The following is a 48,881-nucleotide window of genomic DNA, read 5'->3' on the forward strand; positions in this document are numbered from 1 at the left end:
TGCGAGGAGTCGTGGAGGACCTCCTCCATCGTGATGATGAGCTTCTCGCCCGCCTTGTTGATGACGGTCCAGACGCCCTCCTCGTCACCGGAGCCCTCCTTCAGGGTGCAGGGCGGCGACATCCAGTTGAGGGGCTTGTAGGCCCGGTCGTCCGCGTGGATGGAGACGCTGCCGTCCGCCTTCACCAGGATCAGACGGGAGGCCGAGGGGAGGTGGGCGGTGAGCCGGCCCGCGTAGTCCACGGAGCAGCGGGCAATGACGAGACGCATGGTCGGCAACGCTACTCGACGGCGACGGGTCCGCGCGATTCGGCTGCCGGAACATCCGGCCGCAGACGGTTCGACTGTCCCGGCGGCCCCGGCCGGTGACTGTCGCCCTCCGTCACCCTCTTTCGCCCCGTACGTGGGCCTCAGCCGTCCCCCGGCATGTGCCGCTGTCAACTCCTGTTCGGCATTGGCTGATTGTGTGCGTCCCGCGCCCTGTCGGTGCGCGCAATCTCCTGGTGCGGTCACGTTCGGTTGCTTACCGTAGAAACGTGAGGTCGCGAACCGTGCACTCTGCGTGTTCGGCGATGCGAGCTCCGACCTTGTCCGTCAACCCCCGTTGTTGTGGGGGTGCGAGAGGAGAACCCATGTCGCTCGACGTCTCACCGGCCCTACTCGAACAGGCCGAGCGAGGCGAGGTCGACGAAGCCGCCTTCGTCGACTGCGTCCGGACCTCCCTGCCCTACGCGTGGGAGATGATCAGCTCCCTGGTGGCCCAGCTGAAGGTCGACGGCGGAGAGTTCGCCGACAACCAGACGCCCCCGCCGGACGAGCAGGCGCGCGGACAACTGCTGCGCGCGCTCGCCAGCGACGCGATTCGCGGCGCGCTGCAGCGGCACTTCGGTGTCCGGCTGGCCTTCCAGAACTGCCACCGGGTGGCGGTGTTCCCGCTGGATCCGTCCGTGGACGACAGGCTGGCCCGCTTCACCTCGATCCGCGGCCAGCTCCTCAACCAGTCCCCGGAACTCCGGGACTGCTGAGGCCATGACGCGGTACGGCTTGCCGCTCCAACCGCGGGAGGTGCATCAGTAACCGGGGCGGCAAGCTCCCCGCCGGGTACGGCCGTCGGACCGGCCCCGGCACAGCAAGGCCGGTCAGTCCGGGCAAGGTTCAAAGTCCGGGCAGGACCGGCAGGACGTGGCGTGGCTCAGCCGAGGTGGGGGAGCACCTCGGCACCGAGTCGCCGTACGTTCTCCTCCGTCGCCGCCAGGTCTCCGGAGCCCTCCACGAGCAGCGCGAAGCGGGAGATGCCGGTCCGTTCGCCGGTCGCCGCGAGCCGGTCGGCGCACAGCCGCGGGGTCCCCACGGGGTGCAGCCCGCAGAGCAGTTCGGTGTAGGCCAGCGGGTCCCGCATGGGCCGGGTGCGGCCGTCGACGGTCACATGGGCGTCGAGGCCCTGCTTCAGCCAGCCCGGCATCGCCTTGGTGAGCGCCTCCACGGCGTCGGTGCGCCGGTCCGCGATCTGGCAGACACCGGCCGAGACATGGGCCGCGCCGGCGATCTCCTTCGACGAACGGCCCGCCGCCCGGGCGCACTTGCGCCACATCGCGACCATCTCGGCCTTCTCCTCGTCCCCGATGTGCATGCCGAGGAGCATCGACAGCCCGCGCTCGGCGGCCAGCCGGACGCTCGACGGCGAGGTGCAGGCGACGACGATCTCGGGCCCGGGTGTCTCGTCCAGATCCTCCGAGGGCCGCGGTACGACGGAGACCTCACGAAAGCTGAATCGTTCCCCCGAAGCCGACACCGAGGGCTCGCGCAGCCACCGCACCAGCAGATCGAGTGATTCCGGGAACCCCTCCTCGTACGCCTGAAGTCCGGCGCCGAACACCTCCAGGTCCACCCAGGGGCCGCCGCGTCCGACGCCGAGCGAGAAGCGTCCGCCGGAGGTGACGTGCAGCAGGGCGGCCTGCTCGCCCAGGGCCACGGGATGGACGGTGGGCAGCACGCTGACCGCCGTGCCCACGCGGATCCGCCGGGTGCGCCCCAGCAGTAACGCGGCGAGGGTGATCGCCGACGGGCAGGTGCCGTACGGCACGAAATGGTGCTCGGCCAGCCAGACCGCGTCCAGCCCGGCCTCCTCGGCCACTTCCGCCGTCCGGACCGCCCGGTGGAGCGCCTCCCCCTGGCCCTGGCCGGGGAACTGGGCTCCCAGTACAAATGTTCCTACGCGCATCGCTCTTCCTGCTTCCTCGGCTCCGGCTCGGGAGCTCCCCCACCCGGCATAACCGGGTGACACGTGCCGAAGACACGGCCTGGCAGCGAGATTTGCGGATTGTCTGCAGAATGCGCGGACAGGGGGGCGATCTGCGGGGTTTGGTGACGTACGCATACCCCCACCGGGCCCGCGTAGGCTGGACTCCACCCTTGCCCCGTCCAGTCCCGTGAGGTGTCCCGTGTCCCCGCGTCGCAACCGCCCCAAGGGCGATGGTCCGTCGGGTTCGTCAGGCCGCAGCGCCGACGAGGACCGCTCGGGCCGTTACGGCGGCTGGCAGTCCAGCGAGCCCTGGCAGGGCGAGGAGTGGAGCGTGCGCCATGTGGCGGGCGCGAGCGCGGTGGGCAAGACCTACCGCTGCCCCGGCTGCGATCAGATGATCCCCTCGGGCGTGCCGCACGTCGTCGCCTGGCCCGAGCACTCGGGCGTCGACGAACGCCGCCACTGGCACAAGGCGTGCTGGAACGCGAAGGACCGCCGCACCACGCGGGTGCAACGGTCCCGTAACGCGCCGAAGTTCTGACCATCCGGACTCCGGTTTCCGGACCCCGGACCCGGACCCCGGACTCCAGGTCCGGGGTTCGGTCGCACGTCGTCCTACACGTCCCGCTGCTCCAGCAGGGCGTACGCGCCGACGAATGCGGCCCCCGTCAGCGCCAGCATGATCCACAGCGGGTCCCAGCCGGACGGGCCGGAGGAACCGAGTTCCGCGTTGTAGAAGACGCCGAGCTGGCTCGGGATCGAGTAATTGAGCAGGAACTCCTGCACGTTCCGCAGCGACTCCGAGAACATGAAGATCGCGATGACCAGCGGTGCGAGGAACACCCCGAGCATGATGGTGATCGCGCCCGCGGAGTGCCGGATCAGCGAGCCCATGAGCAGCGACAGCAGCCCGAACAGCGAGAGGAAGAGGCTCACGCCGACCGTGGCCTTGAACCACTCCTCACCGGTGGGATTCGCGGCCCCGTTGCCCTCCAGGATCGCCACCTGGGCGAAGCCGACGAACGCCGTGGTCACCAGGGTGACTGTGAACGCGAGGCCGAAGTACACGATCGACTTCGCCGCGAGTACCCGGCCGCGGCTCGGGCACGCGGTCATCGTGGTCCGGATCATGCCGGTGCCGTACTCGGACGCGGTGCTCAGCACGCCGAGCGTGATGAGGCAGACGCTGCCGAGCATCAGTCCGAACAGACCGAGACTCAGCGGGGATTCGCCCTCCAGGCTCATGTCCGTGGAGGCGGCGATGAGGGCGAAGAGCAGGCCGAGGCCGATCAGCAGGACGATGTAGACGCCCAGCGTCCAGATCGTCGAGCGGACCGACTTGATCTTCGTCCACTCGGAGCTGATCGCGTGCCCGAGGTGCGTGCGCACCACCGGGATCGGCGAGGTGTACGAAGTGCCCGGCGCGCCCTGCCAGTTGGGGGCGGGCGGCTGTTGGGTGAGGGGCGGCTGGGGCGTGCTCATCGGGCGTCCTCGGACTTCTTGGTCAGGTCGGCGGCGGGCGCGGCGGACGGCTGCGCGGGGGCCTGGGGCGCGGCCTGGGCGTACGGGTTCGGCTGCGGCTGACCGGGCGCCGGGGCGCCGGGCGCCGGAGCCCCGTACGGGCCGGCGGGCGGCTGGCCCTGCGGCATCGGCTGACCCTGCGGGGGCGCGTACGGCGGGCCGCCGTGCTGCGGCGCGGGCGGGGCGTACCAGCCCGCCTGGCCCTGTCCCGGCACCGGCATCGGCGGCTGCGCGCCGGGCGGCAGGGGCTGCTGGAGACCGGCCTTCGGGTCGATCGTCGAGCGGTAGTCGACGGCACCCTGCGTCATCCGCATGTACGCCTCCTCCAGCGAGGCCTGGTGCGGCGACAGCTCCCACAGCCGTACGTCGGAGTCGTGCGCGAGGTCGCTGATGCGGGGGAGCGGCAGACCGGTGACGCGCAGCGCGCCGTCCTGCTCGGGCAGCACCTGGCCGCCCGCCTCGGTCAGCGAGGCCGTCAGCTTCTCGCGCTGCTGAGGCTCGGTGTCCGGCGTCCGCACCCGCGCGAAGTCCGCGGAGTTCGCCGAGATGAAGTCCTTCACGCTCATGTCGGAGAGCAGCTGTCCGCGCCCGATCACGATCAGGTGGTCGGCGGTCAGCGCCATCTCGCTCATCAGGTGCGAGGAGACGAAGACCGTGCGGCCCTCGGCGGCGAGCGCCTTCATCAGGTTGCGGACCCAGAGGATGCCCTCGGGGTCGAGGCCGTTGACCGGCTCGTCGAAGAGCAGCACCTGCGGGTCGCCGAGCAGGGCGGCGGCGATACCGAGCCGCTGGCCCATGCCGAGCGAGAAGCCCTTGGAGCGCTTCTTCGCCACGTCCTGGAGGCCCACCACGCCCAGCACCTCGTCGACCCGGCGGGCCGGGATGCCGGAGAGCTGCGCCAGGGACAGCAGGTGGCTGCGGGCGTGCCGGCCGCCGTGCACCGCCTTGGCGTCGAGGAGGGCACCGACCTGCCGGGCCGCGTTCGGCAGTTTCCGGTACGGGTAGCCGCCGATCGTCACCTGCCCGGAGCTGGGATTGTCCAGGCCGAGGATCATGCGCATCGTCGTCGACTTGCCCGAGCCGTTGGGCCCGAGGAAGCCGGTGACGGCCCCCGGCCGCACCTGGAAGGAAAGGTTGTATACGGCCGTCTTGGCGCCATAGCGCTTCGTCAGGCCGACTGCCTCGATCATGCTCCGCACCCATCGAACGGTTCAGGACGTCTCAGGACGTCGGGGCACCCGCCCCCGTTAAGGATTAGGAGCTTATCCGGGCATTGACGGTTCCGGCCAAGGAGAAGTAAAACCACGCAGGTCACAGGAGAGTCGCTTGGCATGTACGTATCGCCTGGTCAGTCCCCTGATCACGCGTCACGTTTTTTCAGCAGCAGATAGCCGCCGGCCAGCGCCGCGACCGTCCACAGTGCCATGATCCCGAGGCCGCCCCACGGCCCGTACGGCGTGTCGTCGTCGACCGGGGTGACCACCTGCATGATCTTGCTGCCGGCCTGGTCGGGCAGATACCGGCCGATCTTCTCGGTGGCGCCGACGTTGCCCAGGATGTTGGAGATCAGGAAGAAGAACGGCATCAGGATGCCGAGCGACAGCATCGGACTGCGCAGCATCGCCGCGACGCCCATCGAGAACACGGCGATGAGGGTCATGTAGAGCCCGCCGCCGAAGACCGCGCGCAGGACGCCCGGATCGCCGAGCTCGGCCCGGTGCTCGCCGAGCATCGCCTGTCCCAGGAAGAACGTCACGAAGCTCGTCGCGAGCCCCACCACGAAGGCGAGCCCGGTGGCCACCGCGATCTTGCTGAAGAGGAAGGTGCCCCGCTGCGGCACGGCGGCCAGCGAGGTGCGGATCATGCCGGTGCTGTACTCGTTCGACACCACCAGCACGCCGAACACGATCATCGCCAGCTGCCCGAGGGTCATTCCCGCGAAGCTGATGAAGGTCGGGTCGAAGGACAGCTTGTCCTCGGCGCCGAGGTTGTCGAACTCGTGCTTCGACAACAGCGAGATCAGCACGCCGAGGGCGATCGTGACGACCACGGCCAGCGACAGCGTCCACACCGTGGACGCCACCGACCGGATCTTGGTCCACTCCGACCGGACGACCTGGGTGGCGGCCATGCTCAGCCCTCCCGCTTCCAGTCGCCGCCCCAGTCCTGTACGGGGGCGCCCGGCGGGGCGGTGTCGTGCGCGTGGTACTCCACCGACTCGGCTGTCAGCCGCATGAACGCCTCCTCCAGCGAGGCCTGCTGGGGGCTCAGCTCGTGCAGCACGATCTGATGCCGCGCCGCCAGCTCCCCGATGTGCTCCGGCTTGCCCCCGTCCACCTCCAGCGTCCCGCCGCCCGTCTCCACGGCCACCACCCCGGCCCCGCGCAGCACATCGAGCAGCCGCTCCCGCTGCGGCGTACGGATCCGTACGTACGACCGCGAGTTCTGCTGGATGAAGTCCGCCATCGAGGTGTCGGCGAGCAGCCGCCCCTGTCCGATCACGACCAGGTGGTCGGCGGTCAGCGCCATCTCGCTCATCAGGTGCGACGACACGAACACGGTCCGCCCCTGGGCCGCGAGGGACTTCATCAGGTTGCGGATCCAGTGGATGCCCTCGGGGTCGAGGCCGTTGACCGGCTCGTCGAACATCAGGATGCGCGGATCGCCGAGCAGCGCCCCCGCGATCCCCAGCCGCTGCCCCATCCCCAGCGAGAACCCCTTCGCCTTCTTCCGCGCCACCGACGTCAGCCCGACCGTGTCCAGCACCTCGTCGACCCGGGCCCGCGGGATCCCGTTGCTCTGCGCGAGACAGAGCAGATGATTGAACGCGTTCCGGCCACCGTGGACGGCCTTGGCGTCGAGCAGCGCGCCGATGTACGTGAGCGGGTCCCTGAGGCCGTCGTAGTGCGTCCCGTCGATCCGCACGTCCCCGGCCGTCGGCCGGTCGAGCCCGAGAATCATCCGCATCGTCGTCGACTTCCCGGCCCCGTTCGGCCCGAGGAACCCCGTGACGATGCCGGGCCGCACAGCGAACGTCAGATTATTGACCGCGACTTTCTCCCCGTACCGTTTGGTCAGCCCATCGAGCTCGATCATGCGGCCACGCTAAAACGCCCCCTGGACGCCTGCCACCGGAGTACCGCCCAACCCCCGCCCCGCAAGAGGCCCGCGGAACTGAGCGACCAGCCCCGTACGGCCGGCAGCCGCGACACGAGGCACAACCCCGCGCTACTGGGCGGCCCGGCGCCGACGCCGGGCCTGGGCGACCGGGGACGAGGGGCCGCCCCCGTTCAGGGGCGCGGGGAACTGCGCGTCCAGCCAAGTACGGCCGGGCAGCCGCGATACAAGGCGCGCCCCCAGCCGCTTGGGCGCCGCACGGACACCGAAGGCCCGCACCCCCGAGGGGATGCGGGCCCAGGTGCCTCTTCCGGCTGCTGCCGTCAGGCGATCGTGTTACCGGGACTGCTGCGCCGGCACCCCGCGCGAGATCGGCTCGTCGTCCGCCACCGGCGTCCCCGCGGCGGCCACAGCCGCACCGGTGAGCGTCGCCAGCATCTCGCGCACGTTCGTGAGCTGCGCGTTGATCGAGTCGCGGCGGTTGGTGAGGGCCGCGAGCTCCCGCTCGGATTCCGAACGGATCCGGTCCGCCTTGGCGTTCGCGTCCGCGACGATGTCCTCGGCCTGACGCTGTGCGGTCTCCACCGTCTGGCGGGCGCGGCGCTCGGCGTCGGTGCGCAGCTTCTCGGCCTCCAGGCGGAGCTGCTCCGCGCGGTGCTCGATCTCCGCGAGACGCTTCTCTGCCTTCTGCTGACGCGACGCCAGGTCGCGCTCGGACTGCTCGCGGCGCTTGGCGAGGTTCGTCTCGAAGTCGGCGGCGGCCTGCGCGGCCTTGGCGCGGGTCTCCTCGAAGAGGGCGTCCGCCTCCTCGCGCTTGGACTGCGCGTCCTTCTGCGCCTCGGCACGCAGCTGCGAAGCGTCGCTCTTGGCCTTCTCGACGATCCGGACGCCCTCGTCCTCGGCCTTGGCCTTGCGCTCCGCCGAGAAGGACTCGGCGTCGTTGCGCACCTGCTGGGCCGCCGACTCGGCGAGCTCGCGGTGCTGCTCGGCGGCGCGGCGGGCCTCCTCGCGCAGATCCTTCGCCTCCTCCTCGGCGAGGCGGAGGATCTTCTCGACGCGCGCGCCGAGACCGGCGTAGGACGGCTCCGCGTCGGTGACCGCGGCCTGGGCGTTCTGCGTTTCGAGGTGGAGCTCCTCGATGCGCTTCTCCAGGGCGGTGATGCGAGCGAGAGCGGAGTCACGGTCGGAGACGAGCTTGGAGATACGTTCGTCCACCTGAGCGCGGTCGTATCCACGCCGCACAAGCTCGAAGCCGTAGGGGGAAGTGTCGCTCATGGGGTTCCTGTCGAATGAGACCGGTGAGGTGATAGGTGGAATCCTAGGGGGCGAAGCGGCGTGTCATCGAGCAGATGCACGTTTGATCTGGAGAATGACACCCCTTTTGGGTGGCCGACCATCGGAATACTTGCCGGAAACTTTGCATAAAGGCCCTGGCAAGCACAGAACGAGCACAAATTGGTGTCTGTAGCGCTAAGGGCGGCGCGGGAAGATACCCGCAACGCCCCGGAACCGCTAGCCGTCTGACGACTTGCCACCCGATCGAGTCGCACCGGCTGCGGCGCCCGTCTTGACTCCACCGTCCTTGCCGCTCGACGGGGCCTCAAAAGACTCCAACGCCACCAGGACGTCCTGGACACGGGAAATCTCCGCATTGATGTCCTCGCGGCGGCGGACCAGCACCTCCAGCTCGCGCTTGCCCTCCTCGACCGTGCGGCGGGCCTCCCGGATCGCCTCGGCCTTCAGTTCCTCGGCCTCGCGGATGAGCGTGGACTTCTTCTGCTCGGCCTCCTTCAGGAGACCCTCGGCCTTCTTCACGGCGGCGATACGGACCTTGCCGGCCTCGGAGTTGGCCTCGGAAACGAGCTCCTTGGCCTTCGCCGTCGCCTTCTCCAGCTGCTCCTCGGACGCCTTGATGAGCGCGTCGCAGCGGTCGCCGGTCGTCCGCATCGTCTCGGACGCCTCACGCCGGGCCCGCTCGTGCAGCGCCTCGATCTCGGACGTGATGCGGTCGCGCAGCTCCTCGGCCCGCTCCCTTATGGCGGTCGCGTCCCGGCGCGCGCCGACCAGCAGCTCGTCGGCGTCCGTACGGGCCTTCTCCACCGTGGAATTGCCCTCGACGGTCGCCGTGGAGACCAGCCGGTCGGCCTCCTTGCGGGCCGCGCCGACCATGGAGTCGGCCTGCCCCTCGGCGTCCGCGGTGGTCTTCAGGGCCTGCGACTGCGCCTCGGCGAGCAGCTTGTCGGCCTCGGCCGCCGTCTCCGTGATGAGCTTGTCGACCTGCTCGGCGGCCTCGGAACGCCGCTTGTTGGCGGCCGTACGGGCCTCGTCGAGGGTGCGGTCGGCCTCCTCGCGCGCATGCGACATCAGCCGGTCGGCCTCCACCTCCGCCTCGGCGCGCGCCCGCTCGGCGTCGGCCCGGACCCGCTCGGCGTGCTGCCGCGCGGAGCCCACCGTCTCGGCGGCCTCGGCCCGCAGCCGCTCGGCCTCGTCGGTGGCCTCGCCGACCAGCCGGTCGGCCTTGCCGACGGACTCGGCCCGTACGCGCTCGGCCTCCTCGTTGGTCTCCCGGGTCAGCCGCTCGGCCTCGGCGGTCACCTCGGCGATGAGGGTGTCGGCCTGGGTGGCCGCGTCCGAGCGGATGCGGTTGGCGTCGTCGCGGGCGTCCGCCCGGGTGCGCGAGGCGTCCTGGTCGGCCCGCGCGGCGGTGTCCGAGGCCTCGGTGCGCACCCGCTGGGCGTGCTCGGCGGAGTCGACGCGGATCCGCTCCGCCTCCGCGATGGCCTCCCCGACCGTGCGCTCGGCGAGCGCCTTCGCGGCGTCCGTCTCGTCCCGCGCCTCCCGGCGGACCCGGTTGGCGTCCTCGGTGGCCCGCTCCCGCTCCGCGTAGGCGTCGGCGCGGACCCGGTCCGCCTCCTCCTCGGCCTCCCGGCGCATACGGTCCGCCACATGCTCGGCGGTGTTGCGCAGCCCGGCGATCTCGTCCTGCGCCTGCTCGTGCAGCCCGGCGACGGAGTCCCGGACCTGCTGAGCGTGCTGCTCGGCGGCCGACACCATCTCGTTGGCGCGCCGCTCGGACTCCTCGACCAGCCGTACGGCCTCGGTCTGGGCCTCCTCCACGCGTTTGCGCGCCGAGGCCAGCAGCTCCTCGCTCTGCTCCCGGGCCCGCTCGCGCTCCTGGTCGGCCTCCTGCCGCGCCGAACCGAGCAGCTCCTCGGCCTCGCGGCGCCGACGGGCGGCCTCCTCCTGCGCGGCGGCCAGCGTCTCCGAGGCCTCCGCGCCGAGCCGCTCGGCCGCGGCCTGCGCCTCGGCCCGCACCCGGTCGGCGGTGTCCTGCGCCTCGGACTTCAGCCGCTCAGCCTCGGCCGCGGCCTCCGACCGCAGCCGTACGGCGATGGCCTCGCCCTCGGCGCGGGACGCCGACGCGTCGGCCGCGGCGGAGTCACGCAGGCGTTCGGCCTCGGCCTCGGCCTGCGCCTGGAGCGTACGGATGCGCTCGGCGGCCTCGCCGCGCAGCCGGTCGGTCTCCTCGGCGGCCTCGCGGCGGATCCGCTCGGCCTGCGCGCGGGCGTCGGTGAGCGCCTCCTCGGCGGAGGCGAGCCGCGCCTCGGCCTCGGTGTGCAGCCGGGTCAGCTCCTCGGCGGCCTCGCCCTTGCGGGCCTCGATGCCGCGCTCGGTCTCCTCGCGCAGCTCGCGGACAGCGCGCTCGGCGTCGGCCTTCAGCTCCTCGGTCTGCTCGGCGGCCTCCGCGCGGTACCGCTCGGCCTCCTTGCGGGTGCGCTCCAGGGTCTCCTCGGCCTGACGGCGCAGCGTCGAAGCGCGTTCGATGGCCTCGGTGCGGACCTTCTCGCTGTCCGCGGTGGCCGTCTGGCGCATCTCGTCGGCGTCCGTGCGGGCCTTGGCGAGCAGCTCCTCGGCGGTCTTGGCCGCCTCCTCGATCTGCTGCACGGCCTCGCGCCGGGCCTCGGACCGGATCCGCTCGCCCTCGGCGACCGCGTCGGAGCGCAGCTGCTCGGCCTCGCCGCGCAGCCGGCGCGCCTCCTCCTGCAGCTCGACCGTCTTGGCGCGGTACTCCTCGGTGTCGTCCTTCGCCGTGCCCTTGAGCTGCTCGGCGAGGTCGTGCGCCTCGGCGCGCAGCCGGTCCGCCTCGGCCTCGGCCTCCGCGCGGATGCGCTCGGCCTCCTCGGTGGCGGCCTTGGTGGTGTTCTTGGCCTCCTCGGACGCCTTGTTCAGTACGTCCTCGGCGGTCTTGGCCGTCTTGGCGAGCTGGGAGGCGGACTCCTCCGCGGTGATCGAGCGGGCCTTCTCGGAGGCCTCGGCGACGATCTTCTCGGCCTCGGCCTTGGCGTCCGCGACGACTTCCTCGGCGGACGCCTTGGTGGCCTCGGCCTCCTTCGTGGCCTCCTTGACCAGCCGGGCGACCTGCTCCTTGGCCGTACGCGTGCGCTGCTCGTTGGTCGACTCGGCGGTGGAGAGGGACTTGGCCGCGTTCTCCTTCGCCTCGGTGACCACCTTCTCGGCCTCGGCGCGCGCCTCGCGCAGGGCCGCCTCGGCCTCCGCCGCGCGCTGCTCGGCGGCCCGGCTCAGCTCGGTGGCCTGTCGGCGGGCGGAGTCCGACTCGGTGGCGGTGGAGGAGCGCAGCTGCTCGGCGTGCTCGGTGGCCTCCTGGGCCTGGCTGGACGCCGCGTTCAACAGCCGCTCGGCCTCGGCGCGGGCCCGGCGCAGGATCTGGTCGGCCTCGCCGCGGGCCGCCTCCGAGTCGCTCTGGAGCCGCTGGCGGGCCTCCGTGGTGAGCCGCTCGGCCTCGGCGCGGGCGGCGGCCAGCGCCTGCTCGGCCTCGGCCCGCGACTCGTCGACGAGCCGGCGGGCCTGGGACTCGCTCCGGGCGCGGAGCTGCTCGGCCCACGCCACGTTCTCGTTGACGTGCGACTCGACGGTCTGGCGGCGCTCGGACAGCTCCTGGTCGAGCTGCTGGCGGCGGGTGACCGCCTCCTGGTGCAGCTCCGCCTGGAGGCGCGCGGCCTGCTCGGCGTGCTCCTGGAGGATCCGCTGTGTCTGCGCCCGGGCCTGGCTCAGCTCCCGCTCGGCGTCCGTGCGCAGCTGGTCGGCCTGCATCTGGGCCTGGCGGAGCATCTGCTCGGCCTGGTACCCGAGGTCGCCGCCCCCGGTGTCGTAGGCGGGCCGGGACATGAGGGTGCGGCGCGCCTCGTGCAGCTTGGCGCGCAGCACCTCGACCTGGTAGCCGAGGTCCTCGGCGTGCTGGATCGCCTTTTCCCGCTCGGTCTTCAGCCGCTCCATCTCGGCCTCGAACCGAGAGAGGTGGTCGACGTCAGCCGCCGGCTCTCGCTCCTGGCGTTCGTAGCCCCGCACTGCGCGGTCCCATCCGTCCCCTGGTCGCAACCTCTGGCAAATGAGCTCCGTCCAACCGCCGAACGGGGCTCCCGGGGAATGGTGTCAGATCAACGGCGGAGCACGGGCTGCCGCCCTAACCCTCGTCCCCCGAAACCTGGACCCCGGCCCTTGGATCCCGCTCGACGAAAGTCGGCAGGACCCGGGCCGTCCCCCTCGAAGGCGACGGCCGACCCCAACCCTACCGGCCCATATGTACGGGGGTCAGTGCTCAGGTGACTCAACTGGCGCCGAAGTGACCAGTTCTGTCAGTACGCCATGGCAATCCTTGGGGTGCAGAAAGGTGATCCGTGACCCCATGGAACCGCGTCGCGGCTCCTCGTACAGGACGCGTACGCCCTTGTCCTTGATCGCGGCGGCCTCGCCGTCCACGTCCGCCGTGCCGAAAGCGATGTGGTGGACCCCCTCACCGTTCTTGGCCAGCCACTTCGCGACGGTGGAGTCCTCGCGGGTCGGCTCCAGGAGCTGGAGGTAGGAGGCGCCGCCGTCGTCCGTGCTGTTGATCTTGAGCATGGCCTCGCGCACGCCCTGCTCCTCGTTGACCTCGGAGTGGAAAACCTCGAAGCCGTACGTGGCCCGGTAGAACTCGACGGTGGCGTCGAGGTCGAAACAGGCGATCCCGATGTGGTCGATTCGCGTCAGCATGGTGTTAGTGCAGCGCCCCGGAGGTGGTTACGCAACGTGCCAGCGATCACACCGACAGCTGGGTGACGGCACGGAGTGCCACTCAGTACATTCGAAGTAAACCCTCGTTCACTCCTCAGCTGTGCAAGCTGGAAGGGGATCGCACCTCATGACTGGAACGAACGGCAGGACCTCGGTGATCGTCGCGGGCGCCCGTACGCCCATGGGACGGTTGCTCGGTTCGCTGAAGTCCTTCTCCGGAGCCGACCTCGGTGGCTTCGCGATCAAGGCCGCCCTGGACCGTGCGGGGATCGGTGGCGACCAGGTGCAGTACGTGATCATGGGCCAGGTGCTCCAGGCCGGGGCAGGGCAGATCCCGGCACGCCAGGCCGCCGTCAAGGCGGGCATCCCGATGAAAGTGCCCGCGCTCACCATCAACAAGGTCTGTCTCTCGGGCCTGGACGCCATCGCGCTCGCCGACCAGCTGATCCGCGCCGGCGAGTTCGACGTGATCGTGGCCGGCGGCCAGGAATCCATGACGAACGCCCCCCACCTGCTCCCGAAGTCCCGTGAGGGCTACAAGTACGGGGCCATCCAGATGCTCGACGCGATGGCCCACGACGGGCTCACCGACGCCTTCGAGAACATCGCCATGGGCGAGTCCACCGAGAAGCACAACACGCGTCTCGGCATCCTCCGCCCGGAGCAGGACGAGATCGCCGCCCAGTCCCACCAGCGGGCCGCCGCGGCCCAGAAGAACGGCCTCTTCGACGCCGAGATCACGCCGGTGGAGATCCCGCAGCGCAAGGGTGAGCCGGTCGTTTTCAGCCAGGACGAAGGCATCCGCGGCGAGACGACCGCCGAGTCGCTGGGCAAGCTGCGGCCGGCCTTCGCCAAGGACGGCACGATCACGGCCGGGTCCGCCTCGCAGATCTCCGACGGCGCCGCCGCCGTGGTCGTCATGAGCAAGGCCAAGGCGGAGGAGCTGGGCCTTGAGTGGCTCGCCGAGATCGGCGCCCACGGGAACGTGGCGGGTCCGGACAACTCTTTGCAGTCGCAGCCGTCGAACGCCATCCAGCACGCCCTGCGGAAGGACGGCCTGGCGGTCGCCGATCTCGACCTGATCGAGATCAACGAGGCCTTCGCCGCGGTCGCCGTGCAGTCAATGAAGGACCTCGGCGTGTCCCCGGAAAAGGTGAACGTCAACGGTGGTGCGATCGCCCTGGGCCACCCCATCGGCATGTCGGGCGCGCGTCTCGTGCTCCACCTCGCGCTGGAGCTGCGTCGGCGCGGCGGCGGTGTCGGCGCGGCCGCGTTGTGCGGTGGCGGCGGGCAGGGTGACGCGCTGATCGTGCGGGTACCCACGGCCTGAGGCCGTACTTCGCAGGTGTACGTGGCTACTCGGAACGGAGCTGTGATGCAGGACGTCCCCACGCTGGTGGCACAGGCCAGGGAAGGGCGGCCCCGGGCCGTCGCCCGGCTGATCTCCCTGGTGGAGGGGGCGTCCCCGCAGCTCCGCGAAGTCATGGCGGCGCTGGCCCCGCTCACGGGCGGGGCGTACGTCGTCGGCCTCACCGGCTCGCCGGGTGTCGGCAAGTCCACGTCCACGTCCGCCCTGGTGACCGCGTACCGGCGGGCCGGCAAGCGGGTCGGCGTGCTCGCCGTCGACCCGTCGTCCCCCTTCTCGGGCGGCGCCCTCCTCGGCGACCGCGTCCGGATGTCCGACCATGCCTCCGATCCCGGCGTGTACATCCGTTCGATGGCGACGCGTGGGCACCTGGGTGGCCTTGCGTGGGCCGCCCCGCAGGCGATCCGGGTACTGGACGCCGCCGGCTGCGACGTCGTCCTGGTCGAGACGGTGGGTGTCGGCCAGTCCGAGGTCGAGATCGCGTCCCAGGCGGACACGTCCGTGGTGCTGCTGGCGCCTGGCATGGGCGACGGCATCCAGGCGGCCAAGGCCGGGATCCTGGAGATCGGTGACGTCTACGTCGTCAACAAGGCGGACCGGGACGGTGCGGACGCGACCGCGCGCGAGCTGAACCACATGCTGGGCCTCGGTGAGTCCCGGGGGGCCGGGGACTGGCGGCCGCCGATCGTCAAGACGGTGGCCGCGCGGGGGGAGGGGATCGAGGAGATGGTCGAGGCGCTGGAGAAGCACCGGGCGTGGATGGAGGAGCGGGGGGTGCTGGTGGAACGCCGTCGGGCTCGGGCCGCGCATGAGGTCGAGACGATCGCGGTCACGGCTCTGCGGGAGCGGATCGGTGACCTTCATGGCGACCGTCGGCTCAGCGCGCTTGCCGAGCGGATCGTGGCGGGGGAGCTGGACCCCTATCGGGCGGCGGACGAGCTGGTCGCCGGGCTGACGCGGGGCTGAGCCGAGGAGTTCTTCTCGCCCCGCGGAAATCCAGCCCCTCCGGCGTTCGAGGAGCGGGGTCCGGGGCGGAGCCCCGGGGTGGGACGGGTAGGGGCGGCGGGGGCGAAAGAGCTTTGGGCGCTGTTAAGTTGGGCCGCATGTTCCATCACCTTGCGTAAGGGCGGCCGGTCTCCGGCGTCCCCCTTTCGACCTCCAGGTGAGGAACCTTCCGCATGCCCTCGTACGCCGCGGTCCTCCGCATCCCCCATGCCCGCCGCACCTTCACCACCGCCCTCGTCGGCCGGCTCTCCTACGGCACACTCCCGCTCGCCCTCCTGCTCACCGTGACCCGCACGACGGGCTCGTACGCCGTCGCCGGCACGGTCATGGCCCTGTTCGGCGCCACCAGCGTCTTCCTGTCGCCGGCGAGGGCCGCGCTCGTCGACCGGTACGGCCCACGCCGCGCGCTGCTGCCGATGGCCTCCCTCTACGCCGTACTGCTGGGCACACTCGCCGCAGCCGCCTGGCGGCCGGGAGCGTCGGGTGCGCTGCTGGGTGCGATCGCGGTGGCGGCGGGCGCCTGTACGCCTCCGCTGGGACCGACGATGCGTACGGTGTGGATCGAACTCGCCCTGGACCGGGCCCTGTTGCGGCGCGCGTACAGCCTCGACGGGGTCGCCGAGGAACTGTTGTTCGTGTCGGGGCCGTTGGTGGTGGGCGGGGTGGTGCGGTTCGCCGCTCCGGCCGCCGCGCTGGCGATGGGCGCCGTACTGGTGGCGGCGGGGACGGTGGGGTTCGTGACCTCCCCGGCCGTGGCACGGATGACGGGCGGCGGACCGGCGCCGAAGGAGCGCGGGGGGCCGCGTGTCGTGGCGGGGATCGTGCCGCCCGTCGTCGCGGCCGCCGGCGTAGGGCTGTCGCTCGGCGCGCTCGACCTGCTGGTGCTGGCCTTCGCCGAACAGCGCGGCCACGGCGACTCCACGGTGGCCTGGATCTTCGCCGCGCTGTCGGCCGGCAGTGCGGTGGGCGGCCTGCTGTACGGGGCGGTCGAGTGGCGCTCCGGCGCCCGGGTGCGGCTGGCGCTGCTGACGGCGGGCCTCGGGCTCACCCTCGTCGCCGCCGGGCTCGCCTCTGGTCTCGCCACCCTCACCGGCGCCGTGGTCTGCGCCGGTCTCTTCGTCGCCCCGGCCCTGACCACCGCGTACCTGGTCGCCGACGACACCGCCCCGCCGGGCGCCCGTACCCAGGCCGGTGCCTGGGTCAACACCGCTGTGAACGCCGGCTCTTCGGCGGGCGCCGCCACTGCGGGCCTCCTGGTGGCCCACGTCTCGCCGGGCCTCGGCTTCGCCTGCGCGGGCGGCACGGCGCTGCTCGCGGGGGCCGCCGTGAGCGTGGGGCGGCGGCGGGCCCCTGCGGTGGCACCGGCGGAGGGCGTGGTGGAAGGCGTACGGAGCGACCCCCGGTGACGGCGGCAGGGGCACCCGGTGACGGGTGCCCCTGCCGGGGTGGGGGGAGGTGTCAGTCGTTCGAGCGGTCGGCCGTGACCTTGGCCGAGTCGAGGTTCACGCGCCAGTCGCTGCCGGTGCCGTCGGCGGCGGTGGTGTCGGCCTCCCAGGCCTGGTCCCTGCTGTCCTCGTCGAGGTCGACGGAGGTCACCGTGCCCTTGGCGGCGGCGGCCTCGGCGGCCTCGGCGGCGGTCACGGAGCTGCCGTTCAGCGCGGCTCGGATCTGCTTCGTCTCGGCGGCGTCGTCACCGTCGTCGTCCGTCTCGGTGTGAGAGCCGAGCACCTTGCCGGTGGCCGGGTCGATCTGGATGCTGTGCCAGGCACCGCCGTCGGTGAGTACGTCGACCTCCCACACGTGGGCGTTGCCCTCGTCGTCCAGGTCGGCCGAGACCGCCGTACCCTTCGTGTCCTTCAGCGCCGCCTTGATCGCGTCGGCGGCCGTGATCTGTCCGGCCTTCGCGTCGGCGGCGTTCTCGGCCTTGTCCTCGGCGTCCTCGTCCGTGTCGCGGGCGGCCTTGTCCTCGGCGCTGTCCCGCGTCGTGTCGACGGTGTCGTCCGTGTCGTCGACGTCGTCGCGGTTGTCGTCGTTCGACACCGTCACGGACTTGTCGGCCGGCGCCTCGTCGTCACCCGAGACCGCGATGGCGGTCGCGGTGCCGCCGCCGATCAGGGCCGCGGCCGCGATGGTGGCGATGACGATGTTGCGCTTCATGGGATTCCTCCAGGATGCGACTGGCTGCGACCAGTGACGGATGGTTTCGCCGGTTGCAGTCGGCTTGTGTGCCTCGTCTGCTTTCGACGAGGACCAATCTGGCCGAGCGACGCTGAAGCGGACCTGAAGCCCCCTGAAGGCCGCTTCAGGTTCGGTTTGCCAAGCTGAACGCATGCGCCTGTTGATCGTGGAAGATGAGAAGCGGCTCGCGGTGTCCTTGGCCAAGGGGCTGACGGCCGAGGGGTACGCGGTGGACGTCGTCCACGACGGCACCGACGGTCTGCACCGGGCGAGCGAGGGGTCGTACGACCTCGTGATCCTCGACATCATGCTGCCCGGCATGAACGGCTACCGCGTGTGCGGGGCCCTGCGCGCCGCCGGCCATGACGTGCCGATCCTGATGCTCACCGCCAAGGACGGCGAGTACGACGAGGCCGAGGGGCTCGACACGGGCGCCGACGACTATCTGACCAAGCCGTTCTCGTACGTCGTCCTCGTCGCCCGGGTGAAGGCGCTGCTGCGGCGGCGCGGCCCGGCGGGCGGGGCCTCGCCCGTGCACGAGGTCGGCGATCTGCGGGTCGACACCGCCGCCCGGCGGGTGTTTCTCGCGGAGGACGAGATCACCCTGACGGCCAAGGAGTTCGCCGTCCTCGAACAGCTCGTGATGAGAGCCGGTGAGGTCGTGTCGAAGTCCGAGATCCTGGAGCACGTCTGGGACTTCGCCTACGACGGCGACCCGAACATCGTCGAGGTCTACATCAGCACCCTGCGCCGCAAGCTCGGCCCCGCGCTCATCAAGACCGTACGCGGGGCCGGATACAGACTGCAGGCCCGCTCGTGAAGCGCCGACTGGGTTCGGTGCGGGCCCGCGCCTCCCTCGCCGCGACCGTCGTCGTGGCTGTCGCCCTGGTCGCCGCGGGCGCCGCCGTACTGCTCTCGCTGCGGTTCAGCCTCATCGACCAGGCGGACGCCGAGGCCGACTCCGTGGCCCGCAACGCGGCCTCGGCGCTGTCGAACGGGTTCGCCTACGACCGGCTGAACCTGCCGGACGGCGACGAGAACCCCGTCGAGGTCCTGGACCGCAGGAACAAGCCCGTCGCGGTCGGGGAGGACGTCGAGGGCATGAGCGTGAGCGGCGCCGCCTCGGACCGGCTGAACTCCATCACCAACGACGACGCCGACGACAGGGACGAGGGCGAGAAGGAGACGGACGACGAGGACACTCTCGCCGCCGGCCGGATCGGCGACGAGACCTGGTACGGCGAGGGCACCGCCACCGTCGAGGGGGACACGGCGGAGTACCGGTTCGCCGCGGTCGACGTGGTCACGCCCGGCGGCGCCCCGCTCACCGTCTACGCGGGCGCCCCGCTCTCCACCGCACAGGACGCCGTCAGTACCGCGTTGACGACGATGCTCATCGGGCTGCCGCTGCTGCTGCTGACGATCGGCGCGGTGACGTACGCCGTCACCAGGCGGGCCCTGCGCCCCGTCGAGGGCATCCGCTCCGAGATGGCGGCGATCACCGCCTCCGAGGACCTCTCGCGACGCGTTCCCGAACCGGACACGCACGACGAGATCGCCCGCCTGGCCCGTACGACGAACGAGACGCTGGCCGCGCTCGAGTCCTCGGTGCAGCGGCAGCGCGCGTTCGTCGCCGACGCCTCGCACGAACTACGCAGCCCGATCGCCTCCCTGCGCACCCAGCTCGAAGTGGGCGCCGCCCACCCCGCGCTGCTGGACCTGGACGGGGCGGTCGCGGACACCGTACGGCTGCAGAGCCTCGCCGCCGACCTGCTGCTGCTCGCCCGCCTCGACGCGGGGGAGCGCCCGCCGCCGGACGCCCGCTTCGACCTGGCGAAGGTCGTACGGCAGGAGGTGGCCGCCCGTGCCGGAGTGACCCTGGACGGTGTCGACTCCCTGGAGCTGCGAGGCTCCCGCAACCAGATCTGCCGCGTCCTCGGCAACCTCCTGGACAACGCCGAGCGCCATGCCGGGGACCGGGTCGCCGTCACCCTGCGCACCGCGCCCGGCTGGGCGATCCTCCAGGTTACCGACGACGGCTCCGGCGTACCCGAAGCCGACCGCGACCGCATCTTCGAACGCTTCGTCCGTCTGGACGAGTCCCGCGCGAGGGACGACGGCGGCGCCGGCCTGGGCCTGGCGATCGCCAAAGACATCGCCGTACGCCACGGAGGCACCCTGACGGCCGGCGAGGCCCCCGGCGGAGGAGCCCTGTTCGAACTCCGGCTACCCCGGGAGACCTAGGGCGCGGGGAACCGCGCGACCGGCCACGACGGTCCCGCGGCCGAACGACGTCCCGCAGTACCCCGGCGCTCATACGGCGGACCCAGCGGAGCGCTACGGTTTGCCGCGGTGGCTGCGCAGATGCTCAGCGATGGGTCCCAGCGACTTGTGCAGCTCCTCCAGCGCCTCCTCCGGCAGCAGGTCGATGAAGTGCCGCCGGACGGACGCGACATGATGCGGCGCGACCTTCTGCATGGTCTCCATGCCGTGCTCCGTCAGCACGGCGAACAGCCCGCGCCGGTCGGACTCGCAGTTCTCGCGGCGCACCAGATTCCCGTTCTCCATACGGGTGATCTGGTGCGAGAGGCGGCTCTTGGACTGGAGGGTGGCGGCGGCGAGATCGCTCATGCGCATCCGCCTGCCCTCCGACTCGGAGAGGTTCACCAGGATCTCGTAGTCGTTCATTGTCAGGCCGAACGGCTGCAGATCCCTTTCGAGCTGGTGCGTCAACAGTCTGTTGACGTCCAGGTGGGTGCGCCAGGCGCACTGCTCCGCATCGGTCAGCCAGCGCGTGGCCGTCTCGGTCTCCATGAATGAAGTCTACCTAAAAGGTTGAAAGGCGAACTAGTGAGGGTATTTCTGTGGTGCGGCTCTGGAGCGTGACAACGACAACGCGCACACGTTCGATGTCACACTCCGCAGACTACCGCTCACAGCCCGAAGCGACGCTGGAGGTCCCCCAGCTGTCCGGGAAGGCGCGGTGCGCCGGCCGGCTGTCCGTGATGACCGGATACCCCGCCGCCGCCGGGTACGCCCGGCTCGTGCGGGACCATGCCCGTGGCCTGCTCGGCCATGAGGGTCTCGGAGGACTGGAGCAGGACCGTGCCCGCCCCGACGAACTCGAACTGGTGCTCCTCGCCGGAGGCCCCGCCGAGCCCCGTCATCGCACGTAGGCCACCCATCACCCCTGTCATGTACCCATGGTCGTAGTGGTGGCACGGGGAGGGGCAGTCGGCCCATCCGACCAGGGCCTGCGGATCGACCCGGATGGGCGGTTCCATGAAGACCACCGGCCCGTTGGAGGCGGCCACGAACTTCCCCGTACCGATCAGGGTCAGGAAGCCCGGAACGATCGACTGCTTCAGCGCGAGAGTTGGCTGAAAAGCGAGGAGATTGCCCGAGCGAATGGTCAGGTTGCCGTTCTCCAGGTCATACGAATTGACGTCGAAGGCCCGGTCGGCGAGGAGCATCTTGCCGGAGCCCTCCGCCACCACCCAGTCGCTCGCGTGCAGAGGCGAATGGAACGACGTACGGACAAGACGGTCGAGACGGCCGTGCCCGATGCCGTTGAACTCCATCTGGCCGTAGTAGGCGATCATCTTCCCCTTCTGCAGGAACCACTGGCTCCCCTTGAGCTCCACGCAGAAGGTGTAGTTGTTGACGTTGTCGTCGGACGGCAGCGTCATCGGGTCGTGGACGGTCGGGCCGGCGCCCGGAGCCCCGTACATGCTCACAGCTTCTCCTCCGAGGCCTGGACGTACACCGCACCACTGCCGCTCAGCTCCAGCTGGAACGCCTCGCCGGAGCCCCGGCCCACCATGTCGCGCCAGCCGAGCGCGGTGGAGAGCTTGTTGCGTACGTCGCCGTGGTGCGCCACGTATGCCTGCGGGTCGACATGGACCGGGCGCTGGGGGGTGATCGGGACCTCGATCACGCCGCCGTGCGCCATCACGGCGACGGCGCCGTGGCCCTTGAGGGTGGTGGTGAACAGGCCCTGGCCCGTCACCTGGCCGCGCACCATGCCCATGACGCCGCCCTGCGAGCCCATGAACATCGTGCCCTGCTGGAGGGTGCCGTCGAAGGCGAGCAGACGGTCGGCCTCGACATAGAGGGTCTCGCCGGTCAGGTTGATCACCTGGATGTGGTGACCGCCGTGCCCGAACAGGACCGTGCCGCTGCCCTCGACGGTCATCAGCGGGGTCACCTCGCCGGCCACCCGGCGGCCGATCATCGAGGCGATGCCGCCCTGGCCGCCCTGTGTGTTGGGGGTGAAGGACACCTCGCCCTTGTAGGCGAGCATCGCGCCGCGCTGGCTGAACAGCCGCTGACCGGGCGCCACGGTCACCTCGATCATCTTCGAGTTGATCTCACGGAAGGCCATGTCACACGTCTCCCGCCACCGTGTTGCGCTCGCTGGGCTGGACATAGACGAGTCCGTCGCCCTCGAAGCGGATCTGGAAGGCCTCGCCGCCGCCCTCGCCGAGGATCGTGCGGAACGTCACACCGGACTGGAAGGACTGCTGGAGGTCGCCCTGGTGCGCGATGTACGCGCCCGGGTCCACCGTCAGCGGGTACTGGCGGGTCACCCGCAGCACCACCGCCGGGCCGTCGGACATGATCGCCGCCTGGCCGTGGCCCTCGATGGTCGTGGTGAACAGGCCGTTGCCCTGCGAGGCGCCGCGCAGCCCCGTGAAGCTCGTGCCCGTACGCAGCCCGGAGTCCGTCGCGAGCAGATTGCTCGACTCCACGTACAGCTTGTCCCCCTGAAGATTCACGAGGTTGATCTCGGAGGCCCGGTCCGCGAACCAGCACGTCCCCTGCCCCGTCACCTCCATCAACGTCATCTGTTCGCCGGTGAGGCGCCGCGTGACCATGCCGCGCAGACCCTCACCCCCGCCGCTCAGCTTCTTGAACGACATCTGACCGTCGTACGCGACCATCGAGCCGTTCTTCGCCTTCACGGCGTCCCCGGTCATGTCGACGGCGAGCACTTTGCTGCCTTGAAGTCGGAACATTGCCACGGGGTGACCGTAACCGTCCGAAGGGTGGACAGGACAGGGCCCAGAGGTGGATCTCGACCCTGAAGGGGCCCCTACGGCCATCGGGAGGTTGACGGATGCCAGAATGACGGGAGCTTGTGCTTCCGTTCACAAAGACCGGCAAGCGCTGCGCCGACTCGCCCCGCCGACCTCACCGAAGGTGACCCGTGGACATAAAGACCGCTTCCGCCCTCCGCCGCCTGCGCCTCGTCTCCGCCCCCGAGGCCGTCTCCTTCCTGCTGCTGCTCACCTGCTCGGTGCTGAAGCGCACCACGGAGTTCAACGCGGTGCCCGTGATGGGCTGGGTCCACGCCATCCTCTTCATCCTGTACGTCGTCTTCTGGGCCGACGCCTGGAACCGCGCCAAGTGGGACCTCAAGACCGCCGCGCTCTACTTCGTCCTCTCCGTCCTGCCCGCCGGCGGCTTCTTCGCCGACCGCAGGCTCCGCCGCGAGGCCGAGACCGCGGCCAAGGCGGCGGTCGCGTCCCGCGCACCCAAGGAAGGGGCCGTGGGCGCGTGATCGTCGCCTTCTCCGTGACACCGCTGGGCGTCGGCGAGGACGTGGGGGAGTACGTCGCCGACGCCGTGCGGGTCGTCCGTGAATCGGGTCTGCCCAACCGGACCGACGCCATGTTCACCTCCCTCGAAGGCGAGTGGGACGAGGTCATGGACGTCGTACGCCGGGCCGTCGCCGCCGTCGAGGCGCGCGCGCCCCGGGTGTCTCTGGTCCTCAAGGCGGACATCCGGCCCGGCGTCATGGACGGCCTCACCTCGAAGGTCGAGACGGTGGAGCGACACCTGTCCGAGTGAGACCGCGGATGGTCCATGGTCGCCCGCGCGGCCCCCCGCGCCCCTTGAGGCGACCCTCCGTTCGGACCCTCTCCGCTCGACACGCCCTCAGAACAGCCCTTTTGTATAGGTATCGGCTAGTTCGATCACTGGAGGGCGCTGTGCGGCCGGAGGGCTACGACTACGACACCCACAGCAGACTTGCCGGGCCGCTCACGGAGCCGTCCGGATCGGCGTACCGGGTGCAGTACACCAAGCTTCTCTCGAAAGAGCCGCACCGAATACGGGCCGTTCTGCTGATGACGCTGGCACCCCTGCTGACCGGCGCGCTGCTCGTCTACCTGGTCTGGCCCACCCACTGGGTGGAGCGCGAGGGCGCGGACACATGGCTCGTGGGGCTCGACATCACGATGCTGATAGCCATCGGGCTGATCGAGCTCTTCATGGTCGTCAACGTCGTGTCGGTCGCCCACGCGACGATGGTCGCCCGCGACCCCGTCCCGGTCGTCGCCGAACCGGGCACCCGCGTCGCCTTCCTCACCACGTACGTGCCGGGCAAGGAACCCCTCTCCATGGTCCGGGCCACCCTGGAGGGCGCCACACGGCTCCGGCACACCGGCCGCCTCGACATCTGGCTCCTCGACGAGGGCGACGACGACCAGGCCAAGGCCCTCTGCGCGGAACTCGACGTACGCCACTTCACCCGCGCCGGCGTCCCCGAGTGGAACCGGCCCAAGGGCGTCCACAAGGCCCGTACCAAGCACGGGAACTACAACGCCTGGATCGCCAAGCACGGCGGGGAGTACGAGTTCCTCGCCTCGGTCGACACCGACCACGTACCGCTGCCGAACTTCCTCGAACGGATGCTGGGGTACTTCCGCGACCCGGACATCGCCTTCGTCGTCGGACCGCAGGTGTACGGCAACTACACGGCCCCCGTCACCAAGGCCGCGGAATCCCAGCAGTTCCTCTTCCACGCCCTCATCCAGCGCGCCGGCAACCGCTACCGCGCCCCCATGTTCGTCGGCACCAACAACGTCGTACGCATCGCCGCCGTGAAGCAGATCGGCGGGCTGCACGACTCGATCACCGAGGACATGGCCACCGGCTTCGAGCTGCACCGGCACCGCAACCCGAGGACCCGCGCGCACTGGCGGTCCGTCTACACGCCCGACGTACTGGCGGTCGGCGAGGGCCCCGCCTCCTGGACGGACTTCTTCACCCAGCAGATGCGCTGGTCGCGCGGCACCTACGAGACGCTCTTCAAGCAGTACTGGAAGGCACCCTTCACGATGCCCTGGGGCCGCCTCTTCTCGTACACGCTGATGCTCGTCTACTACCCGATGACGGCCGTCAACTGGCTGCTGGGCATCGTCAGTTGTGTGCTGTTCCTGTGGTTCGGGGCGTCCGGGACGGAGGTCACCGCCTCGGTCTGGCTGATGCTCTACAGCGACGCGGCCGCGCTACAGGTCGGGCTGTACCTGTGGAACCGCAGGCACAACGTCTCGCCGCACGAACCGGAGGGCTCGGGCGGGCTCGCCGGGATGGCGATGTCGGCGCTCTCCGCGCCCATCTACCTGAAGTCCCTCGGCGCCGCCCTGCTCCGGCTGCCCTGCCGCTTCGTCGTCACCCCGAAGGGCGGTGACGCCAGCCCCGACCGGCTGCTGACCTTCCGGATCCATCTGTCCTGGACGGTGGTGCTCGCCTCGTCGCTGATCGCGTCGTTCGTGCTCGGCCACAGCCATGTGGCCATGCGCACCTGGACGGTCCTCGCCATGGCGATCTCGCTCGCGCCCGTCGGGGTGTGGGCCTTCACCCGGTACCGGGAACGCCGGGCGAGCGCCGCCGCCTACCGCCTGGGACGGCAGGCCGCCGCGGCCGCCGCGGCCCGGCTCACCGACAGCAAGGAACCCGCCCTCGGCCCCCAGCCCACCCCCGCACCCTCGGTCTCCGGCACCACGACAGGAGGCAACTAGGCCATGGCCTACCAGCTCTCGCAGAAGACGAAGAAGACCGTGCTCGGTATCAGCGGCGTCGCGCTGCTCGCCGGCCTCAACGCCCCCGCCGCCGTCGGGTTCGCGCAGGAGCGGTACTACGAGTGGAAGATCGCCCAGCCCGGCTACAAGGCCCAATACGGGTCCTGGACCAACGTCGACATCCCGGAGCGGTTCCGCACCAACGCCATCCACGCGGCCCTGCTGCACACCGGCAAGGTGCTGATCGTCGCCGGGTCGGGCAACGAGCAGAAGAAGTTCGACAAGGGGTCCTTCGACACCGTCCTGTGGGACCCGGTGAAGAACACCTACAAGAAGATCCCCACCCCCGTGGACTTCTTCTGCGCCGGACACGCCCAACTCCCCGACGGCCGCCTCCTGGTGGCCGGCGGCACCGCCCGCTACGAGCTGCTGGACGGCGAGGTCGACCGGGCCGGCGGCGGCATGCGGGTCAAGAACGAGAACCCCGACAAGGCGATGGTCCTGAAGAAGGGCACCCGCTTCCGCTCACCCGCCGGCGTCGAGTACGTCAGCCGCTTCGACGTCACCGTGCCCAAGGCCAAGCGCACCTTCGGTATCGCCTACAACGCGGCCGGTGTCATGCAGCCCTGGAAGACCAAGGTCACCGCGAGCGAGGCCCGGGTCTTCGTCGAGGCCGCGAAGAAGGGCAAGAAGTCCGTCATGCCCCGGCAGGCCCAGTACGAGATCCTCGGGCTCAAGGGCAAGGACGCCGTCAACACGTACGGCCTCTCCGAGAAGATCACCATGGACAAGCAGGACTTCCAGGGGCTCAAGGCCGCCTACGAGTTCGACCCGAAGGCCGAGAGGTACGTGCCCGTCGCCCCGATGAAGAAGGCCCGCTGGTACCCGACGCTCGTCGGCCTGGCGGACGGGCGGGTGCTCGCCGTGTCCGGACTGGACGACGTGGGGGTCGTCGACCCCGGTGACAACGAGATCTACGACCCGAGGACGAGGAAGTGGAAGCCGGGCCCGAAGCGGTACTTCCCCACCTACCCCGCCCTCTTCCTCACCAAGGGCGGCAAGCTCTTCTACCCGGCCTCGAACGCCGGCTACGGGCCCGCCGACCTAGGCCGGGAACCGGGTATCTGGGACCTAGGGACGAACAAGTTCGAGAAGGTGCCGGGGCTCACCGACCTCGACCAGACGGAGACCTCGGCGTCCGTACTGCTGCCGCCCGCCCAGGACCAGAAGGTGATGATCCTCGGCGGCGGAGGCGTCGGCGAGTCCAAGAAGGCGACCTCGCGCACCGCGGTCATCGACCTGAAGAAGGACGACCCGGCCTTCGAGGACGGCCCCGACCTCCCTCAGGGCACCCGCTACCTGAACAGCGTGCTCATGCCCGACGACACCGTCTTCACCTCCAACGGCTCCAGCGACTACCGCGGCCGCAGCGCCAGCAACATCCACAAGGCGCAGTTCTACGACCCGAGGACCAACTCCTTCCGCGGCGCCGCCGCCCCCCGGGTCGGCCGCAACTACCACTCCGAGGCGCTGCTCCTGCCCGACGGCCGCATCGCCACCTTCGGCTCCGACCCGCTCTTCGACGACCAGCAGAACACCAAGCTGGGCCACTTCGAACAGCGCATGGAGATCTTCACGCCGCCGCTGATCCACAAGTACGGCAAGAACCGCCCCGTCCTCGGCGACGGCCCCCAGGAGGTCGACGCCAAGGGCCGCGCCACCTTCGCCACCGCCCACCCCGAACGCGTCGCCAAGGCCCGGCTGATGCGCCCCAGCGCCGTCACCCACAGCACGGACGTCGAACAGCGGTCCATCGCCCTGGAGGTGACGAGGACACGCGACTCGGTCACCGTCGACGTACCGGCGGACCGGACCCTCGTACCGCCCGGCTGGTACATGCTGTTCGTGTCGGACGCGCACGGGACGCCGTCGCGGGCGAAGTGGATCCAGGTCAGGTGACGGTTCAGGCCCCGCTGTTGCGGGCCAGCCCCAGGGCGTAGTCCGGCCACCACCGTCCCGCCGCCGGTCCGCCCCGGCACTCCCCGTCCGACTCCCCGGGCCGCTTGATCCACAGATAGGCGTCCAGGGCCGGCTCACCGGTGTCGGTGGTCGGCGGGGTGCCGAGGGCGCGGCCGGGCGGATTGCACCAGGCCGTGCCCCGGTCGCCGTTCAGCGGGCCGTTGCCGTTGCGGCTGGTGTCGACGACGAAGTGCTTGCCGCCGAGCGCGTCGGACAGCCGCAGACCGTACGACTTCGTCGTGGCGTCGGTCTGGAAGTTGGAGACGTTGAGGGAGAAGCCGTCGGCGCGGGCGACCCCGGCGCGGCGCAGCGGCTCGACAAGCTTGCCCGGGTCGTCGATCCAGGCCGGGTTCCCGGCGTCGAGGTACACCTTGGTGTTCGGCTGCCGCTTGAGCCGGTCGATGGCCTCGCCCAGCAGCCGCTCGCGTTCGGCGTGGTACTCGCCGGGGGTGCAGCCGTCCACGACGTGCGCGACCGCGTCGGGTTCCAGGACGACCACGGCGTCGCTGTCGCCGACCGCGCGGGCGAAGGCGTCGACCCAGTCCAGATAGGCGGCCGAGTCCTGGGCGCCGCCGGCCGAGTGCTGGCCGCAGTCGCGGTGCGGGATGTTGTACGCGACGAAGACCGCCGTACGGTCCTGGCGCCCCGCCGCCTTCGTGGCCTTCTCGATGGTCGGTACGGGGTCGTCGCCGGCGGGCCAGAGCGCGACCGGGCGGTCCGCGATCCGCCGCAGCAGCTCGGCGTCCCCGCCGCGGCCCTCGCGCTCCCACGCGTTGATCTGCCGGGCGGCGGGGCTCGCAGGGTCGACCCAGAACGGGGACCCGGAGGCGGGCCGCACCGCCTCACCGGCCGCCTTCTCGGTGGCGTCGCCGATGTCGGAGGCCTCGCCGGCCCCGGACGGGGCCCCGGACGAGCAGCCCCCGGTGAGCCCGAGCGCCGCGAGGGCCGAGAGCGCGGCGAGAGTACGGATCGCCGTACGAAGCGGTGTACGGGTCGGCGTACGGGTCGGCGTACGGATCAGCCGGGGCATGCTGCTCCCTCTGCTCCCTGGGACGGTGGCGTTTGGTGATGATTTGTCACCAATCGTTCCACAGGGTGAGAGGGGGGCTCGGCTGCGACACCGGCGGGAAGGCGTGGCCGGGGCTCGGCGGACGACCGAAAAGCGAGACGGTGCTGACCAGAATATGACCGGCCGGTAGGGTCATTGCCGTGCCGAAGCCGCTCAGCCTCTCCTTCGATCCCATCTCGCGCGCCGACGAGCACTGGAAGCAGCGCTGGGGAAGCGTGCCGTCCATGGCCGCGATCACCTCGATCATGCGGGCCCAGCAGATCCTGCTGGCCGAGGTCGACGCCGTGGTCAAGCCGTACGGGCTCACCTTCGCGCGCTACGAGGCGCTGGTGCTGCTCACCTTCTCGCAGAAGGGTGAGCTGCCGATGTCCAAGATCGGCGAACGGCTCATGGTCCACCCCACGTCGGTGACGAACACCGTCGACCGCCTGGTGAGATCCGGTCTCGTCGACAAACGCCCCAACCCCAACGACGGCCGCGGCACCCTCGCCTCCATCACCGACAAGGGCCGCGAGGTCTGCGACGCGGCCACCCGCGACCTCATGGCCATGGACTTCGGCCTCGGCGCCTACGACGCCGAGGAGTGCGCCGAGATCTTCGCGATGCTCCGCCCGCTGCGGGTGGCGGCGGGGGATTTCGACGAGGGGTGACTCAGACCGTCGCGGGGCTGGGCGTCGCTTCCTTGAGGATGAGCGGCTCGACCTCGCGGGTGACGCGGCGTTCGACGAAGAACGCGGCGGTCGGGACGGTGCCCGCGAGGAGTACCCACAGCAGGCGGGCCACCGGCATCTTCGCCTTGGTGCCGAGGTCGAAGGCGAAGATGAGGTACAGCAGGTACAGCCATCCGTGGGCGATGCCCACCACCGTGGTGAAGGTGTCGAAGCCGTCCAGGTCCAGCAGGCGCTTCCCGATCACGCCCACCGTCAGCAGGATCAGCAGCACGGCGGTGACGTAGGCCATCACCCGGTAGCGGGTCAAGACGCTCTTCTTCATGGCGTCGAGCGTAACGGGTGCCTTTCGGGTGTCTGCGGGCGCGTCCTGACCTGCGTCGCTATCATTTAGTAGGACGTCCTAGTAAATTGGCTTCCATGGACGCTGACGCCATCGAAGAGGGACGCCGACGCTGGCAGGCCCGGTACGACGCCGCCCGGAAGCGGGAGGCCGACTTCACGACGCTTTCCGGGGACGCGGTCGAGCCCGTGTACGGGCCCCGGCCGGGGGACGAGTACGAGGGGTTCGAACGGATCGGGTGGCCGGGGGAGTACCCGTTCACGCGCGGGCTGTATCCGACCGGGTACCGGGGGCGGACGTGGACGATCCGGCAGTTCGCCGGGTTCGGGAACGCCGAGCAGACCAACGAGCGGTACAAGATGATCCTCGCCAACGGGGGCGGGGGGCTGTCCGTCGCCTTCGACATGCCGACGCTGATGGGGCGGGACTCCGACGACCCCCGGGCGCTCGGCGAGGTCGGGCACTGCGGGGTCGCCATCGACTCGGCCGCCGACATGGAGGTGCTGTTCCAGGGCATTCCGCTGGGGGACGTCACGACGTCCATGACGATCAGCGGTCCGGCCGTTCCGGTGTTCTGCATGTACCTGGTCGCCGCCGAGCGGCAGGGCGTCGATCCGGCTGTGCTCAACGGCACGCTGCAGACCGACATCTTCAAGGAGTACATCGCGCAGAAGGAGTGGCTCTTCCAGCCGGAGCCGCATCTGCGGCTCATCGGGGATCTGATGGAGCACTGCGCGGCCGAGATCCCCGCCTACAAGCCGCTGTCCGTCTCCGGCTACCACATCCGTGAGGCCGGGGCCACGGCCGCGCAGGAGCTGGCGTACACGTTGGCGGACGGGTTCGGGTACGTCGAGCTGGGGCTCAGCCGCGGGCTGGACGTCGACGTGTTCGCGCCGGGGCTGTCTTTCTTCTTCGACGCGCACCTCGACTTCTTCGAGGAGATCGCCAAGTTCCGCGCGGCGCGCCGGATCTGGGCGCGGTGGATGCGGGACGTGTACGGGGCGCGGACGGACAAGGCGCAGTGGCTGCGGTTCCACACCCAGACCGCCGGTGTCTCGCTGACGGCCCAGCAGCCGTACAACAACGTGGTGCGTACGGCGGTGGAGGCGTTGTCCGCGGTGCTCGGCGGGACCAACTCCCTGCACACCAACGCGCTGGACGAGACGCTGGCGCTGCCCTCCGCGCAGGCCGCCGAGATCGCGTTGCGCACGCAGCAGGTGCTCATGGAGGAGACCGGGGTCGCCAACGTGGCCGATCCGCTGGGGGGTTCCTGGTACGTCGAGCAGCTGACCGACCGGATCGAGGCGGACGCGGAGAAGATCTTCGACCGGATCAAGGAGCGGGGGCTCAGGGCGCATCCGGACGGGCGGCACCCCATCGGGCCCGTCACGTCCGGGATTCTGCGGGGGATCGAGGACGGGTGGTTCACCGGGGAGATCGCGGAGTCGGCGTTCCGGTATCAGCAGGCCCTGGAGAAGGGGGAGAAGAGGGTGGTGGGCGTCAATGTCCACCATGGGTCCGTGACCGGGGATCTGGAGATTCTGCGGGTCAGCCATGAGGTGGAGCGGGAGCAGGTGCGGGGGCTTGCCGGGCGGAAGGCCGCGCGTGATGACGGGGTCGTGCGGGACGCTCTCGGGGCGATGGTCGCCGCCGCCCGGGACGGGGGCAACATGATCCGGCCCATGCTTGACGCGGTGCGCGCCGAGGCCACGTTGGGGGAGATCTGCGGGGTGTTGCGGGACGAGTGGGGGGTTTATACGGAGCCGCCGGGGTTCTAGGTGTCGTTGCCCCCGGGGGCGGTGTGGGATTTCGCCCCCGCCGCCCCTGCCCGTCCCATCCTCCAGGGGCTGTGCCCCTTCGACCCCCGGTTTCGGCTGCGGGTTCGGTGGGGGCTTGCCGCGCAGTTCCCCGCGCCCCTTAGGGGGCGGCGCTTCCTCTCAAGCCCAGTAGCAGGAGGCTGGTGAAGGCCCGGGCCCATTCCTCGTCCGTCGGTTCGGCGCTCACCAGGGTTCGGTGGACCACCGTGCCGGCGACGATGTCGAAGATGAGGTCGGCGGTGCGGGAGGTGGGGTCGGGGTCGGCGGGGAGTTCGCCGCGTTGCTGGGCTCGGGTGCGGCCCTGGTGGACGAGGCGTTTCTGGCGGTCGACGATGGACTCGCGGATGCGTTCGCGCAGGGCGTCGTCGCGGGTCGACTCGGCGATCACGGCCATGAGGCCGCTCCTGGCCTCGGGGCGGGCCAGGATCGCCGCGAACTGCAGGACCACGCCCTCGATGTCGGCCGCCAGGCTTCCCCGGTCGGGCATGCGGAGTTCGTCGAAGAGTTCCGCCACCGCGTCGACGACCAGTTCGTTCTTGCCGGCCCAGCGGCGGTAGAGGGTCGTTTTCGCGACGCCCGCGCGGGTCGCCACATCGCCCAGCGTCAGCTTCGACCAGCCCAGTTCGACGAGGGCCTCCCGGGTCGCGGCCAGGATCGCGGCGTCCGCGGCGGCGCTGCGCGGGCGGCCCGTGGCGCGTGGGACGGGGGTGCGGCTCTGCATCGGCCGACCATATCCGGCCGTTCCTGAAGTCTCCCCCGCTCTCGTGAGGCAGATCACCGAGGAGTGGGTACTGAGGGGGTACGGAGGAGCCGTCCGGGGCAGTTACGCTACGACTCGTAGCGAAAGCAGGTCCGGCGGTGGTGCCGAGTGCTTTCAGGACGCTTTTCACGTGCGTGCTCGGAAGGGGGAGGATGTACTCATGCAGCCACGGAACATGTCCATGAGCGGAGTCGTCGACCTCGCCGCGGTGAAGGCGGCCCAGGAGGCCAAGTCGAAGGCGGAGCAGGCGCGGGCCGAATCCGCCCGGCAGGGCGGGGGAGGGGCGGTCTCGCCGGTCGACCTGGTCATCGATGTCGATGAGGCCGGGTTCGAGAGCGAGGTCCTGCAGCGGTCCACCGAGGTGCCCGTCGTCATCGACTTCTGGGCCGAGTGGTGCCAGCCCTGCAAGCAGCTCAGCCCGGTGCTGGAGCGGCTGGCCGTCGAGTACAGCGGCCGGTTCGTCCTCGCCAAGATCGATGTCGATGCCAACCAGATGCTGATGCAGCAGTTCGGGGTCCAGGGGATCCCCGCTGTGTTCGCCGTCGTCGCGGGGCAGGCGCTGCCCCTCTTCCAGGGGGCCGCCCCCGAGCAGCAGATCCGCGAGACCCTCGACCAGCTCGTCCAGGTCGCCGAGCAGCGCTTCGGCCTCACCGGCCTCGTGGTCGACCCCGACGCCGAGTCCGGCCCCGTCCCCGAAGCGGCCCCGCAGATCCCGGCCGGCCCCTACGACCACCTGCTCGAAGCCGCCGTACGCGCCCTGGACGCGGGCGACTTCGGCGGCGCGGTGCAGGCGTACAAGAACGTGCTGAGCGACGATCCGGGCAACACCGAGGCCAAGCTGGGCCTCGCGCAGGCCGAGTTGCTGCATCGGGTGCAGGGTGCGGACCCGCAGCAGGTGCGCAAGGCGGCCGCCGAGAACCCGGCCGACGGACAGGCGCAGATCGCGGCGGCGGACCTCGACCTCGTCGGCGGGCATGTGGAGGACGCGTTCGGTCGACTCATCGACACGGTGCGTCTCACAGCGGGCGAGGACCGGGACGCCGTACGGCTGCGGCTGCTCGAACTCTTCGAGGTGGTCGGCGGCGACGATCCGCGGGTGGCCGCGGCGCGGCGCGCGCTGGCGCGGGCGCTGTTCTGAGGTGCCGCTGACGCACTGCCCCGGCTGAGTGTCGGCTCCGGGGCCCGTGTTGCGTGAGTGAGAGATTTGGCGACACAACGACACCGCGGCCGCGCTTTACCAAATCTTGGTAATCGCGGCCGCTGTTACTTGCAGTAAGAGAAAGTCGTCGTTCTGTCGGACTCTGTCCGCCTGTCCCCCCATGTGTCGCCTCACGCGGCGCCACCGTGCGTCGCCGCCCGATGCCGATGGGTCGTCGTTCGGTTATCCGTCCGTTACTAGCCAGTAACGACCCCCCTTGCGGGGGCGGCGAGAATGCACCACGATCGGCGACGCTCGGTCCAATCCCGTACCCCGCCAACCAGTCGGGTCAACGGGTTTTCTGGGTCCCCACCGAGTAGAGCGGGCGACAGTGGCGCCGGCTCTTGGACAGGGGGGTCTCCGCTCGACGGTGGAGCCTGTCCAGCAGGTTGTGCGTGATGCGTGTCAGGCGCGACCAGTGGTTGTCGCTCGGGGGTGATCGCCGGTGATTCGGGCGCTTTTCGCGCCACCGAGCGCGGGCGCTCTCTTTCCCGAGGACGTAGCGCTTCTCCCATCCCTGCCCGGCCGAGCCGCCGCCCAGGGGCGAGCCGGTGCCAGGAGATGTACGTCCGAGAAGGAGGAAATATGGAGTCCCAGGTGCGTGGCGGGACGAGATGGAAGCGGTTCGCTGTGGTCATGGTGCCCAGCGTCGCCGCCACGGCAGCGATAGGTGTCGCCCTCGCGCAGGGTGCTCTCGCCGCGTCGTTCAGTGTGTCGGGTCAGTCGTTCAAGGTGACTGCGGATCAGCTCGATGGCACGGGCTTCTCGCAGTACGGAGCGCTCGACGAGGGCTACACCCTCAAGGGCGAGAAGACGGTTCACCCCGTCGCGGTCTCGGCATTCAAGAGTGCCTCGATCACCAACATGTGCCAGTCGGTCGTCACCCCGAACGTCCCGATCCTCGGTAGCGTCAGCCTCAAGCTGACCGCCGGTACCGGTGGCAAGAAGGTCGAGGCCGAGAACCTCTACATCGACGTCGAGGAACTCTCGGCCGATGCCGTCTTCAAGGGCATCGACATCGGTTTGGCGGCCAAGGACGCCAACAAGGGTCCGGGCATGAAGGGCGGCTCCGAGCAGGCCAACCCGTACGGGTTCGCCCAGCAGGCCGACTCGGCTTCGTTGTCCGACGTGAAGCAGACGGCGTGGGCGACCACTGCCGGAACCTTCAAGCTGAGCAATCTGAAGATGTCGCTCCACAAGGGCACCGTGGAGTGCTACTAGGCACTCCCTGGGCGGGTGAGGGGGCCTGTGCCTCCTCACCCGCCCGTCCCTCCCGTCGTGCGCGGCACCGCGCACGCGGACCCCGTACGTGAATCAAGTGAACTGCGTGCGCGCGCTGCGTCCGTGTCGTACGTGAACCAGTCACAGCAAGACCGTTCCAGGGAGCTGTTGTCCATGAGCGCCGAGTCAACGGGGCAGAACGAAGACTATCTCCGCGCCTTTCGGCGGCGCTTTCGTGACTGGCGGGGCAGCCGTCCCTTCTGGTCGGGGCTGTTGGTCCTGCTCAGCGGTTTCCCGATCATGTACTTTCCGTACGCGAATCTGCAGATCGGTAACCTCACGCTCGCCATGGCGACGACGGGCGGCTCGGGCTCCCTCATCATCGGCGTACTGCTGGTCGTGCTCGGGGTCAGCCTGTGGTTCCAGCGGCATGTACGCACCTTCGCCGGTACGGCGGCGATCCTGCTGGCGCTCGTGTCCATCCCCGTCTCCAACCTCGGAGGCTTCGGCTTCGGCTTCCTGCTCGCGCTGATCGGCGGTGCGCTGGCGATCGCCTGGGCGCCCGGTCACGACGAGGCGCGGGTGCCGTCCACGTACCGCACGCCGAGGCGCGACACGGCCCCTCAGGACACGAACCCTCAGGACACGGCCCCCCAGAACACGGCACAGCAAGGTGCGGTCCCCCTGCACAAGGGCGACGCCCCGGAGCCCGCGGCAGCGGGCTCGGTGAACGGGGCGGCGAACGGCGAGGGCGACGACCTGTCAGGTACCACCCACACGAACGGGATGAACGGGAGGCACAGTGCCGGCTGACGAGGTGACCCACGGGACTGCGGTGGGAGAGTCCCGTGCGAGATCCGGACCGCGGCACGCGGCGCCCAAGAAGCCCCTTCTCACCCGGCTGAACATGCCGGCGGGCAAGGCGATAGCCCTCGCGGCGATGCCGACGGCGGTCCTCATGGGCATGGGCTTCACACCCACCCTGGCCCTGGCCGAGGACCCCGTGGCGCAGAGCCTGACGGCGGACGAGTACAAGGACTGTGTGGCGGCCCTGGAGGCCGCCGAGGACGGTACGGACACCTCCGCCTCGCCGACCCCGACGCCGTCCGCCTCCGCCTCGGAGAGCGCCGCCTCGGACGACGAGGCCACGGACGAGCGGGCGGACGAGTCCACCGACGAGGACACGTCCTCCGGTGACGGCTCCGACGACTCGGCCGGCGACGACACGTCCTCGGACTCGGGCGACTCCTCCTCGTCGGATTCAGGTTCCGACGACGAGGACACGGCGGACGGGTCCACGACGACCGAGAAGACCGCCACCGACGCCACGGCCACGCCGTCGGCCACCGCCGCCGAGAGCGGCGGCAACGTCCTGGAGGACATCGGCGACGCGATCGAGGACCTGTTCACGCCGGACGAGCCCGAGACGGAGACGGAGACCGCCACGCCGTCGGTCAGCCCGTCCCCCTCGGCCTCCGAGGAGGCCTCGGGTTCGGACGAGGACACGGACTCGGGTTCGGGTTCGGGTTCGGGTTCGGGTTCGGGTGCCGGCAAGGACGCGCAGGACACCGCCGCCGATGCCACCGACAAGGTCGAGGACACCGCGAAGGACGTCACCGACACCGCCGAGGACACCGAGGACGAGGCGGAGGACACCGCCGCCGACGCCACCTCGACGCCGAGCCCGTCCGCGAGCGAGAGCACGGACACCGACGGCTGCGTGGCCGCCACGGACGACGAGAGCGGCGTCGAGAAGGGCATCCCGGCGCTGCCCAGCGACTCCTGGCGCCTCCAGGCCAGCTCCCTGCTCCTCAAGGGCGCCGACTACAAGGGCATCGTCAAGGTCAAGACCGCCGACGGCACGGTCAAGGAGGTGCTGAAGTACGTCGTCTCCGGCGGCGCCGACATCGGCGACCTCCACCAGACGGTCGAGGACAAGCAGGCCGGTGTGACCTATCACGCGGAGGCGGGCGCGGGCACCACGTCCACGATCACCGACGGCGAGACGGTCATGTACACCGAGAGCATCTCCGGCAATCTGCTCGGTCTGATCCCGGTGACCTTCGACACGAAGCACCCGCCGCCGTTGAACATCCCGCTGATCTACTTCACCAAGGTGACGGTCGTCCAGGCGGGCCAGTTCGGCGGCACGCTGACCGTGCCTGGTCTCCACCAGTACACGACCGACTGAGCGGCCGGTCACCCCACAGTCCCGTCCGGGAGCCGCAGAAAACCGAGGGCGCCCCCTGCTCGCAGGGGGCGCCCTCGGCGTTGTCGTACGACCGCGCCGGCGGTGTCAGCCGCGGGTGGCGACGCCCAGGTGGTGCACCCGGACCATGTTCGTGGTGCCCGGGACGCCGGGGGGCGAACCGGCGGTGATGACCGCGATGTCGCCCTCCTGGAAGCGGTTGAGCTTGATCATCTCGTGGTCCACCAGGTCGACCATCTCGTCGGTGCTGTTCACGAACGGCACGACGTGCGACTCGACACCCCAGCTGAGCGCCAGCTGGTTACGGGTGGACTCGTCGGTGGTGTACGCGATGATCGGCTGGGAGGCGCGATAGCGGGACAGCCGGCGCGCGGTGTCACCGGACTGCGTGAAGGCCACCAGGGCCCGGCCGCCGAGGAAGTCGGCGATCTCGCAGGCGGCACGGGCGATCGAACCGCCCTGCGTACGCGGCTTCTTGCCCGGCACCAGCGGCTGGAGGCCCTTGGACAGCAGCTCCTCCTCGGCCGCCGCGACGATCTTCGACATCGTCCGGACGGTCTCCAGCGGGTACGCGCCCACGCTGGACTCCGCCGACAGCATGACCGCGTCCGCGCCGTCCAGGATCGCGTTGGCGACGTCGGACGCCTCGGCGCGCGTGGGGCGGGAGTTGGTGATCATCGACTCCATCATCTGGGTCGCCACGATCACCGGCTTGGCGTTGCGGCGGCACAGCTCGATGAGCCGCTTCTGCACCATGGGGACCCGCTCCAGCGGGTACTCGACGGCCAGGTCGCCACGGGCGACCATCACGCCGTCGAACGCCATGATGACGTCCTCCATGTTGTCGACGGCCTGCGGCTTCTCCACCTTGGCGATGACGGGGACCCGGCGGCCCACCTCGTCCATCACCTTGTGCACGTCCTGCACGTCGCCCGCGTCCCGCACGAAGGAGAGCGCGACCAGGTCGCAGCCCATCCGCAGCGCGAACCGCAGGTCCTCGACGTCCTTCTCGGACAGCGCCGGCACGTTCACGGCCGCGCCGGGCAGGTTGATGCCCTTGTGGTCCGAGATGACGCCGCCCTCGATGACCAGCGTGCGCACCCGCGGGCCCTCGACCTCGATGACCTTCAGCTCGACGTTGCCGTCGTTGATGAGGACCTGGTCGCCGGGGCCGACGTCACCGGGGAGCCCCTTGTACGTCGTACCGCAGATGTGCTTGTCGCCCGGCACGTCCTCGGCGGTGATGGTGAACTCGTCACCGCGCACCAGCTCCACCGGTCCCTCGGCGAAGGTCTCCAGACGGATCTTCGGGCCCTGCAGGTCGGCGAGGACACCGATGGCCTTGCCGGTCTCGGCGGCTGCGGCCCGGACCCGGTCGTAGCGGCCCTGGTGCTCGGCGTGGCTGCCGTGGCTGAAATTGAAGCGAGCCACATTCATGCCGGCCTCGATGAGGGCGACCAGTTGCTCGTGGGAGTCGACCGCGGGGCCGAGAGTACAGACGATTTTCGAACGGCGCATGGGGCGATCCTATCGGTTTGTTTCGCTACGGAATATTCCGTCTGGTGGAATGTGCAAATGGGCGGCTATGCGCTCAGCCGTGTTACTGGCGTGTATTGCTCGACCTCGTATTGCTCAACTGTTCTTTTCGAAGCTCAGATGTTGTCTCGGGCGTTCCCGTGGGCGTTCTCCGGGGCGTTCTTTCGGGCCGGGGCGACCAGGGCGTACGTCTGGGTCGCGATCTCCAGTTCCTCGTCCGTCGGCACCACCGCGACCGCGACCCGCGCGCCGGCCGGCGAGATCAGCCGCGGCTCGTCGCCCCGTACGGCGTTGAGGTCGCCGTCGACCGCCAGGCCCAGCACCTCCAGGCCCGCGACGGCGGCCGCCCGTACGGGCGCCGCGTTCTCGCCGACACCGGCGGTGAACGCGACCGCGTCCACCCGGCCGAGCACCGCGCAGTAGGCGCCGATGTACTTCTTCAACCGGTGAATGTAGATGTCGAAGGCCAGCTTCGCCCGCCCGTCACCCTCGTCGATACGGCGCTGTATTTCCCGCATGTCGTTGTCGCCGCACAGCCCGGTCAGACCGCTCTTCTTGTTGAGGAGAGTGTCGATCTCGTCCGTGGACATTTCGCCAACGCGCATCAAATGAAAGATGACGGCCGGGTCCAGGTCTCCGGAGCGCGTACCCATCACGAGCCCCTCCAAAGGCGTCAGCCCCATGGAGGTGTCCACGCACCGGCCGCCCTCGACCGCCGACGCGGACGCCCCGTTGCCGAGGTGCAGCACGATCACGTTGACGTCCTCCGGCGCCCTGCCCAGGAGCTCGGCCGTGGCCCGGGAGACGTACGCGTGCGAGGTGCCGTGGAAGCCGTAGCGCCTGATGCGGTGCGCGTCGGCCGTCTCGACGTCGATGGCGTAGCGGGCGGCGGACTCCGGCATCGTCGTGTGGAAGGCCGTGTCGAACACGGCGACCTGGGGGAGGTCCGGGCGCAGTGCCCGTGCCGTACGGATGCCGGTGAGGTTGGCCGGGTTGTGCAGCGGTGCCACCGGGATCAGCCGCTCGATCTCGGCGAGCACGGCGTCGTCGACGACCGTGGGCGCGGTGAAGGTCTGGCCGCCGTGCACGACCCGGTGCCCGATGGCGGCCAGCTCGGGGGAGTCGAGGCCCAGCCCGTCCTCGGCCAGCTCCTCGGCGACGGCCTTCAGGGCGGCCTCGTGGTCGGCGATCGGGCCGGTGCGCTCGCGGGAGACGCCGCCGTCGGTGAGCGGGGTGTGCTTCAGCCGGGAGTTCCGCTCGCCGATCCGCTCGACCAGGCCCATGGCCAGCCGGCCGCTGTCACGCATGTCCAGCAGCTGGTACTTCACCGAGGAGGAGCCGGAGTTGAGGACGAGGACACGGGTCGCGGTCACGGTTCGCTTTCTGACGGGATTCACTTGATACGAGGTCCACTTGATACGAGGTTCACTTGACGGTGTTCACTTGGCGGGTGTCCGGGCCTGGATCGCCGTGATGGCGACCGTGGTGACGATGTCCTGGACGAGGGCGCCCCGGGACAGGTCGTTGACCGGCTTGCGCAACCCCTGGAGCACCGGTCCGACCGCGAGCGCCCCCGCCGAACGCTGCACGGCCTTGTACGTGTTGTTGCCGGTGTTGAGGTCCGGGAAGATCAACACCGTGGCCTGGCCCGCGACTTCGGAGCCCGGCAGCTTGGTCGCCGCGACACTCGGCTCGACGGCGGCGTCGTACTGGATCGGCCCCTCGATCAACAGATCGGGCCGCCGGGAGCGCACGATCGCGGTCGCCTCGCGCACCTTGTCGACATCGGCGCCCGAGCCGGACGTACCCGTGGAGTACGACAGCATCGCGATCCGCGGCTCGACCCCGAACCGCAGGGCCGTGGCCGCGGACTGGATGGCGATGTCGGCGAGCTGCTCGGCGTTCGGGTCGGGGTTGACCGCGCAGTCGCCGTAAACAAGCACCTTGTCGGCGAGGCACATGAAGAAGACGGACGAGACGATGGCGGCGTCCTGTTTGGTCTTGATGATCTCGAAGGCGGGCCGGATGGTGGCGGCAGTGGAGTGCACCGACCCCGACACCATGCCGTCGGCCAGACCCTCCTGGACCATGAGCGTGCCGAAGTAGTTCACGTCGGACACGACGTCGTGGGCCAGCTCCACACTGACGTTCTTGTGGGCCCGGTACCGGGCGTACTTCTCGGCGAAGGAGTCCCGGATCTCGGAGGTCTGCGGGTCGATCAGCTGGCAGTCGCCGAGGTCGATGCCCAGGTCGGCGGCCTGCTTGCGGATCCGGTCGACCGGGCCGAGGAGGGTGAGGTCGCAGACCCCCCGGCGCAGGAGCACTTCGGCCGCGTGCAGAACGCGCTCCTCCGTGCCCTCGGGCAGGACGACGCGGCGCCGCTCGGAGCGGGCCTGTTCGAGGAGCGTGTGCTCGAACATCATCGGCGTGATCCGGTCGCTGCTCGGCGCCGAGACCCGGGTGCGCAGCTCGGCCGTGTCCACGTACCGCTCGAAGAGCCCGAGGGCCGTCTCCGCCTTGCGCGGCGTCACCGCGCTCAACTTCCCCTCCATGGAGAAGAGTTCGGAGGCGGTGAGGAAGGAACCGCTCTCGACGGCGACCACCGGGGTGCCGGGCGCGAGCCGGGCGGCGAGGGTGAGGACCTCCTCGCTGGGCCGCTCGTTGAGCGTGAGCAGGACACCGGCGATGGGCGGCGTACCGGCGCTGTGGGCGGCCAGCGCCCCCACGACGAGGTCCGCGCGGTCGCCGGGGGTGACGACCAGGCAGCCCGGCGTCAGGGCGTTGAGGAAGTTCGGCAGCATCGCCCCGCCGAAGACGAAGTTCAGCGCGTCGCGCGCGAGCCCCGAGTCGTCGCCGAGCAGCACCTCGCCGCCGAGCGCGTGGGTGATCTGCGCGACGGTCGGCGCGGAGAGCGCCGGCTCGTCCGGGAGGACGTAGACAGGCGCCGGGAGCGGCAGCCGGGAGTCGCCGAGGCGTTCGGCTATCTCGGGGCGGTCGGCGGACGCGACCCGGTTCACGACCATGGCGAGGACGTCGCAGCCGAGGCTCTCGTAGGCGCGGTACGCGTTGTGCGTCTCGGCGGCCACGGACTCGGCGCTCTGCCCCCGCCCGCCGACCACGGAGATGACGGAGGCGCCGAACTCGTTGGCGAGCCGGGCGTTGAGGGACAGCTCGTCCGGGAACTGGGTGTCGGCGAAGTCGGTACCCAGCACGAGGACGACGTCGTAGTCACGGGCGACGGCGTGGAACCGGTCGACGAGGGTGGAGACCAGCTCGTCCGTGCCGCGCTCGGCCTGGAGGGTGGACGCCTCGTGGTAGTCCATGCCGTACACGGTCGCCGGGTCCTGGGAGAGCCGGTAGCGGGCGCGCAGGAGGTCGAAGAGACGGTCCGGGCCGTGGTGCAGCAGGGGCCGGAACACCCCCACCCGGTCGATCTGGCGGGTCAGGAGCTCCATGACCCCCAGCTCGACGACCTGGCGGCCGTCGCCGCGGTCGATTCCGGTCACGTACACGCTGCGCGTCACGCGTGCTCTCCGTTTCATGTGATGGTCTCGTGCGATGGTCTCGCGCGATGGACTTCATGCGGCGGTCTTGATGCGGTGGTCTTGATGCGGTGGGCGTGGGCGAAAACGGCCGCTGGGGCGGGCGGAAACCCTCTTGACAATACCTTTGTGGATGGATAAGGCGCCCGTCTGCGGGTGGATGGGGCGCACGTCGGGTCGCGGGTCGGGCGGGCGGGTGCTACAGGCTCGGCGGCCCACTGCGGGCCGTGAAACAATCGGACAGACTCACAAGTACCAGCACCGCGCACGACGATCAGGACGATCAGGACGAGCAGGAGACACAGCACGATGCGTATCGGAGTTCTCACCGCAGGCGGCGACTGTCCGGGCCTGAACGCAGTGATCCGGTCGGTCGTGCACCGAGCGGTCGCCCAGTACGGCGACGAGGTCATCGGCTTCGAGGACGGCTACGCCGGCCTGCTCGACGGCCGCTACCGCAGCCTCGACCTGGAGTCCGTCAGCGGCATCCTCGCCCGCGGCGGCACCATCCTCGGCTCCTCCCGCCTCCAGCGCGACCGCCTCCGCGAGGCCTGCGAGAACGCGCAGGACATGGCGCACGAGTTCGGAATCGACGTACTGATCCCGATCGGCGGGGAGGGCACGCTGACGGCGGCCCGGATGCTGAGCGACGCCGGTCTGCCGGTGGTGGGCGTCCCCAAGACGATCGACAACGACATCTCCTCGACGGACCGGACCTTCGGTTTCGACACGGCGGTCGGGGTGGCGAGCGAGGCGATGGACCGCCTCAAGACGACCGCCGAGTCGCACCAGCGGGTGATGGTCGTCGAGGTCATGGGCCGGCACGCGGGCTGGATCGCGCTGGAGTCCGGGATGGCGGCGGGCGCCCACGGCATCTGCCTGCCCGAGCGCGCGTTCGACCCCGCCCACCTCGTGAAGATGGTCGAGGAGCGCTTCGCGCGCGGCAAGAAGTTCGCGGTCATCTGCGTCGCCGAGGGCGCCCACCCGGCCGAGGGCTCCATGGACTACGGCCACGGCGAGATCGACCAGTTCGGCCACGAGCGCTTCCAGGGCATCGGCACGGCGCTGGCGTACGAGCTGGAGCGCCGCCTCGGCAAGGAGGCCAAGCCGGTCATCCTGGGCCACGTCCAGCGGGGCGGCACCCCGACCGCGTACGACAGGGTGCTCGCCACGCGCTTCGGCTGGCACGCGGTCGAGGCCGCGCACCGGGGTGACTACGGCCGGATGACCGCGCTGCGCGGCACGGATGTGGTGATGGTGCCGCTGGCGGAGGCGGTGACCGAGCTGAAGACGGTGCCGAAGGATCGGATGGACGAGGCGGAGTCGGTGTTCTAGGGCTGGGTTCTGGGGGACTGGACGGCCGTTCGGTCGTTTGGCCGTTTGGCCGTTCGGTCGTTTCGGTCAGTAGGTCGTCGTTCTCTGGATCAGTGACCAGAAGTGGTCGACGATCCGGTTCAGGTAGTCGCTGCCGGACTCGCCCGAGTCGGTCGCGGCGGTGCCGTTGGCCCAGGTGAGGGTGACGGTCGTCAGGCCCTGGTAGTCGGTGTGCATCTCCTGGAGGACGTCGTCCAGGAGGCGCCGGTCGAGGGAGAGCAGCTTGGCGGCCGGCCGCACGTACGCCTGCCAGCGCGTGGTGACCGCGCTGTGCAGCAGAGCGGTCAGCTTCGCCTCGCGTCCCGTGACGGTGATCAGGTCGGGCAGGGAGAGGTCGAGTACGTCGGCGAGTGCGGCGGACTGGCGGTCCGTGCCACGCCACTCCTGCGTCTCCTCCATGCGGAGGTAGACGGAGAGTTCGATACCGACCGTATGCGCGACGTCCTCGGCGGCGATCCCGCGCGCCATGCGGTGCTCGCGCAAGGTCCTGGGCGTCCCGATGAGTTCACCTGCCGAGCACCACAACACACCTGCCAGTGCGGTGAGTTCGGGGCTCGTCGGCGCCATCGTGCCGCGTTCCCAGGCGGCGACCAGGTCCGGGGTGACGTAGGGGAGCCCGTACGAGGAACGCATCCCGTAGGCGACGTGCTCGGGTCCCATGCCGAGGGCGATACGGAGTTTTCGGGCGGCCTCGGCGTTGAAGGGCGGGGCGGGGGCGGCGGCTTGTGGGCCCGGGGGCGCGCCGGGTGGATGTCCGCCGGGTGGTTGGCCGCCTGGTGGTTGTGGGTGCGGGTACGGCTGCTGGGGCTGGTGCTGGGGCTGCCGTTCATGGGCTGAGCGTGGGGGCACGCGCACAACGTAGGGGTGCGGGGCTGCGGTGACTACGGGCTGTTCGGCCACAATCACGGGTTGTAGGAACCTACGGTTGGTGGGGTTGTTGTGGTCCGAGGGGCCGGAGTGGGCATCCCTGGGTAAGGGTGACCGTATGACGACGACGAAGCTGGACGGGGACATACGCGAGCGTCTACTGGCGCCGAATTTCTGGCACTTGGCGACGGTCGGGGAGGACGGGGCACCTCAGGTGTCACCCATGTGGGTGGATATCGAGGTCGACGGAGAGGGCGACGGCGAGGTCGAGTACGTCATGGTCAACACGTCGATCGGGCGGGTGAAGGAGGAGAACCTGCGGCGGAACCCGAATGTCTCGCTGTCCCACCACGATGCCGAGAACCCTTATGACCGGGCGGAGATCCGGGGGCGGGTAGTTCGGTTCGTCGAGGGTGAGGAGGCGGAGCGGGCCATGGACCGGCTCACCCGGAAGTACATCGGGGAGGAGCGGTATCCGTGGCTGCTGCCCGGGGAGCGGCGCGTGATGATCCTGATCGAGCCGGTGCGGGTGCGGCGGGTCGTGGGGGTGGAGCCGTTCCGGGCGGGGGCGTTCCCCGAGGGGGCATGAGCGGGAATGGGGGTCTGAGGGTCTGAGGGGTGCGTGCCCGTTTCGTATGGAAATTTGCACACCGTCGCCACCTCGCGGTCACGGGAGAATTCGGAACAAGTCGAACTTGGGGCGTGGTGACGGGTGTTCGGGTGATGGGAGGTCGCGGCCCCGAACTGCGGTGACGTGGAGGATGTTTGGGCGCGGGACCGGTCCAACGGGCCTCCAGGATTGACCTGTTGCGTGCGGTACACCGTTTACGGGCGGGAATTCCGGCCCCTACCGTCGGCTCCTGAGGGTGCCTGTCACGAGGCACCCGCTCGACGGAACGGGGAGGAACATGCATACCGTACGGAAGCGCGTCGGAGCGACGGCGGCGGCTCTGGCGACCGCCCTGGGGGCTGTGCTCGCGATGTCCGGGCAGGCGCAGGCGCAGTCTCAGGCCGGCGCGGCCGATGGGAAAAGTGGCGCCGTGGAGTTCTCTGTCTTCGACACCGGAGCCGGCCTGCCGAAGGGCGAGTCGTTCCAGCTGAAGGACCTGACGGACTACGGCGTCCCGAAGCGGACCACGGAGAAGCTGGCCGCAGGAGAGGACGGCGCGGACGTGAGGGCTGCGGCCCCCGCCGCGCCGGCGGGCAACTTCGACGTGGTCGGAGAGTGGAAGGACAAGGACGGCTGGGACGCGGTCATGCGCACGGGCTACTGGAACGGGGCCAACGCCGGCTTCGGCATGACCAAGATCGACCAGAAGCACAACCTCAGCCTCGACGCGGTCAAGGCGACCACGATGTATCCGCGTCCCACACCCGAGGGCAAGCAGCCGATCGGCCCGACGACGTACAACTACCGCACCGAGGTGAACCACGTGGAGTGCAGCGGCTGGTGGATCTTCCGCAGCTGCCGGGTCACCGAGACCCTGACCGTCCTCGCGGGAATCGACTACCGGAAGCTGGACGACGGCAAGGCCTTCGGTGCCGTCACCGCCTTCTGCGAGGGCGTGCCCGGCCGGTGCCCCGACTGGGTGCGTAACGCGGTCAACATCTGAGGCGCCGGTACGTCGGTCGCCGGTACGCCGGTCTCAAGTTTCGGGTTTCGGCCCGGCGTACAGTCGATTGGTGGGCGGCCGGTCCGGTCTCGCACTGCGGCCGGCCGGCCCACCGGCGAACCCGGAGGGATGCCCGATGAGCGCTCGACCGAACCGTCCGGCGGTGCGATGGCCCGCCGCCGAATGGTGGGCGCCGCTTCTCACCGACCTCGCGGCCGTCCAGCGCGGGAGCGCGGCGCTCGGCCTGGTCGTACGCCGGGTGTCGCTGACGGGGGCGACGCCGTGCGTGGAGGTGGGGTGGCCGGACGGGGCCTCCGCCACGCTGCGGCCCGAGTCGGAGGCGGGAGCGCCGGCTCTCCTGGAAGCCCTGAGTGCGGCCGGCCCTGCGGCTCCCCCTCCCGACGGTCACGAACACACCCACTGGGCTCCCGGCGTCGACGCGCCGCCACTGCTGAAGTACGCGTGGCTGCTGGACGAGCTGGGCGGTGCGAGCGATGCGTGGTACGCGTACGTTCCCGTGCGCGTCGAACTTCTCGAAGTCCGTACGGATGGGGTGGGGGCGGTGGACATCGGCGTCGGGCGCCCGGAGCGTGGGGATGCGGTGCGGGTGCGGGTCGCCTTGGCCGAGTACGGCGAACCCGCGGGCCTTGGGTATGCCGTGGTGGAGCGTGCGGTGGGGGTCGAAGCGCCCGGTGCTCTGTCTGAGGAGGAGCCGATCGGCGGGCTTGCGACCTGCCTGGTGCCGCTCGTCCCTTGAGTCCGGCTGTCGGGCTAGAGGAGGTGGTCGGCCTTGCCCGCCTTGATGTCCTGGATGAGGGTGCGGAGGGCTTCGCGGGTGTCGGTGAGGTAGGTGTCTTCGCGGCCGGCGATGGCTATGTAGGCGTTGCCGGTGGGGTCGGTGCCTATGCGGAAGCAGTTGTTTCCTTCGCCGCAGAAGGGGGCTTCCCAGGTGATGTCGGGCATGGTGATCCTCTCGGGGTCAGAGCTGGCGGGCGATGGAGTGGATGAGGTCGCGTGAGTCCTGCGGGCCCAGCGTGTGGGCCTGCCACCACTCCATGTGCGTCCGGTACTTGGCGAGTTGCGCCTCGGAGTGAGTGAACTCGCCACCGTGCGCGGAGTCCAGTTGCACGGTGTCGAGTTGAGGCACAGCACCGTCGGCGTAGAGGACGGCGTGCCCGGCGCCGGGGAAGGCGCCGGCCTCGACGGGGAGGACCCGTACCTCGACCTTGTCGCGCTCCGAGGACTCGCACAGGTGCAGGAGCTGCTCGCGCATGGCCCGACGCCCGCCGAACTGCATACGCAGGGCCCATTCGTGGATGTACGCGATGTAGTCCGGGGGCGGCTCGGGCTGCTCGCGGTCGAGTACCTGTTGCCGCCGAAGGCGCTGTACGACGCGGAGTTCGACCTCTGACTTGGGCAGGGACGGGAGCACGGCGGCGAAGATGGAGCGGGCGTACTCGCCGAGCTGGAGCAGTCCCGGGATGTGCACGGTCTGATAGCTCCGCAGCCGCGTGGCGAACCACTCCAACTCGGCGACGTCCAGCAGGCCCTGGGGCAGGGAGCCCCTGTACTGCTGCCACCACCCCCGCTTGCGTACGTCGGCCATGGCGACCAGCGCATCGATGTATGCCTTGTCGGCACAGTCGTAGTTGCTGGCCAGTATCCGGATCCGTTCGGGCGAGATGGCCCGAACTCCCCCCTCCATGTTGGACACCTTCGTCCGGTCCAGACCGAGCAGTCCGGCGGCGTACTCCGTCGTCTGCCCGGTGGCCAGCCGCATCCTGCGCAGCTCGGCACCGAGGCGCTTCTGACGTTCCGTCGGCGCGGGCCTTGTCGGCATCGGTGCCCCTTCGTGTGGTGGTCGGGAGTCAGTTTGCACTGGATGCGGGGTGCTGGTCCAACTCGATGGAGGCAATGTTCTTGATGATGTGGCACATGTTCCCCTTCATGTCCTACAGTCGGTGACCAGTCGCTCACAGTTGGCAGCAAGGGAGTTACACATGTCCGCACAGCTCGCCGTCCTGAAATGCCCCGTCTTCGCAGACGTCCCGGAGGTCGTACCGCCGCCGCATCCCGACGACCTGGCGTACCGCTTCACCATGCCCGTCGGACCGTTGAGCCCGAGGATCGCGCGGGCGTCCACTCGTGTGGTGCTTGAGGCGTACGGGATGCGGGACATGGTGGACGCGGCGGTGCAGGTGGTCGGTGAACTCGTCGCGTGCGCCTGGCAGTTCACGCCGGATGAGGAGGCGTACGTGTCGCTGCGGTACCGGGAGGGGGAGTTGGAGATCGTCCTCTACGACGGGCATCGGCGGCACGGGCACCCGAAGCTGGTGGCGGCTTGTGATGCGCGGAGGCGGGGCGCGTTGCGGGTGTTGGGGTGTGTGGTGCGGGCGTGTCGGGGGGAGTGGGGGTTCGGGGAGGCTCGGGAGCCTGGGGGTGGGACTCGGATGTGGGTGGTTCTGCCTCGGTGGTCGGCGAGGGGGTATTCGGGGGTGGGGTAAGGAAGGGGGCTATTCGAGGGTTTCGGCGCGCGTGCGGGCTTGGGCGGCTCGGTCCGGTGTGTTGGCGCGTGTGTAGGCGTCGGCTGCCTGGAGCCAGTGGGCGCGGGCTTTGGTGGGGCGATGGGCGTGCTCGTGGTCGAGGGCCAGGTTGTGGAGGGCCTGGGCTGTCTCGTACCAGTCCTTGAACTTCCGCAAGATCTCCAGGGCCCTGCCGTGCACTTCGATCGCCTCCTGCACGCGGCCCGCCTCCCGCAGGGCGTTGCCGAGATTGATCCTCGCGGTGGCCTCGCGGTGGAGGTTCTCGGTGGCCTGGTGCAGGTCGCGGGCGCGGGTGAGGGCGTGGATCGCCTCCTCCACGCGGCCCGCCACCCGCAGGGCGACGCCGAGGTTGTTCCATGCGATGCCCTCGCCGTGGCGGTCTTCTGCATGGTGCGCGGCCTCCCGCGCGACACGGGAAACGGTGATCAAGTCGTCGAAGTATCGCCGTCAGGCCAGATACTCCGCCAGGCACTCGGCCAGCCGCACCGCCGTAACCGCGAACCGCTCCTCCCGCGCCCACAACACCGCCGCCACCAACCCCGACCGCTCCCCGTCAAACCACGCCAACGCCTCCCCCCGATCCGCGAACCGCTCCGGCTCCGCCTCCCCCGGCAACCACCGCAACCGATCATCAGCCGCATCCGCCCACCGGAAGTAGAACCCCAGCACTCGCTTCCGCGCTGCCTCCCCCTCCTTCCGCAACCTCACATCCCCCGCCACCACACCCACCCCGAACGCCCGCACCAGGTCATGCAACCGCCAGCGCAGCACAGAAGTCGGTCCTTCGCCCTCCT

Annotated in this window: 45 protein-coding genes and 1 pseudogene (1 of these 46 only partly in view); 22 read left to right on the forward strand and 24 right to left on the reverse strand. The window is 70.2% G+C overall.

From position 1 onward, the window contains the following. Nucleotides 1–269: the start of an endonuclease NucS gene (gene nucS / locus I8N67_RS16490; protein ID WP_200303859.1), read on the reverse strand. The gene continues 403 nt to the left of window position 1, outside the view; the window shows 269 of its 672 coding nt (coding positions 1–269); the start codon lies at nucleotides 267–269; its stop codon lies off the left edge, out of view. A gap of 362 nt (nucleotides 270–631) precedes the next feature. Here nucS and I8N67_RS16495 point away from each other — a divergent pair, with 362 nt between their 5' ends. Further along, nucleotides 632–1,024, forward strand: a complete 393-nt coding sequence (locus I8N67_RS16495) for an SCO5389 family protein (RefSeq protein WP_005480204.1) — start codon at nucleotides 632–634, stop codon at nucleotides 1,022–1,024. A 167-nt stretch (nucleotides 1,025–1,191) separates the two neighbouring features. Here I8N67_RS16495 and I8N67_RS16500 read toward each other — a convergent pair whose 3' ends face one another. Continuing rightward, nucleotides 1,192–2,220, reverse strand: a complete 1,029-nt coding sequence (locus I8N67_RS16500; RefSeq protein ID WP_200303860.1) for an LLM class flavin-dependent oxidoreductase — start codon at nucleotides 2,218–2,220, stop codon at nucleotides 1,192–1,194. A gap of 220 nt (nucleotides 2,221–2,440) precedes the next feature. Here I8N67_RS16500 and I8N67_RS16505 point away from each other — a divergent pair, with 220 nt between their 5' ends. Continuing rightward, nucleotides 2,441–2,782, forward strand: coding sequence for an Rv1322 family protein (locus tag I8N67_RS16505; protein ID WP_200303861.1), 342 nt, complete (start codon nucleotides 2,441–2,443; stop codon nucleotides 2,780–2,782). Nucleotides 2,783–2,856: 74 nt separating this feature from the next. Here the strand turns inward: I8N67_RS16505 and I8N67_RS16510 are convergent, their stop codons facing one another. The 7 genes from I8N67_RS16510 to mce all read right to left on the reverse strand — a co-directional run bounded on the left by I8N67_RS16510 (nucleotide 2,857) and on the right by mce (nucleotide 12,930). Next, nucleotides 2,857–3,723, reverse strand: coding sequence for an ABC transporter permease subunit (locus tag I8N67_RS16510; protein ID WP_200303862.1), 867 nt, complete (start codon nucleotides 3,721–3,723; stop codon nucleotides 2,857–2,859). Beyond that, complete coding sequence (locus I8N67_RS16515) at nucleotides 3,720–4,952, reverse strand: ABC transporter ATP-binding protein (RefSeq protein WP_200303863.1); 1,233 nt, start codon at nucleotides 4,950–4,952, stop codon at nucleotides 3,720–3,722. The genes I8N67_RS16510 and I8N67_RS16515 overlap by 4 nt, the downstream gene beginning before the upstream one ends. A 170-nt stretch (nucleotides 4,953–5,122) precedes the next feature. Then, complete coding sequence (locus tag I8N67_RS16520; RefSeq protein ID WP_200303864.1) at nucleotides 5,123–5,893, reverse strand: ABC transporter permease; 771 nt, start codon at nucleotides 5,891–5,893, stop codon at nucleotides 5,123–5,125. Between the two features lie 2 nt (nucleotides 5,894–5,895). Then, a complete protein-coding gene (locus I8N67_RS16525; RefSeq protein ID WP_200303865.1) occupies nucleotides 5,896–6,858 on the reverse strand; it encodes an ABC transporter ATP-binding protein in 963 nt (320 codons plus the stop codon). A gap of 357 nt (nucleotides 6,859–7,215) precedes the next feature. Next, nucleotides 7,216–8,154 (reverse strand): coiled-coil domain-containing protein, encoded by a 939-nt coding sequence (locus I8N67_RS16530; protein WP_200303866.1) that lies wholly within the window; start codon nucleotides 8,152–8,154, stop codon nucleotides 7,216–7,218. A gap of 237 nt (nucleotides 8,155–8,391) precedes the next feature. Then, nucleotides 8,392–12,246 carry a polarized growth protein Scy gene (scy, locus tag I8N67_RS16535; protein ID WP_200303867.1) on the reverse strand — a complete coding sequence of 1,285 codons (3,855 nt, stop codon included), beginning with the start codon at nucleotides 12,244–12,246 and terminating at the stop codon, nucleotides 8,392–8,394. A gap of 243 nt (nucleotides 12,247–12,489) precedes the next feature. Then, nucleotides 12,490–12,930: a methylmalonyl-CoA epimerase gene (gene mce, locus I8N67_RS16540; protein ID WP_200303868.1), complete on the reverse strand. Its 441-nt coding sequence runs from the start codon at nucleotides 12,928–12,930 to the stop codon at nucleotides 12,490–12,492. Nucleotides 12,931–13,078: 148 nt separating this feature from the next. On the opposite strand from mce, the gene I8N67_RS16545 reads away from it, so the two are divergent. The 3 genes from I8N67_RS16545 to I8N67_RS16555 all read left to right on the forward strand — a co-directional run bounded on the left by I8N67_RS16545 (nucleotide 13,079) and on the right by I8N67_RS16555 (nucleotide 16,728). Further along, nucleotides 13,079–14,281: an acetyl-CoA C-acetyltransferase gene (locus tag I8N67_RS16545; RefSeq protein ID WP_200303869.1), complete on the forward strand. Its 1,203-nt coding sequence runs from the start codon at nucleotides 13,079–13,081 to the stop codon at nucleotides 14,279–14,281. 45 nt (nucleotides 14,282–14,326) lie between these two features. Then, nucleotides 14,327–15,283 (forward strand): methylmalonyl Co-A mutase-associated GTPase MeaB, encoded by a 957-nt coding sequence (gene meaB, locus I8N67_RS16550; RefSeq protein ID WP_200303870.1) that lies wholly within the window; start codon nucleotides 14,327–14,329, stop codon nucleotides 15,281–15,283. A gap of 212 nt (nucleotides 15,284–15,495) precedes the next feature. After that, entirely contained in the window at nucleotides 15,496–16,728 is a 1,233-nt protein-coding gene (locus I8N67_RS16555) for an MFS transporter (protein ID WP_200303871.1), read from the forward strand. A gap of 52 nt (nucleotides 16,729–16,780) precedes the next feature. On the opposite strand, the gene I8N67_RS16560 is transcribed toward I8N67_RS16555, so the two are convergent. Further along, the gene (locus tag I8N67_RS16560) at nucleotides 16,781–17,479 is read right to left on the reverse strand and encodes a PepSY domain-containing protein (protein ID WP_200303872.1); all 699 of its coding nucleotides are present in this window, start codon (nucleotides 17,477–17,479) and stop codon (nucleotides 16,781–16,783) included. Between the two features lie 172 nt (nucleotides 17,480–17,651). On the opposite strand from I8N67_RS16560, the gene I8N67_RS16565 reads away from it, so the two are divergent. Both I8N67_RS16565 and I8N67_RS16570 read left to right on the forward strand, forming a co-directional pair. Next, nucleotides 17,652–18,320, forward strand: a complete 669-nt coding sequence (locus I8N67_RS16565; RefSeq protein WP_200303873.1) for a response regulator transcription factor — start codon at nucleotides 17,652–17,654, stop codon at nucleotides 18,318–18,320. Beyond that, entirely contained in the window at nucleotides 18,317–19,744 is a 1,428-nt protein-coding gene (locus I8N67_RS16570) for a sensor histidine kinase (RefSeq protein WP_200303874.1), read from the forward strand. The genes I8N67_RS16565 and I8N67_RS16570 overlap by 4 nt, the downstream gene beginning before the upstream one ends. A gap of 93 nt (nucleotides 19,745–19,837) precedes the next feature. Here I8N67_RS16570 and I8N67_RS16575 read toward each other — a convergent pair whose 3' ends face one another. The 4 genes from I8N67_RS16575 to I8N67_RS16590 form a co-directional block, all read right to left on the reverse strand. Beyond that, complete coding sequence (locus tag I8N67_RS16575) at nucleotides 19,838–20,314, reverse strand: MarR family winged helix-turn-helix transcriptional regulator (RefSeq protein ID WP_200303875.1); 477 nt, start codon at nucleotides 20,312–20,314, stop codon at nucleotides 19,838–19,840. 119 nt (nucleotides 20,315–20,433) lie between these two features. Then, on the reverse strand, nucleotides 20,434–21,231 hold the full coding sequence (locus I8N67_RS16580; RefSeq protein ID WP_200303906.1) for an AIM24 family protein: 798 nt from the start codon (nucleotides 21,229–21,231) through the stop codon (nucleotides 20,434–20,436). Between the two features lie 2 nt (nucleotides 21,232–21,233). Next, a complete protein-coding gene (locus I8N67_RS16585) occupies nucleotides 21,234–21,884 on the reverse strand; it encodes an AIM24 family protein (protein ID WP_200303876.1) in 651 nt (216 codons plus the stop codon). Nucleotide 21,885: 1 nt separating this feature from the next. Continuing rightward, nucleotides 21,886–22,518, reverse strand: coding sequence for an AIM24 family protein (locus I8N67_RS16590; protein WP_200303907.1), 633 nt, complete (start codon nucleotides 22,516–22,518; stop codon nucleotides 21,886–21,888). A 191-nt stretch (nucleotides 22,519–22,709) separates the two neighbouring features. On the opposite strand from I8N67_RS16590, the gene I8N67_RS16595 reads away from it, so the two are divergent. The 4 genes from I8N67_RS16595 (at nucleotide 22,710) to glxA (ending at nucleotide 27,267) form a co-directional block, all read left to right on the forward strand. Then, nucleotides 22,710–23,063: a DUF3817 domain-containing protein gene (locus I8N67_RS16595; protein WP_200303877.1), complete on the forward strand. Its 354-nt coding sequence runs from the start codon at nucleotides 22,710–22,712 to the stop codon at nucleotides 23,061–23,063. Further along, the gene (locus tag I8N67_RS16600) at nucleotides 23,060–23,353 is read left to right on the forward strand and encodes an MTH1187 family thiamine-binding protein (protein WP_200303878.1); all 294 of its coding nucleotides are present in this window, start codon (nucleotides 23,060–23,062) and stop codon (nucleotides 23,351–23,353) included. The genes I8N67_RS16595 and I8N67_RS16600 overlap by 4 nt, the downstream gene beginning before the upstream one ends. 140 nt (nucleotides 23,354–23,493) lie before the next feature. Continuing rightward, the gene (locus I8N67_RS16605) at nucleotides 23,494–25,308 is read left to right on the forward strand and encodes a glycosyltransferase family 2 protein (protein ID WP_200303879.1); all 1,815 of its coding nucleotides are present in this window, start codon (nucleotides 23,494–23,496) and stop codon (nucleotides 25,306–25,308) included. A 3-nt stretch (nucleotides 25,309–25,311) separates the two neighbouring features. After that, complete coding sequence (gene glxA / locus I8N67_RS16610) at nucleotides 25,312–27,267, forward strand: radical copper oxidase GlxA (RefSeq protein WP_200303880.1); 1,956 nt, start codon at nucleotides 25,312–25,314, stop codon at nucleotides 27,265–27,267. Nucleotides 27,268–27,271: 4 nt separating this feature from the next. Here the strand turns inward: glxA and I8N67_RS16615 are convergent, their stop codons facing one another. Next, entirely contained in the window at nucleotides 27,272–28,357 is a 1,086-nt protein-coding gene (locus I8N67_RS16615; RefSeq protein WP_200303881.1) for a glycoside hydrolase family 6 protein, read from the reverse strand. Nucleotides 28,358–28,536: 179 nt separating this feature from the next. Here I8N67_RS16615 and I8N67_RS16620 point away from each other — a divergent pair, with 179 nt between their 5' ends. Beyond that, complete coding sequence (locus I8N67_RS16620) at nucleotides 28,537–29,046, forward strand: MarR family winged helix-turn-helix transcriptional regulator (protein WP_200303882.1); 510 nt, start codon at nucleotides 28,537–28,539, stop codon at nucleotides 29,044–29,046. Between the two features lies 1 nt (nucleotide 29,047). Here the strand turns inward: I8N67_RS16620 and I8N67_RS16625 are convergent, their stop codons facing one another. Then, the gene (locus tag I8N67_RS16625; RefSeq protein ID WP_200303883.1) at nucleotides 29,048–29,389 is read right to left on the reverse strand and encodes a DUF3817 domain-containing protein; all 342 of its coding nucleotides are present in this window, start codon (nucleotides 29,387–29,389) and stop codon (nucleotides 29,048–29,050) included. A gap of 95 nt (nucleotides 29,390–29,484) precedes the next feature. On the opposite strand from I8N67_RS16625, the gene icmA reads away from it, so the two are divergent. Beyond that, nucleotides 29,485–31,185: a coenzyme B12-dependent isobutyryl-CoA mutase large subunit gene (icmA, locus tag I8N67_RS16630; RefSeq protein ID WP_200303884.1), complete on the forward strand. Its 1,701-nt coding sequence runs from the start codon at nucleotides 29,485–29,487 to the stop codon at nucleotides 31,183–31,185. A gap of 139 nt (nucleotides 31,186–31,324) precedes the next feature. On the opposite strand, the gene I8N67_RS16635 is transcribed toward icmA, so the two are convergent. Then, a complete protein-coding gene (locus I8N67_RS16635) occupies nucleotides 31,325–31,945 on the reverse strand; it encodes a TetR/AcrR family transcriptional regulator (RefSeq protein WP_200303885.1) in 621 nt (206 codons plus the stop codon). Between the two features lie 199 nt (nucleotides 31,946–32,144). On the opposite strand from I8N67_RS16635, the gene I8N67_RS16640 reads away from it, so the two are divergent. The 4 genes from I8N67_RS16640 (at nucleotide 32,145) to I8N67_RS16655 (ending at nucleotide 36,594) form a co-directional block, all read left to right on the forward strand. Beyond that, nucleotides 32,145–33,122: a tetratricopeptide repeat protein gene (locus tag I8N67_RS16640; protein ID WP_200303886.1), complete on the forward strand. Its 978-nt coding sequence runs from the start codon at nucleotides 32,145–32,147 to the stop codon at nucleotides 33,120–33,122. Nucleotides 33,123–33,767: 645 nt separating this feature from the next. Next, the gene (locus I8N67_RS16645; RefSeq protein WP_200303887.1) at nucleotides 33,768–34,403 is read left to right on the forward strand and encodes a DUF6230 family protein; all 636 of its coding nucleotides are present in this window, start codon (nucleotides 33,768–33,770) and stop codon (nucleotides 34,401–34,403) included. 174 nt (nucleotides 34,404–34,577) lie between these two features. Then, nucleotides 34,578–35,216 (forward strand): DUF6114 domain-containing protein, encoded by a 639-nt coding sequence (locus I8N67_RS16650; RefSeq protein WP_200303888.1) that lies wholly within the window; start codon nucleotides 34,578–34,580, stop codon nucleotides 35,214–35,216. Further along, the gene (locus tag I8N67_RS16655; RefSeq protein ID WP_200303889.1) at nucleotides 35,206–36,594 is read left to right on the forward strand and encodes a hypothetical protein; all 1,389 of its coding nucleotides are present in this window, start codon (nucleotides 35,206–35,208) and stop codon (nucleotides 36,592–36,594) included. Before I8N67_RS16650 ends, I8N67_RS16655 begins: the two co-directional genes overlap by 11 nt. A 105-nt stretch (nucleotides 36,595–36,699) precedes the next feature. Here the strand turns inward: I8N67_RS16655 and pyk are convergent, their stop codons facing one another. From pyk to pta, 3 genes are all read right to left on the reverse strand, one after another. Next, nucleotides 36,700–38,130: a pyruvate kinase gene (gene pyk, locus I8N67_RS16660; RefSeq protein WP_200303890.1), complete on the reverse strand. Its 1,431-nt coding sequence runs from the start codon at nucleotides 38,128–38,130 to the stop codon at nucleotides 36,700–36,702. A gap of 134 nt (nucleotides 38,131–38,264) precedes the next feature. Then, nucleotides 38,265–39,521: an acetate kinase gene (locus tag I8N67_RS16665; protein ID WP_200303891.1), complete on the reverse strand. Its 1,257-nt coding sequence runs from the start codon at nucleotides 39,519–39,521 to the stop codon at nucleotides 38,265–38,267. 66 nt (nucleotides 39,522–39,587) lie between these two features. After that, nucleotides 39,588–41,672 (reverse strand): phosphate acetyltransferase, encoded by a 2,085-nt coding sequence (gene pta / locus I8N67_RS16670; RefSeq protein WP_200303892.1) that lies wholly within the window; start codon nucleotides 41,670–41,672, stop codon nucleotides 39,588–39,590. 327 nt (nucleotides 41,673–41,999) lie between these two features. On the opposite strand from pta, the gene I8N67_RS16675 reads away from it, so the two are divergent. Further along, nucleotides 42,000–43,025: an ATP-dependent 6-phosphofructokinase gene (locus tag I8N67_RS16675; RefSeq protein WP_200303893.1), complete on the forward strand. Its 1,026-nt coding sequence runs from the start codon at nucleotides 42,000–42,002 to the stop codon at nucleotides 43,023–43,025. Nucleotides 43,026–43,091: 66 nt separating this feature from the next. Here I8N67_RS16675 and I8N67_RS16680 read toward each other — a convergent pair whose 3' ends face one another. Beyond that, complete coding sequence (locus I8N67_RS16680; RefSeq protein WP_200303894.1) at nucleotides 43,092–43,964, reverse strand: helix-turn-helix domain-containing protein; 873 nt, start codon at nucleotides 43,962–43,964, stop codon at nucleotides 43,092–43,094. 85 nt (nucleotides 43,965–44,049) lie between these two features. On the opposite strand from I8N67_RS16680, the gene I8N67_RS16685 reads away from it, so the two are divergent. From I8N67_RS16685 to I8N67_RS16695, 3 genes are all read left to right on the forward strand, one after another. Next, nucleotides 44,050–44,520: a TIGR03618 family F420-dependent PPOX class oxidoreductase gene (locus tag I8N67_RS16685; RefSeq protein ID WP_200303895.1), complete on the forward strand. Its 471-nt coding sequence runs from the start codon at nucleotides 44,050–44,052 to the stop codon at nucleotides 44,518–44,520. A 319-nt stretch (nucleotides 44,521–44,839) separates the two neighbouring features. After that, entirely contained in the window at nucleotides 44,840–45,544 is a 705-nt protein-coding gene (locus tag I8N67_RS16690) for a hypothetical protein (RefSeq protein ID WP_200303896.1), read from the forward strand. A 136-nt stretch (nucleotides 45,545–45,680) separates the two neighbouring features. Further along, on the forward strand, nucleotides 45,681–46,301 hold the full coding sequence (locus I8N67_RS16695) for a hypothetical protein (protein WP_200303897.1): 621 nt from the start codon (nucleotides 45,681–45,683) through the stop codon (nucleotides 46,299–46,301). A gap of 14 nt (nucleotides 46,302–46,315) precedes the next feature. Here the strand turns inward: I8N67_RS16695 and I8N67_RS16700 are convergent, their stop codons facing one another. Further along, nucleotides 46,316–46,507, reverse strand: coding sequence for a hypothetical protein (locus tag I8N67_RS16700; RefSeq protein ID WP_200303898.1), 192 nt, complete (start codon nucleotides 46,505–46,507; stop codon nucleotides 46,316–46,318). Between the two features lie 16 nt (nucleotides 46,508–46,523). After that, complete coding sequence (locus I8N67_RS16705) at nucleotides 46,524–47,384, reverse strand: helix-turn-helix domain-containing protein (RefSeq protein ID WP_200303899.1); 861 nt, start codon at nucleotides 47,382–47,384, stop codon at nucleotides 46,524–46,526. A gap of 160 nt (nucleotides 47,385–47,544) precedes the next feature. Here I8N67_RS16705 and I8N67_RS16710 point away from each other — a divergent pair, with 160 nt between their 5' ends. Beyond that, nucleotides 47,545–48,048, forward strand: a complete 504-nt coding sequence (locus tag I8N67_RS16710) for an ATP-binding protein (protein WP_234045801.1) — start codon at nucleotides 47,545–47,547, stop codon at nucleotides 48,046–48,048. Nucleotides 48,049–48,057: 9 nt separating this feature from the next. Here the strand turns inward: I8N67_RS16710 and I8N67_RS16715 are convergent. Beyond that, nucleotides 48,058–48,881, reverse strand: a pseudogene (locus tag I8N67_RS16715) (tetratricopeptide repeat protein); the annotation flags it as partial.

The sequence above is a fragment of the Streptomyces adelaidensis genome (assembly GCF_016598475.1).
GTDB classification, from domain to species: Bacteria; Actinomycetota; Actinomycetes; order Streptomycetales; family Streptomycetaceae; genus Streptomyces; species Streptomyces adelaidensis.

Coding starts and splice junctions, on each gene's coding strand:
- I8N67_RS16710 (WP_234045801.1), top strand. CDS start 47,545: ATGTCCGCACAGCTCGCCGTCCTGAAATGCCCCGTCTTCGCAGACGTC.
- I8N67_RS16705 (WP_200303899.1), bottom strand. CDS start 47,384: ATGCCGACAAGGCCCGCGCCGACGGAACGTCAGAAGCGCCTCGGTGCC.
- I8N67_RS16625 (WP_200303883.1), bottom strand. CDS start 29,389: ATGAAGAAGAGCGTCTTGACCCGCTACCGGGTGATGGCCTACGTCACC.
- I8N67_RS16500 (WP_200303860.1), bottom strand. CDS start 2,220: ATGCGCGTAGGAACATTTGTACTGGGAGCCCAGTTCCCCGGCCAGGGC.
- I8N67_RS16555 (WP_200303871.1), top strand. CDS start 15,496: ATGCCCTCGTACGCCGCGGTCCTCCGCATCCCCCATGCCCGCCGCACC.
- icmA (WP_200303884.1), top strand. CDS start 29,485: ATGGACGCTGACGCCATCGAAGAGGGACGCCGACGCTGGCAGGCCCGG.
- I8N67_RS16495 (WP_005480204.1), top strand. CDS start 632: ATGTCGCTCGACGTCTCACCGGCCCTACTCGAACAGGCCGAGCGAGGC.
- I8N67_RS16565 (WP_200303873.1), top strand. CDS start 17,652: ATGCGCCTGTTGATCGTGGAAGATGAGAAGCGGCTCGCGGTGTCCTTG.
- I8N67_RS16645 (WP_200303887.1), top strand. CDS start 33,768: ATGGAGTCCCAGGTGCGTGGCGGGACGAGATGGAAGCGGTTCGCTGTG.
- I8N67_RS16545 (WP_200303869.1), top strand. CDS start 13,079: ATGACTGGAACGAACGGCAGGACCTCGGTGATCGTCGCGGGCGCCCGT.
- glxA (WP_200303880.1), top strand. CDS start 25,312: ATGGCCTACCAGCTCTCGCAGAAGACGAAGAAGACCGTGCTCGGTATC.
- pyk (WP_200303890.1), bottom strand. CDS start 38,130: ATGCGCCGTTCGAAAATCGTCTGTACTCTCGGCCCCGCGGTCGACTCC.
- I8N67_RS16690 (WP_200303896.1), top strand. CDS start 44,840: ATGCATACCGTACGGAAGCGCGTCGGAGCGACGGCGGCGGCTCTGGCG.
- I8N67_RS16530 (WP_200303866.1), bottom strand. CDS start 8,154: ATGAGCGACACTTCCCCCTACGGCTTCGAGCTTGTGCGGCGTGGATAC.
- I8N67_RS16520 (WP_200303864.1), bottom strand. CDS start 5,893: ATGGCCGCCACCCAGGTCGTCCGGTCGGAGTGGACCAAGATCCGGTCG.
- I8N67_RS16515 (WP_200303863.1), bottom strand. CDS start 4,952: ATGATCGAGGCAGTCGGCCTGACGAAGCGCTATGGCGCCAAGACGGCC.
- I8N67_RS16685 (WP_200303895.1), top strand. CDS start 44,050: ATGACGACGACGAAGCTGGACGGGGACATACGCGAGCGTCTACTGGCG.
- I8N67_RS16560 (WP_200303872.1), bottom strand. CDS start 17,479: ATGAAGCGCAACATCGTCATCGCCACCATCGCGGCCGCGGCCCTGATC.
- I8N67_RS16675 (WP_200303893.1), top strand. CDS start 42,000: ATGCGTATCGGAGTTCTCACCGCAGGCGGCGACTGTCCGGGCCTGAAC.
- I8N67_RS16615 (WP_200303881.1), bottom strand. CDS start 28,357: ATGCCCCGGCTGATCCGTACGCCGACCCGTACGCCGACCCGTACACCG.
- I8N67_RS16640 (WP_200303886.1), top strand. CDS start 32,145: ATGCAGCCACGGAACATGTCCATGAGCGGAGTCGTCGACCTCGCCGCG.
- I8N67_RS16635 (WP_200303885.1), bottom strand. CDS start 31,945: ATGCAGAGCCGCACCCCCGTCCCACGCGCCACGGGCCGCCCGCGCAGC.
- I8N67_RS16510 (WP_200303862.1), bottom strand. CDS start 3,723: ATGAGCACGCCCCAGCCGCCCCTCACCCAACAGCCGCCCGCCCCCAAC.
- I8N67_RS16585 (WP_200303876.1), bottom strand. CDS start 21,884: ATGGCCTTCCGTGAGATCAACTCGAAGATGATCGAGGTGACCGTGGCG.
- meaB (WP_200303870.1), top strand. CDS start 14,327: ATGCAGGACGTCCCCACGCTGGTGGCACAGGCCAGGGAAGGGCGGCCC.
- I8N67_RS16700 (WP_200303898.1), bottom strand. CDS start 46,507: ATGCCCGACATCACCTGGGAAGCCCCCTTCTGCGGCGAAGGAAACAAC.
- I8N67_RS16650 (WP_200303888.1), top strand. CDS start 34,578: ATGAGCGCCGAGTCAACGGGGCAGAACGAAGACTATCTCCGCGCCTTT.
- I8N67_RS16525 (WP_200303865.1), bottom strand. CDS start 6,858: ATGATCGAGCTCGATGGGCTGACCAAACGGTACGGGGAGAAAGTCGCG.
- I8N67_RS16580 (WP_200303906.1), bottom strand. CDS start 21,231: ATGTACGGGGCTCCGGGCGCCGGCCCGACCGTCCACGACCCGATGACG.
- I8N67_RS16575 (WP_200303875.1), bottom strand. CDS start 20,314: ATGGAGACCGAGACGGCCACGCGCTGGCTGACCGATGCGGAGCAGTGC.
- I8N67_RS16590 (WP_200303907.1), bottom strand. CDS start 22,518: ATGTTCCGACTTCAAGGCAGCAAAGTGCTCGCCGTCGACATGACCGGG.
- I8N67_RS16695 (WP_200303897.1), top strand. CDS start 45,681: ATGAGCGCTCGACCGAACCGTCCGGCGGTGCGATGGCCCGCCGCCGAA.
- mce (WP_200303868.1), bottom strand. CDS start 12,930: ATGCTGACGCGAATCGACCACATCGGGATCGCCTGTTTCGACCTCGAC.